This is a genomic window from Brevibacillus sp. FW301-21C12A (genome assembly GCF_058788915.1).
The window spans coordinates 179,986-232,238 of the sequence record NZ_JBYTBG010000003.1 but is presented as its reverse complement, the minus strand read 5'-3'; the positions used below and the strand labels follow the sequence as shown (position 1 = coordinate 232,238).

At 55.4% G+C, this 52,253-nt stretch carries 56 protein-coding genes, 1 other RNA gene and 3 riboswitches; of the genes, 14 read left to right on the top strand and 43 right to left on the bottom strand.

Annotation, left to right across the window (positions count from 1 at the left end):
• A partial coding sequence (locus AC3WQH_RS03955; RefSeq protein ID WP_492331915.1) for a DUF6199 family natural product biosynthesis protein occupies positions 1-257 on the top strand: 257 nt, incomplete at its 5' end.
• A gap of 161 nt (positions 258-418) precedes the next feature.
• Here AC3WQH_RS03955 and AC3WQH_RS03950 read toward each other — a convergent pair.
• From AC3WQH_RS03950 to AC3WQH_RS03940, 3 genes are read right to left on the bottom strand one after another with little or no spacing between them, the layout of a single operon-like run.
• Positions 419-1,273 carry a DegV family protein gene (locus AC3WQH_RS03950; protein ID WP_005831016.1) on the bottom strand — a complete coding sequence of 285 codons (855 nt, stop codon included), beginning with the start codon at positions 1,271-1,273 and terminating at the stop codon, positions 419-421.
• 21 nt (positions 1,274-1,294) lie between these two features.
• Complete coding sequence (locus tag AC3WQH_RS03945; RefSeq protein ID WP_005831017.1) at positions 1,295-3,001, bottom strand: DAK2 domain-containing protein; 1,707 nt, start codon at positions 2,999-3,001, stop codon at positions 1,295-1,297.
• Positions 3,002-3,014: 13 nt separating this feature from the next.
• Positions 3,015-3,380 carry an Asp23/Gls24 family envelope stress response protein gene (locus tag AC3WQH_RS03940; RefSeq protein WP_005831018.1) on the bottom strand — a complete coding sequence of 122 codons (366 nt, stop codon included), beginning with the start codon at positions 3,378-3,380 and terminating at the stop codon, positions 3,015-3,017.
• 247 nt (positions 3,381-3,627) lie between these two features.
• Here AC3WQH_RS03940 and rpmB point away from each other — a divergent pair, with 247 nt between their 5' ends.
• Entirely contained in the window at positions 3,628-3,816 is a 189-nt protein-coding gene (gene rpmB, locus AC3WQH_RS03935; protein ID WP_005831020.1) for a 50S ribosomal protein L28, read from the top strand.
• Between the two features lie 95 nt (positions 3,817-3,911).
• Here rpmB and spoVM read toward each other — a convergent pair whose 3' ends face one another.
• The 6 genes from spoVM to AC3WQH_RS03905 all read right to left on the bottom strand — a co-directional run bounded on the left by spoVM (position 3,912) and on the right by AC3WQH_RS03905 (position 7,357).
• Positions 3,912-3,995: a stage V sporulation protein SpoVM gene (spoVM, locus tag AC3WQH_RS03930; RefSeq protein WP_005831022.1), complete on the bottom strand. Its 84-nt coding sequence runs from the start codon at positions 3,993-3,995 to the stop codon at positions 3,912-3,914.
• Positions 3,996-4,015: 20 nt separating this feature from the next.
• Positions 4,016-4,153, bottom strand: a complete 138-nt coding sequence (locus tag AC3WQH_RS03925; protein WP_162129876.1) for a hypothetical protein — start codon at positions 4,151-4,153, stop codon at positions 4,016-4,018.
• A gap of 246 nt (positions 4,154-4,399) precedes the next feature.
• Positions 4,400-4,960 (bottom strand): energy-coupled thiamine transporter ThiT, encoded by a 561-nt coding sequence (gene thiT, locus AC3WQH_RS03920; RefSeq protein WP_007779172.1) that lies wholly within the window; start codon positions 4,958-4,960, stop codon positions 4,400-4,402.
• A 141-nt stretch (positions 4,961-5,101) separates the two neighbouring features.
• A complete protein-coding gene (locus AC3WQH_RS03915) occupies positions 5,102-5,824 on the bottom strand; it encodes an amino acid ABC transporter ATP-binding protein (RefSeq protein ID WP_005831025.1) in 723 nt (240 codons plus the stop codon).
• On the bottom strand, positions 5,817-6,476 hold the full coding sequence (locus tag AC3WQH_RS03910; protein WP_005831026.1) for an amino acid ABC transporter permease: 660 nt from the start codon (positions 6,474-6,476) through the stop codon (positions 5,817-5,819). Before AC3WQH_RS03910 ends, AC3WQH_RS03915 begins: the two co-directional genes overlap by 8 nt.
• A gap of 56 nt (positions 6,477-6,532) precedes the next feature.
• Positions 6,533-7,357: a transporter substrate-binding domain-containing protein gene (locus tag AC3WQH_RS03905; protein ID WP_005831027.1), complete on the bottom strand. Its 825-nt coding sequence runs from the start codon at positions 7,355-7,357 to the stop codon at positions 6,533-6,535.
• A gap of 329 nt (positions 7,358-7,686) precedes the next feature.
• Here AC3WQH_RS03905 and AC3WQH_RS03900 point away from each other — a divergent pair, with 329 nt between their 5' ends.
• Both AC3WQH_RS03900 and AC3WQH_RS03895 read left to right on the top strand, forming a co-directional pair.
• Positions 7,687-8,817, top strand: coding sequence for a M20 family metallopeptidase (locus AC3WQH_RS03900; RefSeq protein WP_035316857.1), 1,131 nt, complete (start codon positions 7,687-7,689; stop codon positions 8,815-8,817).
• A gap of 114 nt (positions 8,818-8,931) precedes the next feature.
• Positions 8,932-9,357 carry an RDD family protein gene (locus tag AC3WQH_RS03895; protein ID WP_005831029.1) on the top strand — a complete coding sequence of 142 codons (426 nt, stop codon included), beginning with the start codon at positions 8,932-8,934 and terminating at the stop codon, positions 9,355-9,357.
• A 230-nt stretch (positions 9,358-9,587) separates the two neighbouring features.
• Here AC3WQH_RS03895 and rpe read toward each other — a convergent pair whose 3' ends face one another.
• From rpe to AC3WQH_RS03825, 14 genes are all read right to left on the bottom strand, one after another.
• On the bottom strand, positions 9,588-10,235 hold the full coding sequence (gene rpe / locus AC3WQH_RS03890; RefSeq protein ID WP_007779185.1) for a ribulose-phosphate 3-epimerase: 648 nt from the start codon (positions 10,233-10,235) through the stop codon (positions 9,588-9,590).
• Entirely contained in the window at positions 10,229-11,119 is an 891-nt protein-coding gene (gene rsgA / locus AC3WQH_RS03885; protein WP_007779188.1) for a ribosome small subunit-dependent GTPase A, read from the bottom strand. Before rsgA ends, rpe begins: the two co-directional genes overlap by 7 nt.
• An 18-nt stretch (positions 11,120-11,137) precedes the next feature.
• Positions 11,138-13,120, bottom strand: coding sequence for a Stk1 family PASTA domain-containing Ser/Thr kinase (gene pknB / locus AC3WQH_RS03880; RefSeq protein WP_026557359.1), 1,983 nt, complete (start codon positions 13,118-13,120; stop codon positions 11,138-11,140).
• Positions 13,121-13,125: 5 nt separating this feature from the next.
• Complete coding sequence (locus AC3WQH_RS03875; protein WP_005831036.1) at positions 13,126-13,881, bottom strand: Stp1/IreP family PP2C-type Ser/Thr phosphatase; 756 nt, start codon at positions 13,879-13,881, stop codon at positions 13,126-13,128.
• 4 nt (positions 13,882-13,885) lie between these two features.
• Complete coding sequence (gene rlmN, locus AC3WQH_RS03870) at positions 13,886-14,956, bottom strand: dual-specificity RNA methyltransferase RlmN (protein ID WP_005831039.1); 1,071 nt, start codon at positions 14,954-14,956, stop codon at positions 13,886-13,888.
• Between the two features lie 198 nt (positions 14,957-15,154).
• Entirely contained in the window at positions 15,155-16,501 is a 1,347-nt protein-coding gene (rsmB, locus tag AC3WQH_RS03865) for a 16S rRNA (cytosine(967)-C(5))-methyltransferase RsmB (protein ID WP_026557360.1), read from the bottom strand.
• A gap of 3 nt (positions 16,502-16,504) precedes the next feature.
• A complete protein-coding gene (gene fmt, locus AC3WQH_RS03860) occupies positions 16,505-17,455 on the bottom strand; it encodes a methionyl-tRNA formyltransferase (protein ID WP_007779202.1) in 951 nt (316 codons plus the stop codon).
• Between the two features lie 5 nt (positions 17,456-17,460).
• Entirely contained in the window at positions 17,461-17,937 is a 477-nt protein-coding gene (def, locus tag AC3WQH_RS03855) for a peptide deformylase (protein ID WP_005831045.1), read from the bottom strand.
• 16 nt (positions 17,938-17,953) lie between these two features.
• Complete coding sequence (priA, locus tag AC3WQH_RS03850; RefSeq protein WP_492331914.1) at positions 17,954-20,389, bottom strand: primosomal protein N'; 2,436 nt, start codon at positions 20,387-20,389, stop codon at positions 17,954-17,956.
• The gene (coaBC, locus tag AC3WQH_RS03845) at positions 20,386-21,639 is read right to left on the bottom strand and encodes a bifunctional phosphopantothenoylcysteine decarboxylase/phosphopantothenate--cysteine ligase CoaBC (RefSeq protein WP_005831049.1); all 1,254 of its coding nucleotides are present in this window, start codon (positions 21,637-21,639) and stop codon (positions 20,386-20,388) included. Before coaBC ends, priA begins: the two co-directional genes overlap by 4 nt.
• A gap of 70 nt (positions 21,640-21,709) precedes the next feature.
• Positions 21,710-21,916 (bottom strand): DNA-directed RNA polymerase subunit omega, encoded by a 207-nt coding sequence (gene rpoZ / locus AC3WQH_RS03840; protein ID WP_005831051.1) that lies wholly within the window; start codon positions 21,914-21,916, stop codon positions 21,710-21,712.
• 4 nt (positions 21,917-21,920) lie between these two features.
• On the bottom strand, positions 21,921-22,541 hold the full coding sequence (gene gmk / locus AC3WQH_RS03835) for a guanylate kinase (RefSeq protein WP_007779210.1): 621 nt from the start codon (positions 22,539-22,541) through the stop codon (positions 21,921-21,923).
• A gap of 16 nt (positions 22,542-22,557) precedes the next feature.
• Positions 22,558-22,818: an extracellular matrix/biofilm regulator RemA gene (gene remA / locus AC3WQH_RS03830; protein ID WP_005831055.1), complete on the bottom strand. Its 261-nt coding sequence runs from the start codon at positions 22,816-22,818 to the stop codon at positions 22,558-22,560.
• Positions 22,819-22,842: 24 nt separating this feature from the next.
• Positions 22,843-23,727 (bottom strand): YicC/YloC family endoribonuclease, encoded by an 885-nt coding sequence (locus AC3WQH_RS03825; RefSeq protein WP_005831057.1) that lies wholly within the window; start codon positions 23,725-23,727, stop codon positions 22,843-22,845.
• A 188-nt stretch (positions 23,728-23,915) separates the two neighbouring features.
• Between AC3WQH_RS03825 and AC3WQH_RS03820 the strand changes: the two genes are divergently transcribed.
• Together AC3WQH_RS03820 and AC3WQH_RS03815 are read left to right on the top strand one after the other, a co-directional pair.
• On the top strand, positions 23,916-25,664 hold the full coding sequence (locus AC3WQH_RS03820; protein WP_429775775.1) for an Rqc2 family fibronectin-binding protein: 1,749 nt from the start codon (positions 23,916-23,918) through the stop codon (positions 25,662-25,664).
• A 390-nt stretch (positions 25,665-26,054) separates the two neighbouring features.
• Positions 26,055-26,522 carry a hypothetical protein gene (locus tag AC3WQH_RS03815; protein WP_483072775.1) on the top strand — a complete coding sequence of 156 codons (468 nt, stop codon included), beginning with the start codon at positions 26,055-26,057 and terminating at the stop codon, positions 26,520-26,522.
• A gap of 115 nt (positions 26,523-26,637) precedes the next feature.
• Here AC3WQH_RS03815 and ssrS read toward each other — a convergent pair.
• Positions 26,638-26,831, bottom strand: a non-coding RNA gene (gene ssrS, locus AC3WQH_RS03810) — 6S RNA.
• 155 nt (positions 26,832-26,986) lie between these two features.
• Between ssrS and AC3WQH_RS03805 the strand changes: the two genes are divergently transcribed.
• Positions 26,987-27,409, top strand: a complete 423-nt coding sequence (locus tag AC3WQH_RS03805; protein WP_005829760.1) for a Gmad2 immunoglobulin-like domain-containing protein — start codon at positions 26,987-26,989, stop codon at positions 27,407-27,409.
• A gap of 13 nt (positions 27,410-27,422) precedes the next feature.
• Here AC3WQH_RS03805 and AC3WQH_RS03800 read toward each other — a convergent pair whose 3' ends face one another.
• The 4 genes from AC3WQH_RS03800 to AC3WQH_RS03785 form a co-directional block, all read right to left on the bottom strand.
• Positions 27,423-28,196 (bottom strand): enoyl-CoA hydratase/isomerase family protein, encoded by a 774-nt coding sequence (locus AC3WQH_RS03800; protein WP_005829759.1) that lies wholly within the window; start codon positions 28,194-28,196, stop codon positions 27,423-27,425.
• Between the two features lie 18 nt (positions 28,197-28,214).
• Entirely contained in the window at positions 28,215-29,390 is a 1,176-nt protein-coding gene (locus AC3WQH_RS03795; RefSeq protein ID WP_290426276.1) for a CaiB/BaiF CoA transferase family protein, read from the bottom strand.
• A gap of 135 nt (positions 29,391-29,525) precedes the next feature.
• Positions 29,526-29,876: a DUF4870 domain-containing protein gene (locus AC3WQH_RS03790; RefSeq protein WP_007779231.1), complete on the bottom strand. Its 351-nt coding sequence runs from the start codon at positions 29,874-29,876 to the stop codon at positions 29,526-29,528.
• 588 nt (positions 29,877-30,464) lie between these two features.
• Positions 30,465-31,409: a GntR family transcriptional regulator gene (locus tag AC3WQH_RS03785; protein WP_005829754.1), complete on the bottom strand. Its 945-nt coding sequence runs from the start codon at positions 31,407-31,409 to the stop codon at positions 30,465-30,467.
• A 137-nt stretch (positions 31,410-31,546) separates the two neighbouring features.
• Here AC3WQH_RS03785 and AC3WQH_RS03780 point away from each other — a divergent pair, with 137 nt between their 5' ends.
• A complete protein-coding gene (locus tag AC3WQH_RS03780) occupies positions 31,547-31,717 on the top strand; it encodes a YjzC family protein (protein ID WP_005829753.1) in 171 nt (56 codons plus the stop codon).
• A 55-nt stretch (positions 31,718-31,772) separates the two neighbouring features.
• Here AC3WQH_RS03780 and AC3WQH_RS03775 read toward each other — a convergent pair whose 3' ends face one another.
• Positions 31,773-32,021, bottom strand: a complete 249-nt coding sequence (locus tag AC3WQH_RS03775; RefSeq protein WP_025844653.1) for a hypothetical protein — start codon at positions 32,019-32,021, stop codon at positions 31,773-31,775.
• Between the two features lie 171 nt (positions 32,022-32,192).
• Between AC3WQH_RS03775 and AC3WQH_RS03770 the strand changes: the two genes are divergently transcribed.
• Positions 32,193-32,735, top strand: coding sequence for a DUF309 domain-containing protein (locus tag AC3WQH_RS03770; protein ID WP_005829750.1), 543 nt, complete (start codon positions 32,193-32,195; stop codon positions 32,733-32,735).
• Positions 32,736-32,740: 5 nt separating this feature from the next.
• Here AC3WQH_RS03770 and AC3WQH_RS03765 read toward each other — a convergent pair whose 3' ends face one another.
• Entirely contained in the window at positions 32,741-33,283 is a 543-nt protein-coding gene (locus AC3WQH_RS03765) for an RNA 2'-phosphotransferase (protein ID WP_005829748.1), read from the bottom strand.
• Between the two features lie 28 nt (positions 33,284-33,311).
• Complete coding sequence (locus tag AC3WQH_RS03760; RefSeq protein WP_005829746.1) at positions 33,312-33,992, bottom strand: CPBP family intramembrane glutamic endopeptidase; 681 nt, start codon at positions 33,990-33,992, stop codon at positions 33,312-33,314.
• 195 nt (positions 33,993-34,187) lie between these two features.
• On the opposite strand from AC3WQH_RS03760, the gene AC3WQH_RS03755 reads away from it, so the two are divergent.
• Positions 34,188-35,387: an MFS transporter gene (locus AC3WQH_RS03755; protein WP_005829744.1), complete on the top strand. Its 1,200-nt coding sequence runs from the start codon at positions 34,188-34,190 to the stop codon at positions 35,385-35,387.
• Between the two features lie 113 nt (positions 35,388-35,500).
• Positions 35,501-35,983 (top strand): CcdC family protein, encoded by a 483-nt coding sequence (locus AC3WQH_RS03750; RefSeq protein WP_005829742.1) that lies wholly within the window; start codon positions 35,501-35,503, stop codon positions 35,981-35,983.
• Between the two features lie 179 nt (positions 35,984-36,162).
• On the opposite strand, the gene AC3WQH_RS03745 is transcribed toward AC3WQH_RS03750, so the two are convergent.
• The 4 genes from AC3WQH_RS03745 to AC3WQH_RS03730 form a co-directional block, all read right to left on the bottom strand.
• Positions 36,163-36,999: an alpha/beta hydrolase gene (locus tag AC3WQH_RS03745; protein WP_005829740.1), complete on the bottom strand. Its 837-nt coding sequence runs from the start codon at positions 36,997-36,999 to the stop codon at positions 36,163-36,165.
• A gap of 1 nt (position 37,000) precedes the next feature.
• Positions 37,001-38,077, bottom strand: a complete 1,077-nt coding sequence (locus AC3WQH_RS03740; protein ID WP_310669777.1) for a P-loop NTPase family protein — start codon at positions 38,075-38,077, stop codon at positions 37,001-37,003.
• A 221-nt stretch (positions 38,078-38,298) separates the two neighbouring features.
• Positions 38,299-38,706, bottom strand: a complete 408-nt coding sequence (locus tag AC3WQH_RS03735) for an NUDIX hydrolase (RefSeq protein ID WP_025844961.1) — start codon at positions 38,704-38,706, stop codon at positions 38,299-38,301.
• 42 nt (positions 38,707-38,748) lie between these two features.
• Positions 38,749-39,555 (bottom strand): VOC family protein, encoded by an 807-nt coding sequence (locus AC3WQH_RS03730; RefSeq protein WP_007786298.1) that lies wholly within the window; start codon positions 39,553-39,555, stop codon positions 38,749-38,751.
• A 77-nt stretch (positions 39,556-39,632) separates the two neighbouring features.
• On the opposite strand from AC3WQH_RS03730, the gene AC3WQH_RS03725 reads away from it, so the two are divergent.
• The gene (locus tag AC3WQH_RS03725) at positions 39,633-40,772 is read left to right on the top strand and encodes a CapA family protein (RefSeq protein ID WP_005829732.1); all 1,140 of its coding nucleotides are present in this window, start codon (positions 39,633-39,635) and stop codon (positions 40,770-40,772) included.
• Positions 40,773-40,925: 153 nt separating this feature from the next.
• Positions 40,926-41,081, top strand: coding sequence for a hypothetical protein (locus tag AC3WQH_RS03720; protein WP_007786301.1), 156 nt, complete (start codon positions 40,926-40,928; stop codon positions 41,079-41,081).
• A 66-nt stretch (positions 41,082-41,147) separates the two neighbouring features.
• On the opposite strand, the gene AC3WQH_RS03715 is transcribed toward AC3WQH_RS03720, so the two are convergent.
• The 5 genes from AC3WQH_RS03715 to zwf form a co-directional block, all read right to left on the bottom strand.
• Positions 41,148-42,410, bottom strand: a complete 1,263-nt coding sequence (locus tag AC3WQH_RS03715; RefSeq protein ID WP_007786304.1) for a homoserine dehydrogenase — start codon at positions 42,408-42,410, stop codon at positions 41,148-41,150.
• 83 nt (positions 42,411-42,493) lie between these two features.
• A riboswitch (SAM riboswitch) is annotated at positions 42,494-42,603 on the bottom strand.
• A 143-nt stretch (positions 42,604-42,746) separates the two neighbouring features.
• Positions 42,747-42,854: riboswitch (SAM riboswitch) on the bottom strand.
• Positions 42,855-43,319: 465 nt separating this feature from the next.
• A riboswitch (cobalamin riboswitch) is annotated at positions 43,320-43,519 on the bottom strand.
• Between the two features lie 105 nt (positions 43,520-43,624).
• A complete protein-coding gene (locus AC3WQH_RS03710) occupies positions 43,625-44,140 on the bottom strand; it encodes a DinB family protein (RefSeq protein WP_005829727.1) in 516 nt (171 codons plus the stop codon).
• A 216-nt stretch (positions 44,141-44,356) separates the two neighbouring features.
• Positions 44,357-44,977, bottom strand: coding sequence for a cyclase family protein (locus AC3WQH_RS03705; protein ID WP_005829724.1), 621 nt, complete (start codon positions 44,975-44,977; stop codon positions 44,357-44,359).
• On the bottom strand, positions 44,964-46,016 hold the full coding sequence (locus AC3WQH_RS03700; RefSeq protein WP_492331913.1) for a Gfo/Idh/MocA family protein: 1,053 nt from the start codon (positions 46,014-46,016) through the stop codon (positions 44,964-44,966). The genes AC3WQH_RS03705 and AC3WQH_RS03700 overlap by 14 nt, the downstream gene beginning before the upstream one ends.
• Positions 46,017-46,154: 138 nt before the next feature.
• Entirely contained in the window at positions 46,155-47,654 is a 1,500-nt protein-coding gene (gene zwf, locus AC3WQH_RS03695; RefSeq protein WP_005829721.1) for a glucose-6-phosphate dehydrogenase, read from the bottom strand.
• A gap of 369 nt (positions 47,655-48,023) precedes the next feature.
• Between zwf and AC3WQH_RS03690 the strand changes: the two genes are divergently transcribed.
• Positions 48,024-49,226, top strand: a complete 1,203-nt coding sequence (locus tag AC3WQH_RS03690; protein ID WP_026557371.1) for a saccharopine dehydrogenase family protein — start codon at positions 48,024-48,026, stop codon at positions 49,224-49,226.
• Between the two features lie 78 nt (positions 49,227-49,304).
• Here the strand turns inward: AC3WQH_RS03690 and kynB are convergent, their stop codons facing one another.
• The 3 genes from kynB to AC3WQH_RS03675 all read right to left on the bottom strand — a co-directional run.
• Positions 49,305-49,922 carry an arylformamidase gene (gene kynB, locus AC3WQH_RS03685; protein ID WP_005829717.1) on the bottom strand — a complete coding sequence of 206 codons (618 nt, stop codon included), beginning with the start codon at positions 49,920-49,922 and terminating at the stop codon, positions 49,305-49,307.
• A gap of 139 nt (positions 49,923-50,061) precedes the next feature.
• Positions 50,062-51,243, bottom strand: coding sequence for an ATP-binding protein (locus tag AC3WQH_RS03680; RefSeq protein ID WP_025844976.1), 1,182 nt, complete (start codon positions 51,241-51,243; stop codon positions 50,062-50,064).
• 91 nt (positions 51,244-51,334) lie between these two features.
• Positions 51,335-52,253: hypothetical protein (locus AC3WQH_RS03675; RefSeq protein ID WP_492331912.1), on the bottom strand; the 919-nt coding region annotated here is incomplete at its 5' end.

The following is a 52,253-nucleotide window of genomic DNA, read 5'->3' as shown; positions in this document are numbered from 1 at the left end:
TTTTTGGTTGTGTAGCTGAAAATGTCATTCAGAATACTTTGACAAATTACGAACGCATTTTTTATGCAACGCTAGTGGTCCTGTTTCTATTGTTTGTCGGCTTTCTGGCCCTCTATCCGCGCGCGATCTGGGAGTATGTGAGCAAGCACGGCACCAGTCAGGACGAGCCGTCCGAATTTTACTTCGACATGCTGCGCATAGTGGCCGGGGCGCTTTTCGCCGTGCTGATTCTCGTCGGGTTTGTTTATTATGAATAAACAAGGCGCGGGCGCTTGCTCGTTTTGCATCACGGCGTGTAGCCAGGCGGCGAATCCCGCTCTCCGCTGTTTCGTCCGTACGCGTTGCTGCTTTTGTCGCGCAAAAAGCCTCCCGTCGTTCGGGAGGCTTTCTCGCATATGATTCGCATGGACTTTCGTGCCTACTGCTTGACCATCACGACACCCAACAGCCCTGGCCCTGTATGCGTGCCGATCACCGGACCGATCTGCTCCAGGTGCGATTCGGTCACTTGAAACTCGTTTTTCACCCGCTCCAACAGCTCAGCCGCCTGCTCGTGGGCGCTGCTGTGGAGGATGGCGACTTTTACAGGCTGGCCCTGCGCGTACTCCTGCAACGCTTCCAGGACGCGGTTGAGCGCTTTTTTCGTGCCTCTGACTTTGTCAAAAGCCGCGACGTATCCCGCCGGGTCCAGCGTCAGGATCGGCTTGATGTTGAGCAGCGAGCCGATGACAGCCGAGGCGCGGCCAATCCGCCCGCCTTTTTGCAAAAATTCCAGCGTGTCGACGATGAAGTAAACCTGCACCTCGTCCAGATAGCGGTCGATCGCATCGAGAATCTGCTCTTTGCCCTTCCCGGCCTTCGCGTCCTTCGCCGCTTCCACGCAAATCATTCCGTGGACAAAAGAAGCTTTGCGCGAGTCGATCACGGTAATGTCCATGTTCTCATCGAGCATGGATTTGGCGATCATCGCCGACTGATACGTGCCGGACAGAGAACCGGACAACAGGATGGCGATGATTTGCACGTCGCTTCCGTACTGCTCGTAGATCGCCTTGTACGCTTCGGCAAACTCCAGCGGAGACGGCTGGGAAGTCGTCGGCAAGGCATGCGACTGCTTCAGCTTGTCAAAAAACGCGGAGGAAGAGATCGTCACTCCGTCCAGATACGTCTCCGCCCCAAACATGACCTTCAGCGGAACAGCCACAATCCCGAGCGACTGCCTGACAGACGCATCAATATCGGACGCGCTGTCGGTAAGAATCACAACTGGCATTCTTGCGTGCTCCTCTCCTCATTACTCCACGGAAAAAATAAACGGATACAGCGGCTGTCCGCCGAACTGAATCTCCACTTCCGCATCCGGGTATGCGTCCGCTACAGCTTCCTGCAACGCGTCCGCCTGCTCCTCTGTCGCACCTTCGCCGAGGAACATCGTGATGATCTCGGTGTCCTCGTCCGCCATGCCGAGCAGCAGCGTCTTCGCGCACTCCAGCAATTCCGGTCCAGCCGTGACGATTTCTTTTTCGGCCATGCCGATGAAATCGCCTTCCTTGATCGCGACGTCGCCCATCTGCGTATCGCGAACGGCATGCGTCACCATTCCCGTCTTCACCTGGGTGATCGCTTTTGCCATCGCCGAAGCGTTCACGGCAGGCTCGGCATCCGCATGGAATGCGAGCAAAGCGGCCAGCCCCTGCGGGATGCTTTTCGTCGGCACGACCGAGACGGGAACTTCCGCCAGCTCGGCTGCCTGCTGCGCCGCCATGATAATATTGCTGTTGTTTGGCAGGATGATGATATGTTGCGCATGCAGCCCGGCGATGGCCTTCATGAAATCTTCCGTGCTCGGGTTCATCGTCTGGCCGCCCTCGATCACGACGTGCACGCCCATGCTGCGCAAAATTTTCGCGATGCCTTCGCCAGCGGCAACTGCGATCAGTCCGTACGGAAGCTGCTCGTCCGCCGGCAGGGCCACTGCCGCTGCCTGCGCTTCCCTTTTGCCCTCTTCCGCTTTGAGAATGTTCGCATGCTGCTCGCGCATGTTTTCGATTTTGATCCGGTGCAGGCTGCCGAACTGCTGGGCGTATTGCAAGACGCTGCCCGGATGCTCTGCATGTATATGTACTTTGACGACCTCATCGTCAGAAACGACCAAAAGCGAGTCGCCCATCGTATCGAGATGGCCGCGGAACAGCACCTCGGAAAACGGCTTTTTGTGCGGCTCCGTGCTGTGCGCCACATGAACCATAAATTCCGTACAGTAGCCGTGCTTGATGTCCTCGGTCTTCATGTGGACTTGCGCATTGTGCTGCTCGGAAATCAGCTTGTCCAGCTCTTCCGGGCTCACGGACGGCTTGGCGTGTTCTTCGCTTTCGATCTGTTCCTCGCCGCGCAAGGCGCGCAGGAAGCCTTCGTAAATAAACAGAAGCCCCTGTCCGCCTGAATCGACGACGCCTACTTCTTTCAGTACAGGCAGCATTTCTGGCGTGCGCAAGAGTGTAGCTTGCGCCTGCTCGTACGTTTTTTCCATTACAGAGACAATGTCATCCGACGTGCGCGCTGCACGCACAGCCATCTCCGCCGCTTCGCGGGCTACAGTCAAAATCGTGCCTTCCACCGGCTTCATCACTGCCTGATAGGCAGCGTCCACACCGGACTTCAAGGCGTCGGCGAACTGACGGGCATTCACCTCGTCTTTTCCATTGACTGCTTTGCTAAAGCCGCGGAACAACTGGGATAAAATCACACCGGAGTTTCCCCGCGCTCCCATCAAAAGCCCTTTGGCCAGAGCAGCAGCACTGTCCGCGACTCGGGGAGATTCCTTGCGCCTTAGCTCGTCCACACCGGAAGAGAAAGTCAAATTCATGTTTGTCCCCGTATCGCCATCCGGCACAGGAAAGACGTTCAAGCCATCTACTACTCTGACGTTGGCGGATAATAGGTTCGCCCCCAGGTAAACCATCCGGCTAAACAGCACGCCATCTAGATGCGTATGTACCAACTGTTGTTCCTCCTTACGAATCTCTGTCTGTACGAACTCCCTGTACGAAGATGTTGACGGCCGTGACATCAATGCCTACCGTTTGTTCCAAGGTATATCTCACGCGGCGTTGCACGTTGCCGGCGACCTCGGAAATTTTCACGCCATAGCTGACGATAATATGCATGTCCAAAACCACTTCGCCGTTCGTATTGTGCACAACGACGCCTTTGCTCAGGTTGTCGCGGCCAAGAAGCTCAGCAATTCCATCCTTCAACGCCTTGCGGGAAGCCATACCCACCAGCCCGAATACTTCCATGGCTGCGCCTCCGGCAATTCGTGCGATCACGTCTTCTGTAACATCGATCTTTCCTAGCGATGTACTCATTTCCACTGTCATGCAAGGACTCCTCCTCTGTTAAACAGCTTGACCTCCATAGGTAAGCGTACCCATGCTTCCCTCAATTCTACACTAACATATGGGAGAAATGAAGCGTTTTGTCGAACCTACCAACCCTAGCAGAAAGACGGGGCAAATCATCATGTCAAGTATTGCAATTGACAGCAATGGTGTGCTAATATAGTCGAGTATTTGTATTTCCCATCAAGGAAATCCCGTTTAGATGCAACAAGGGAGGTGGATCGTAATGGCACGTCGCTGCTTTGTAACAGGTAAATCTGCAAAAGCTGGAAACGCTCGCTCCCACTCCATGCGCGCAACTCGCCGCACCTGGGGTGTCAACGTACAAAAAGTGCGCATTCTCGTTAACGGAAAACCGAAGCGCGTTTATGTAAGCACTCGAGCACTGAAATCCGGTCTCGTCACTCGCGTGTAGTTTTGACAAGCTACGCGAAAAAAAGCACCCTCGAGGTGCTTTTTTGCATTTCTCCGACGTTCCTTTTCCGTCTTTTCATGAAGGAGGCCGCGTCTTCATTTTTTCTTGTTGAATGCCTCGATGATGCCGCGAATCATGCCACCCAGGAACTTCGGCAACTTGATGGTGTAAAATCGCATGCTACCCCTCCTCACCGAAATTACTTCCCACGATACAAATACCAGCCCGCCCCCATGAGTGCCGCCGCCAACAGGCTATACCAAACCCACGGAGGTGCCATGTACAGGAAAATGGTGATTCCCCCGACAGCCAACGCAACCCCGAGAACACGTCGCAAGGCGCCCCCCTGTCGCAGGCGATAGGAGCGCAATCCCATTTCTTGCTGCACCTCCTTTAGGTGTTCTCCCAAACGTGCATATTACATCATATTCTGCTGTCGGATAAACATGTATCCTGCCACGCGAAAATGTCGATGTCCGCTGCAAACACAGGTAGAACAGATGACGGCGAAAAGAAAAATTCAGGCAACGCAATTGCTGCCTGAATACATTATGAAAACAATCTGTCTTTTATGCAGGTCCCACTACGCCAATCGGTCGCGCGCCGGAAACAAAAGCTGCGAGGCGCTGCCCAGCACCACCGACAGGACGACGCCCGCGATAATCATTTCGGGAAGCAGGTAGGTGATATTGTAGACAAAGGAATACAGCGCGACAGGCGTGCCTTCTGGCGCGTACTCGCCAAACCAGATGACGCCCGACGTAAAATGGCAAACCAAGCGACCCAGCCCCCCGATCAGCAAGCCGCTCCACAGCGCGAAGATCCGCTGCTTCTTTCCTTCCCGGCCGGACAGGCGGACAAGCCCGGTCAGTCCCAATGCGGCAAACGCCAGCGGATAATCGAGCAACACTTGTACCGGATTGACCAAGGTACTGCCGAACAAGAGCTGAAGCAGTCCTACTACCATCCCCGTAACGACGCCCGCCAGCAAGCCGCGGCGAACCGCGATCAAGGCAATCGGAACCATGACCAGCGAGACGGAGCCGCCCTGCGGCATTTCAAACACCTTGATCTGGCTGAACACAACCGCGAGCGCCGCCATCATCGCCATCTCCAGCAAGATGACCAATCGTTGACGATCCAATCTCCTTCACTCCTTGTCATTCCTCATGAATTTTCATAATAAAAGAGCAACAGCCACCGAAGCTGTCTCTGATTCTAGCCCAAGTCCCAACGCCTGTCAAAGAGAAAAGCCGCAGGCACAAGCTCCCGCGGCTTCCTTTGCTCAACGGACCTTTTCCAGAAACTGCTTGGCCCGTTCGCTTTTCGGATTTTGGAAAAACTCTTTTGGCGGCGCATCCTCCAACAGTCGGCCGTCGTCCAGAAACAGGATGCGGTCGGACACTTCTTCCGCAAAACGCATCTCATGCGTCACGATCGCCATGGTCATCCCGGTGTGGGCCAACCCTTTCATAACCTCCAGCACCTCTTTGACCATCTCCGGATCAAGCGCGGACGTCGGCTCGTCAAACAGCATGATTTGCGGCTCCATGACCAGCGAGCGGGCGATGGCGACGCGCTGCTTCTGCCCGCCGGACAATCGCGACGGGAAGACGTCGGCTTTGTCGGCCAAACCGACACGCGCAAGCAGCTCCCGCGCCTTTTTCTCCGCCTCGCTTTTCGCCATGCCTTTTACCTTGATTGGCGCGTAGGTCAGGTTGTTCAGCACGGTCATGTGCGGGAACAGGTGAAAATGCTGGAACACCATCCCGATCTGCTGGCGGATCGCCATGACGTTTGCCTTTGGGTCGGTAATTTCCTGACCGTTGATCGCGATTTTGCCGCTGGTAGGGACTTCCAGCAGGTTTATGCAGCGCAGCAGCGTCGATTTTCCCGATCCGGACGGCCCGATGATCGCCACGACCTCGCCTTTGCCGATTTCGGTGGAGATGCCTTTCAAGACGTTCAGTTGCCCGAACGACTTCGTAATGTTGTCGATTTTAATCACTGCGTCTCATCCTCCGTTCCACTACGCGCGCTACCCATGTCAGGATCATGACCATGACATAGTACAGGAAGCCGGCGATCAGGTATGGTTCAAAGTAGCGGAAGATGGCCCCTTTTACCACGTTCGCATTTTGCATGATGTCGGACAGACCGATCGTGGAAACGAGCGCCGACTCCTTCAGAAGCGCGATCGTCTCGTTCACGAGCGCAGGCAAAATGTTTTTCACGCCCTGCGGCAAAATGATGTCGAGCATCATGCGGCGATACGGGATGCCGAGCGCCTTGGCCGCTTCCCACTGTCCTTTGTCCACAGCCATAATTCCGCCGCGAATCGTCTCCGAAATGTACGCCCCCGAGTTCAGGGTAAACGTCAGGACGGCTGCTTCCAACTGCGAAATGTTGTAGCCGGTGAGCTGCGGAGTCGCGAAGTAGACGAACGTGAGCTGCAAAATCAGCGGCGTTCCGCGAAAGACGGACGTGTAGGCGACAGCGAGCCAATTCAGCGGCCCGAATTTAGAAATTTTGATGAGTGCGAGGATCGAGCCCCAGATGAAGCCTAAAACGACGGAAATCAATGTAACAAGCAGCGTGCCCTTTATCCCCTGCAAAATGAAAGGGATATAGGGCACGATTTGCGCAAAATCCAAATTCATGCCCTCTCTCACCTCTTGCTACGTTGCGTAGTTGTAAAAAGCTTTGCGTTCAGAGATTATTGAGCGAACCATTTTTGGATCAGCTTGTCCATTTCTCCGTTTTCCTGCATTTTTTTGATAACCTCGTTAAACTTCGCTACGTGTGGAGAGCCTTTTGGAAAAGCGATGGCAGAGCCGTTCGTTTCTTTCGATTCAATCGTGGTGAACTGCAAGCCAGGGTTGCTCTCTACGAAGCTTTTGGCCACGTGGTCCTCGATGATGGCAGCGTCGACGCGGCCGGTTTTTACTTCTTCCACGATCTCGCCCAGCTTGTTCAAGGAAGTCACTTGCAAGCCTTGTACGGTTTTCGCCAGCTCTTGCGCCGCCTCTTCCTGGATAGAGCCAAGCTGTACGGCGATCTTTTTACCCGCGAGCTGATCTGGCTTGGTGATGTTGCTATCCTTCTTGGAGACGATTGTATTTTTCGCTTCATAGTAGATCTCGGAGAAATCCGCATTTTTTTTGCGCTCATCCGTTGGCGTCATGCCCGCCATGACGAAATCGGCACGATTCGTTTGCAGCGCCGGAACCAGTCCGTCGAAGTTCATGTCGGTAATCTGGATTTCATAGCCCAGTTCTTTGCCGATGTATTTGGCGATGTCGATGTCAAACCCGACGATCTCGTCCTTGCCGCTGGTCAGGTCGTGGTATTCATACGGCTTGTAGTCCGCAGACGTCGCCATGATGAGCGTCTTTTTCTCGCCAGCTTGTCCTCCTTGGCCTGCCGGTTGCTCCTGGCCTGCGCCCGCTTGTGGCTGGTTGCCCGTGCCGCAGCCTGCGATCATCGCCGCAGCCAGCAGAGACGATAATGCAAGAGAAAGAATCGATGTCCGTTTTTTCATTGTGTACCCCCGGTTGAAATGATTTACTGCAAAAGCAGCCATGCTTGCCTAGAATATTTTGCACAACAACTTATATTTATGCAGGATAATGACTATTTTAATCAATAACTAAACAATTTCAATCATTTTTTCACCATCTGTTAATTATGCAAAATACAGAATTTTACACACAAATCACTTTCCTCCTTTTGTATGCCGTGCTTCCTGCTCTGCCTAGTATGCCCGACTTCTTAAGGATATCGTGACGGCCCGTCGGATTTTTCTCTGGCGAAAAGGGGCGCGAAGCTTTATAGTGCATATGAAAAGCTCGTACATAAAGGAGGAAGACGATGATGACCAACTGGACGTCTTATTTTCGCGAGCAGCTCCCGGAAATCGTGGCCGAGCTGCGCACCTACGTGGAGATGGAAAGCCCGACCCACAACAAGCAGGCGGTCGATCGGCTCGGCCTGCTGATCGCCGAGCGTTTCCGCGAGCTGGGCTGCCGGATCGAGCGTCTGCCGCAGGAAACGTACGGCGACCAACTCCGCATCGAATACGGCGAGGGCGACGAGCAAATTCTCGTGCTGGGACATTTTGACACGGTGAAGGAAATCGGCACGCTTGCGAAGGAGCCGTGGCGGGAGGAAGACGGCCGCCTGTACGGACCGGGCACGTACGACATGAAAGCCGGGATCGTTTTCGCCTACTTCGCCCTGCGCGCGATCATCTCGCACAAGCTCCCGCTCCGGAAAAAGCTGGTCTTTTTCTGGAATACGGACGAGGAGATCGGCAGTGTCTCCTCCGAGCAACTGATTAGACAGGAAGCGGCGCGAAGCAAATACACGCTGGTGCTGGAACCGGCAGCCGGAGACGGTTCCTTGAAAACGAGCCGCAAAGGCGGCGGGGAATTTTTCCTGACCGCAACCGGACGCGCTGCTCATGCTGGCAACGATCACGCCCTTGGGGTGAATGCCATCGAGGAGTTGGCCCATCACGTCCTGGCGATTCAGTCGTTTACAGACTACGCCAAAGGAACGACCCTGTCTGTCGGCACGATCAAGGGAGGCAGCGTCTCCAACGTCGTTCCGGACTGGGCGACGGCGGACATCGACGTCCGCGTTCAAAGCCACGACGAAGCCGAGCGGATTACCCGGCTGATGAACGAGCTCTCCCCTGTGCTCGCTGGCGCAGAGCTAAAACTTGCGGGCGGCATTGCCAAGCCGCCGATGGAGCGGACCGACGGTACCGCGAAGCTGTTTTCGCTTGCCCAGGAGCAAGCGCGCCTGGAAGGCTTCGAGCTGACGGAGTGCGGTGTCGGCGGAACCAGTGACGGCAATTTTGCCGCAGATGCCGGATGTCCGACACTCGACGGACTCGGCCCTGTCGGTGACGGCGCCCACGCCTCCCACGAGCACGTCGTCGTCGATGCCATCCCCGGCCGCATGGCAGTTTTGCTCCGCCTGTTGACCACCCTGTAAAAAAGCTTTTCTCCCGCTTGATCGCCGAGGAATCGCTGGCGTTTTTTCATGAAATACTTTCAACTGACCAAACATATATATTCCCTAGCCTCGGAAAAGAAAGGAAGGGTACGTATGGAAAACGCTGCACCATTGCCAAGCAATCCCGTCGGGTTTTGGCGGCGTCTCGGAGCGTCCCTGCTGGACGGACTGATTATCGGTGTGCCTCTGGCTATCATCAGCTATTGGATTACAGGCCAAACGGAAGGAAATCTCGCGACCAATCTGATCTCCACGCTATACAGCCTGCTCGTTCCGGTATTTTGGTCCGGCTATACGGTAGGCAAAAGAATTGTCGGCGTGCGCATCGCCCGCGTGGACGGCGAGTCTGTCGGGATCGGCACGATGCTGCTGCGCGTGCTCGTCGGCATGATGCTCGTCTATGGCATTACGTTCGGGCTGGGAGCCCTAGTGAGCCTCATCATGGTCTGTGTGCGCAAAGACAAGCGCGCGATTCACGACCTGATCGCCGGTACGTATGTGACTTCTGATCGTCCCTAGCAGATGATTGCCTGTTTTCAGCAGAAAAGCGCCACTAGGATTGCGGAAAATTCCGCGCCAGGCGACTGCTTGCCAGCCGAAAACCGGATGCCGGATGCTGTGTTTGCCGCATCGGCAAAAGCCTCGTTGCGGACACGGCGTTTTGCTCGGCCGCTCCATTTTTTTCGCACGCCAAAAAGCCATCTGCGCCGTTTTGTTGCAGATGGCTTTTTCCTGTTCACCGTTTTCGTTTATCCGCGAATCGCTGAAATCGCTTTTGCGCGATCAGGCTGGTTGAACACCGCGCTGCCTGCGACGAGTACAGTCGCTCCCGCCTCTTCGCACAGGCGCGCTGTTTCGGCATTGACGCCGCCGTCGATCTCGATCTCGACATGGTCCAGCCCGCGCTCGTTCAGCAGGTCGCGCAGCGCCTTGATTTTCGGCACGACGTTGTGGATGAATTTTTGCCCGCCAAAACCAGGGTTGACGGTCATCAAAAGCACCATGTCCAGATCAGGCAGCACAGGCTCGATAGTCGCAATCGGGGTGGCCGGATTGAGCACAACGCCAGCCTTCACGCCTTGTTCTTTAATCAGGTAGAGCGTTCTGTGCAGGTGGCGGCACGCTTCCTGATGAACCGTGATCCAGTCCGCACCGCTTTTGGCAAACTGCAGGATGTAGCGGTCCGGCTCTTCAATCATCAGATGCACGTCCAGCGGCAGCTTGGTCACGGGACGGATTGCCTCGACGATCAATGGCCCGATCGTGATGTTCGGCACAAAATGTCCATCCATCACATCCACGTGAATCCAGTCTGCTCCCCCGCGCTCAACATCGAGAATCTCCTCGCCCAGACGGGCAAAATCCGCTGACAGGATAGAAGGTGCGATTTTTACCATGGTTTGTTCCTCCGTTGATATTCTTTCAGCTCTTCGCGGAACTGTTTGTAGTGTTCGTAGCGATCCTCGCTCAGCTCGCCTGCCGCCAGCGCCGCCTGGACGGCACATGACGGCTCGCTTACGTGCAGACAGCCGCGGAATTTGCAATCCGCGCTGAGGGCAGCAAAGTCACGGAACGACTCGGCCAGATCCAGCTCGGTAAAGTCGATGAACTCCAGCGAACTGAAGCCTGGCGTGTCGGCCACATAGCCGCCGCCTGGAAGCGGGATCAGCTCGACGTGACGGGTTGTATGCTTGCCGCGTCCCAGCTTTTGGCTGACATCGCCTGTCTGCAGGCTGACGCCAGGGAACAGCGTGTTAATCAGCGATGATTTTCCCACTCCTGACTGCCCGGCGAAAACGGTAATCCGGTCGTGCAAAATGGAGCGCACTTCCTCTAGGCCGCGCTCGTCTACCGTCGAGGTCGGAATCACCTGATAGCCGATGGCCTCGTATTGGCGCACGATGGCGTCCACTTCTTCCTGCGACACCTGATCGGCTTTGGACAGCACAATGACGGAATCGATCCCGACGTGCTCGGTATGAGCCAAAAACTTGTCCAAAAGCAGCGAGCTAAACATCGGCTTGTACATGGAAAAGACGAGAACAGCCTGATCTACATTGGAAATGGGCGGGCGGACCAGCTCATTGGTCCTTTCGCCCACCTCCATGACATAGCCTTCTTCTTCATTGATCGCATCGTAGACGACCCAGTCGCCCACGAGCGGGTTCACCTTGGCGTCTTTTTTCTTGAACAGCCCTCTTGCACGGCAACTGTAGATGCGCCCCTCATCGGCTACATAGTAAAAGCCGCTCAGCGCTTTCACAATCCGTCCTTCTGGCATTCATGTCCCTCCACTATCCTACGGCAAGCTGTTATACGAGATCGGAATGGTTTGATAATCCCTGAATTCGGTGTCGTTCTGCCTTTTGACTGTTGCTCGGACAACTGCGTCTTTTTGCGGCGAGAGAACGACCGGCACGTCGTATTCTTTGTTTTCCGCGATTGTTTCTTGCTGGAATACTTTTGCTTCGCCGCGCGCGTCTGTCACTTCGATCTTGACTTCCACGGTCTCGCCCGGTACGACTTCCACGTACACCGTCGCTACAGCAGACTTGGCATCCTGCGGATACTGCCCGTTGCTGACTGTCAGCGGAACGGCTACGCCTTTTTGGACCTGCATGCCCGGGTCGTACGGATGCGTACTCAGCACTTCGCCCGCCTTGTCGGTGGTGTACGTTGGCACTTCCTTGATTTCTCCGACACCAAGCCCTTTTTTGAACAGTTCCACTTGGGCCGCTTCCACCGATTTTCCCCGCACATCCGGCATGCGGACAAACGCTTTGCCTTTGCTGATCGTCACCTTCACACTCGTCTTGCCCGGATACACCTTTTCATTCGCTTCCGGCGACTGCTTGATGACGGTTCCCACTTCGGCCTTGTCGTCCTCTTCCTCGACGAACGTGACCATTTCCAGCTTGAAGCCGTTCTTTTTCAACGTTTCCTCCGCCGTTGCCCGCGGCAGCGTGACCAGATTCGGCATGTCGATCAGTTCCTGGCCTTTGCTGACGTACAAGGTGACGACGGCCTTTTCCTTCAGCCTCATCGGCGGTGCCGGGTCCTGACGGATGACCATGCCTTTTTCGATCGTATCGCTTGCTTCTTCTACAATCTGCGGTACGAGATTTTTTTCCTTGATTTTGTCCTCGGCGAGTTCCACTTGGATTCCTTCCACATACGGAACAGGCACCTCAGGAATGGAAGGGAACACGTTCAACAAGAAGTTGAAACCGAAGAACGCAAGCACGAAAAACAGTCCAATGCCACCGACCCAGAAAAGAGCCTTGACCCACCATTTTTTCGGCGGCTTATCATCCTCGTCTTCTTCGGACGGCTCATGGCGGCTGCGCTGTCCGACTCCTGTTCGGCCGCTCGTGTGCCCTTCCATCATCTCCGGTGTAATAATCGGAACGACGCGCGTCATCTCCTCATCCACCGGGAAGGTTAGCTTTTCTTCGTTCAACCGTTCCGGAAACAGGCACGTCTCCAAATCTTCAAGCATTTCCCGCGCGGATGCGTACCTAAGAAACGGATCTTTGACCAGCGCCTTCAAGATGACGTTTTCCACGCTTTGCGGAATGTTCGGGTTTACCTGACGCGGCTCGGGCAACGGCTCCTGCAAATGCTTGAGCGCCACCGATATCGGCGAATCGCCGGAAAACGGCAGCTCCCCGGTCACCATCTCATACAGCACGATCCCGAGCGAGTAAATATCGGACTTTTCTCCCGTAATCCCGCCACGCGCCTGTTCCGGCGAAAAATAATGGACAGAGCCAAGCATGGCGTTCGTATGGGTAATCGTAGCAGAAGTAACGGCGCGCGCGATACCGAAGTCCGTCACCTTCACTCTGCCATTTTTTCCGATCATGATATTGTGCGGCTTGATGTCTCTGTGAATGATCTGGTTTTGATGCGCGTGATCGAGTGCATCGCAAATTTGCTCGGCGATGCGCACTGCCTCCTCTACGGGCAATGCCCCACGCTGGATAATGACTTCCTTGAGCGTGCAGCCTTCTATGTACTCCATCACCATGTAGTGCGTGTCGCCTTCCTGGCCTACATCGTACACCCCGACCACATTGGGGTGAGACAAGCTTGCCACCGCCTGCGCTTCACGCCGAAACCGATTGACAAAGTCTTCGTCCGTACCAAACTGCGAGCGCAGCACTTTGACGGCCACCGGACGATTCAGGATCAAATCCCTGGCTTTGTATACGATCGCCATACCGCCTCCGCCGACGCGGGATTCCAATTGATACCGTCCTCCCAGTCGTTGACCTTCCATCTCTCTCACCCCTCTTTCTGACCGACATCAAGCTTTTTTTGGACAGCAACCAGCGTAATGTTGTCTTCCCCACCGGCATCCAGCGCTTCCTGCACCAGACCGTCCACTTTTGCTTGCAGCGATATCTGTTTCTGTAACCAATTTTCCAGAGAGGCATGGCCTACCTTGTTCGTGAGACCATCCGAGCAGATGAGGACGACATCGCCCTCCGACCACTCGAACTGTCCCAAATCAATCAACACATCCGGCTCCGTGCCGAGCGAACGCATAATCACGTTTCGATGCGGATGGACCGATGCTTCTTCCTCGGTGATTTGTCCGCTTTTCAAGAGTTCGTTCACCAGAGAATGGTCCTCTGTCTTCATCACCAGCCCGTCTGCATTGTAAAAATACAGACGGCTGTCGCCAATATGGGCGGTGATAACGGAAGATTCTCCCAACAGCGCCGCCACAACGGTCGTCCCCATTCCGCTGCACTCTGGATGGTTCACAGCGTAATCGTAGACTTCCCTGTTGGCAAGCAGAACGGCATTCATCAGTTGCTCGCGCGCGTCTTCTGCGTCGAGTTGCCCATCCAGGTGGCGCAGTTCTTTTACTATTCGCTCAACAGCAAGGCGGCTGGCAATGTCCCCAGCCTGATGGCCGCCCATACCGTCTGCAACAATGGCCAGCACGCGTCCGTTCAGATCGGCAACACAGGCATAGTAGTCCTCATTGATCTGACGGACGCGGCCAACATGGGATTTCATCGCGATTTCCATGGCTTCACCCCACGGTTTCTTTAGCGTGTTGTGCCCTCAGTTGACCGCAGGCAGCGGCGATATCACTGCCTTGTTCACGTCTGATGGTCACATTGATTCCCTTTTCCTCCAAAATGCGTTTGAACTGAAAAATTTCGTTGCGTGGTGTACGCACGTAATCGCGCTCGGGCACGTAGTTGACCGGAATCAGATTGACGTGGCAGAGCATGTCTCCGATCAGGTCGGCCAGTTCCTCGGCGTGCTCGGGCTGATCGTTTTTCCCGCCGAACAGACCGTACTCAAAGCTGATCCGGCGACCTGTCTTGTTAATATAATGACGACACGCTTCCATCAGCTTGTCAAGCGGAAAGCCGCGGTTGATCGGCATCAGCTTGCTGCGCAGCTCCGTATTGGGCGCGTGCAGGGAAATCGCCAGGTTCACTTGTCCGCCGCGCTCGGCAAACTCGTAAATTTTCGGCACGATTCCGCTGGTGGAGACGGTAATATGACGGGCGCCGATGTTCAGTCCCCGGTTGTCGTTGATGATCGACAAAAAGGCCATCAGACTCTCGAAGTTTTCAAACGGCTCGCCAATCCCCATCACCACGACGTGGCTGACGCGCTCGCCCTCTGCATCGAGCTTGCGCTGGGCCATCAGCACCTGGGAAACGATCTCGCCCGCATCGAGGTTGCGCTTCAATCCGCCGAGCGTGGAGGCGCAAAACGTGCAGCCGATCCGGCAGCCGACCTGCGTCGTCACACAGATGCTGTTTCCGTAGCTGTGGCGCATGATGACCGTTTCGATGGCGTGACCATCCACGAGCTGGAACAAAAACTTGATCGTTCCGTCCGTCGATTGCTGATGCGTAATTTCTTTCAAAGAATCCAGGCGGAACGTCTCGGCGAGCTTTTGCCGCAGGTCTTTGGAAAGATTGCTCATCTCATCAAAGGAAGTCACACGCTTTACGTACAGCCAGTCAAAAATTTGCTGGGCGCGAAAAGCTTTGTCACCTGCGCTGATGAGCCATTCTTTCAGTTCGTCTTGAGTCAAGCTGTAAATAAGCGGCTTTTCGCCTGTAAATGTCGTGAATGGCATTTCTTTTCCACATCCTCAAAATCATTGCTTGCACAAATCGTCATTCTATCATTGTACCTCGCCTCGCGTCGCGCTTCAAACGGTTTTGGCATCCATTTCAGAAATGCATCCCTTTTCCTAGTGTAAACCAATCTGCAGAAGCGCAAACAAAGGCAAAGGAGTGGCATTTTTCGCAGTTGGCGCGCCACCCCTCTCTTGCTATCTTTTTCGTTTCAGACGCGCGATAAAGAAGCCATCACTCTCAAAATGATGCGGCAAAATCTGCACGCATGCCCCTGTCTCGTCCACATGCGCCCGAGCGGCCTCTGGCAAGTCGTGCGCAAGCGTCTCGTCCAGGACAAACTCCGGGTGCTCCTTGACGAAGCGCTGGACGATCTTCTGATTTTCCTCCGGCTCAATCGTGCACGTGCTGTACACGAGAACGCCATCTGCCGCAAGCATCGGCGCCAGCGCCTTGAGCAGTTCGTACTGCAACTGGGCAATCGCGCGAACATCCTCTGGCGTTTTGTTCCATTTCAAGTCTGGCTTGCGCCGGATGACGCCGAAGCCCGAGCACGGCGCGTCGAGCAAAATCCGGTCGAACGTCCCCAAGCCTCTGTCTGGCAAATCGAGCGCATCGCTCGTGATCGGCTCGATGATGGAGATGCCGAGCCTCTTTGCCGTTTGCGCAATCAGGTCGCGCTTGTGCGGGTGAAGGTCGCACGCGACGATGTGCCCGCGATTTTCCATCAGCTCCGCGATATGCGTCGTTTTCCCGCCGGGAGCCGCGCAGGCGTCGAGGACGCGCATGCCTGGCTTGGCGGCAAGCGCAGGCGCTACCAGCATGGAACTTTCGTCTTGAATCGTAAAGTAGCCTTCGCGAAACAGGCGCGAGCCGGCCGCGTGCCCACCCTCTACCAAAATCGCTTGCGGGCTGAGCGCCGACTGCCTCGCCGCCGTTTCTTCTGCCGCGAGCTTGTCCAGCAATTCGCTCGCGCTTGTTTTCAGCGAATTGACGCGAATGGAGCTGTGCGGATGGCGGTTGTTGGCTTCGCAGATCGCGATCGTCGTCGCTTCGCCGTACACCGTAAGCCATTGCCGAACGAGCCATTCCGGATGGGAATGCTCTACTGCGATCTGCGTGGCGCGGTCACCTTTTGGCAGACGCTCCCACACATCCGGCTGGCGCAAGACGTTGCGCAGGACGCCGTTGACCATCGAAGCAATCCCTTGGTGACCTCGGCGCTTCGCCATTTCCACCGCCTCGTGAACGGCTGCGCGCTCAGGGATACGGTCCAGAAAGCGGATTTGGTACAGGCTGAGCCGCAGCAGGTTGCGCACCCACGTCTGCAGCTTTTTGTTCCCGACAAAGTGGGACAGGACGTGATCGAGCGTGAGCTTCCGCTGGATCGTGCCGTACACCAGTTCTGTCACCAGCCCCGTATCTGCCGCGCTGAGCTGCGCGCGGTCCAGAACGCCTCGCAACTCCAGATTGCTGTACGATTTGTGTTCCTCGACTCTGTTCAATACATCTAGCGCAATATCACGCGCTCCCTTTTTTGCCACGGGCTATTCTCCTACCTTCGTGCCGATTTCGATGCTGCTGCCCGCTCCGCGCAAAAAGTCGAGAGCGCTCATCCGTTTTTTGCCTTCCGGCTGCAATTCGGTTATTTTGACCGCCCCGCTGCCGCACGCGACGACCAGGCCGTCTTCCTCGCGGGCGATAATCGTTCCCGGCGCTTTTTTGCTGCCAGCTTCGGGCCATTTTTCCACCCACCACAGCTTCCACACTTTGCCTTCGTATGTCGTGAAGGCGACAGGCCATGGGTTCAGTCCGCGTACCTGGTTGTAGATTTGCGCGGCGGATTTCGTCCAGTCAATTTTTTCGTCAGCCCGCTTGATATTCGGCGCAAATGTCGCAGCCGAGTGATCTTGCGCTTCCGGCTGAATCTCCCCTGCCAGCAGCCGAGGCACCGTCTCAAGCAAAAGCCGGGAGCCAGCGACCGCCAGCTTGTCATGCAAAAGTCCGACCGTGTCGCGTTCCTCGATCGGCACGACGACTTTGGACAGCATGTCCCCTGCGTCCAGCGCCTCTACCATGTACATGATCGTCACGCCCGATTCGGCTTCCCCGTCGACGATTGCTTTGTGGATCGGCGCACCGCCGCGATATTTCGGCAAAAGCGAGGCGTGCACATTGATGCAGCCAAACGGCGGCGCATCCAAGAGCCGCTTGGGCAAAATTTGCCCGTAAGCCGCCGTCACGATCAGGTCAGGAGACAGCGCCAGCACTTCTTCCAGCGCTTCTTCTGCCTTGATTTTTTCCGGCTGCAAAACAGCAAGTCCATGACGCAAAGCCGCCTCCTTGACGGGGGGCGGCGTCAACACTTGCTTGCGTCCTACGGGACGATCCGGTTGTGTCACGACTCCAATCACGTTATAGCCTGCTTCGATGAGCGCGTCGAGGCTCGAAACCGCGAAGTCAGGCGTACCCATAAACAGGATGCGAGCATCTTTCAAATCGGTTATTCCCCTTCCTCTTCCGGGTTCACCTGATAGACCTTGTCGGCTACGTCGATGAACAGCACGCCATTCAGGTGATCGATTTCATGCTGGGCGCAGCGGGACAACAGGTCTTCGGCCTCCAGCTCGATTTCGTTGCCAAAGCGATCCTGTCCGCGCAGCTTGATCCATTGGTGGCGGCGAACATCTCCGCGCAGCCCCGGGATGCTCAGGCAGCCTTCCGGATAGTCAAACTGCTCGCCTTTGTGGTCGACGATTTCCGGGTTGACGATTTCGATCAGCCCGTCGCCGCAATCCATGACAATCACGCGCTTGGAGATGCCTACCTGCGGTGCAGCCAAGCCTACGCCCTCTGCATCGTACATCGTGTCAGCCATATCGTCCAACAGCTTGTGCAGGTTGGAGTTGAACTTGGTCACCTTCATTGCCTTTTCACGCAAAATCGGATCTGGATGTTTTACAATTGTGCGAATTGCCATGTGAATCATATCCTCCCTAAAGCAGCACGTACGGATCGACGTCAATCGTCATCAATACTTTCTGCTGTTTGTTCCACTCTTCAAATGCCGCCGTCGCCTGGGCAAGCAGGTCAGACAGTTGCGGTTCATCCCGATATTTTAGCATGATCTGAAAGCGAAATCTATCCTTCACGCGCGCAATAGGCGATGCGACTGGCCCGAGCACGATTGTCGTCTGGGCGAGCCGCGACCGCAAAAAGTCCGCCATCGTATGCGCGCCGCGAATGACGACAGGCACATCTTCGTGGCTGAACGTGATGAGCACCAGCCGGAAATACGGCGGATACCCTGTGCGCCTGCGTTGCAGCATTTCATCCCGGTAGAATGCCGGATAGTCGTGCCGCGTGGCGTGAACGATGCTGTAGTGCTCGGGCGTGTACGTCTGGATGACGACATCTCCCGCCAGCTCATGCCGCCCCGCGCGTCCTCCGACCTGCGTGAGCAGTTGGAACGTCTTTTCCGCCGCGCGAAAATCAGGCAAATGCAGCGAGCTGTCCGCTGCGATAATGCCCGCCAGCGTCACTCGCGGAAAATCGAGCCCTTTGGCGATCATTTGCGTCCCGAGCAGCACGTCGCCCTGCCCGTTGCGGAATTTGTTCAGCAACTCTTCATGCGCGCCTTTGCGCGACGTCGTATCCACGTCCATCCGGATCACGCGGATGCCGGGAAACAGCTTCGCCAGCTCCGCCTCCACCTTTTGCGTCCCCGTGCCGAAAAAGCGGATATGCTCGCTCTGGCATTCCGGGCAGTGCGCAGGCTGGGCGATCGTGTAGCCGCAGTAATGGCAGCGCGCCGTATGGTTCGTTTTATGGTAGGTCAACGAAATGTCGCAATGAATGCAGCGCATCGTATAGCCGCACGAACGGCACATGACAAACGTGGAAAAGCCGCGCCGATTCAGGAAAATGACCATCTGCTCGCCTTTTTGCAGCCGATCGGCAATCATTTCGTGCAGCTTGCGGCTGAACATGGAGCGATTTTCCGCATGCAGCTCCTCGCGCATATCGACGACGTGCACCTGCGGCATCGGGCGATTGCCTACCCGTTCGGGCATTTCCAGCAACTCGTATCTGCCGCGCGTAGCCAAGGCGTACGTCTCCAAGGCGGGCGTCGCGCTCCCCATCAGCAGGACGGCGTCGTTTCTTTTCGCTCGCCAGAGGGCGACTTCCCGCGCGTGATATCGCGGCGTCTCTTCTTGCTTGTAGGAGCTTTCATGCTCTTCGTCGATCACGATCAAGCCGACATTGCGAAAAGGAGCGAAAATAGCCGAGCGCGCCCCGACTACGACTTTTACCTGGTTGCGAATAATTTTGCGCCACTCGTCGTAGCGCTCTCCCTGCGACAAGGCGCTGTGCAGGACGGCGACATCGGCGCCAAACCGCGCCTTGAACCGCTCCACCATTTGCGGCGTCAAAGAAATTTCCGGCACGAGAAAAATCGCCTCGCGCCCTTTTGCCAGCGTCTGTTCGATCGCTTCCAGATACACTTCTGTCTTGCCGCTGCCTGTTACGCCATGCAGCAAGTACGAGGCGTACGTGCCCATTTTTATAGATTGCAAAATTGGTGCCAAAACATGTTGCTGAAGCGGGGTAAAGTCAGGCTTCGGCTTGTCGGAAAAGCGGCGATTGGCATACGGATCGCGGTACACTTCCACCTGCTCGATGGCGACGAATCCTTTTTTTTCCAGACTCTTCAGCGACGCACGGCTGATTCCGTACTCCGCCTGCAGCATCTGGGTGGACAAAGACTGGCCTTCATGCATCTGGAACAGTTCGAGCGCCCTTTTCATCTGCTCTGCCCGCGCTGGCAAGGACCGGATTGCTTCTGCCAGCTCAGGCCCGCTCAACAGGCTGCGCACAAACGATTGCTGCTTGCGCGTAATCCGGTCGGTGACCTGGTATTCCGTCGCCAACAAGCCGCTCGATATCCAGCCCGGCACGAGCAAGTACTCGTCGGGAAACTGCTTTTCCACCTCTGCGAGCGGCATTTGCCGTTTGCGCGCCAGTTCCCACAATAGCCCCGAGTTGCCGCACGCTTCTGCCTCCAGCGCTTCTGTCGCGACCAGCCATTTTTCCGACTTGCCTTTCAAGACGGCCGGAATCATCGCCTGGACGGCTGTCACCCACGGGCACAAGTATTGGCGGGACATCCACTCGCCAAGCTCCAGCAACTCTGGCGTGAGCGGAGGCGTATCGTCCAGCACCTGCTCGACGTCCTTCAAGCGCGCCGACGCGATTTCCCCCTCCGCCTGCTCCACGATCCCGATCACGTAGCCTTGCAGCTTGCGCGGGCCAAACGGGACGATGACCCTGCTGCCCACGCGGATCAACGGGCTTAGCCAGGACGGTACCTTGTAGTCAAACGGGCGATTCGTTCGATTGACCGGTACGTCCACAATCACCTGGGCGATCATGACAGTTCAGACAGCGGCTTTTGCTGCAGCTTCAACAGCACGGCATCAAACAGCTTGTCGGCCACAGCCCGCTTGCTCAGTTTTTCCAGCGCCAATTGCTCGCCGTCCCGCGTCAAAAGAGTGACGATGTTCGTATCGCTGCCCATCCCTGCGCCTTCCAGGAGGACGTTGTTGGCTACGATCATATCGAGGTTTTTGCGTTCCAGCTTCGACTGCGCATGCAGCAGCACATCTTGCGTCTCGGCAGCAAACCCGACGACAAACTGCTTCGTTTTGCGCTCGCCGATTGTTTTTAAAATATCAGGCGCTTTGTCCAGCTCCAGCACGAAGGGGCCGTCGCCTTTTTTCATTTTATGCGCCTGCACTGTTTTCGGCCGATAGTCGGACACAGCAGCCGACTTCACGACGATATCGCTCTGTGGCAAATGCTCCATGACGGCGTCGAACATCTCCTGTACTGATTCGACGGCGACGAACGCGACGCCCTCTGGCCGCGGCAGCGCGGTCGGGCCGCTAATCAACGTCACGCGCGCCCCTCTGTCACGCGCTGCCTCCGCAATAGCGTAGCCCATTTTGCCCGATGCGTGGTTGGTGATATAGCGAACCGGATCGATTTTTTCCCGGGTCGGTCCGGCTGTGACGAGCACGTGCTTGTCCAGCAAGTCTTGCTTCGCTGCTGCTTGCGTGTCTCGTGCAGCTTGTTGCCTAAACCAGCTCTGCACCGCTTCGACGATTTCCTCCGGCTCGGCCAGACGCCCTTTGCCAACCCAGCCACATGCGAGCAGCCCGACCCCCGGCTCCACAAACCGATAGCCAAACGACGCCAGCTTTTCCATATTGGCCGCAACCGCCGGATGCTCGTACATGTTCACGTTCATCGCAGGCGCGATCATCACCGGAGCTTTCGTCGCAAGCAACGTCGTCGTCAGCATGTCGTCCGCGATGCCGTTTGCGATTTTGCCGATGACATTGGCCGTCGCGGGAGCAATCAGCACAAGATCGGCCTTGTCCGCCAGGTCGATGTGGCTGATGACGTGCGGGTCTGGCTCCGAAAATGTATCCGTGTAGACAGGCTGATGAGACAATGCCTGGAACGTCACTGGCTGAACGAATTTCATCGCATTTTCCGTCAGGATGACATGCACCTGTGCGCCGGCCTGCGTCAGCTTGCTTGTGAGCGCAGCCGCCTTGTAGGCCGCAATCCCGCCACAGACGCCGAGCACAATTCGTTTTTCTGCGAGCGAATCCATCTGTAACTCCCCTTTCTTCCCTATCCGAAAAAAACAACCTGCATACAGGTTGTTTTTTCAAAGCAAGCTCTTATTTACGTCCGTCCAAAAACTCGTGCACCAGCTCGTCGGAGATAAACTCTTCCAGCGCGACGCCTACAAACTTTTTGGATTTTGGTTTGACTACCTGCATTTCGCTGTTTTCACGCAATTGGCGGGCGCGCTTGGAAGCTACGGTCACCAGGATGTACTTGCTTTCCGCTTTTGCGGTCAATTCGTCGATAGATGGATACAACATAAAACTATTCAACCTCCTTCAACCATTTGCGATATTTGTGAACCTGACGATCTTTTTTCAGGTGCTCGGCTGTAATAATCGCCTGAATGCGATCGCAGGCTGATTCGATCACATCGTTGACCACTACGTAATCGTAATGATCCATCAGCTCGATTTCGGCGCGGGCGACTTCCATCCGCTTGCGGATCACATCCTCCGTCTCCGTTCCCCGTCCCACGATCCGGTTTTCCAGCTCGTTCAGATCAGGCGGGGCCAGGAACAGGAACGTCCCTTGCGGAAATCGCTGTTTTACTTGCAGCGCACCCTGGACTTCGATCTCCAGGATCACGTCGCGCCCTTCGTTCAGCATTTCATCCACAAACTGGCGGGGCGTGCCGTAGAAGTTTCCTACGTATTCTGCCCATTCCAGAAGAGCGTCCTGCTCAATCATTTGCTGGAACTCTTCCTTTGTCTTGAAAAAGTAATTAACTCCTTCCACCTCGCCCGGGCGCGGAGAACGTGTGGTAGCCGATACGGAATACACCAGCTCGGGCATTCTTTCCCGAAGGGCCTTGCATACCGTGCCTTTCCCCACTCCCGCAGGTCCGGAGAGAATCAAAAGGAGACCGCGATCAACCATGCTCATTGTTTACACTCCTACTTTATTCGTCCGATTCGTCGTCCTTCGTCGAGAGGCGCTGCGCCACTGTTTCCGGCTGTACCGCTGACAAGATGACGTGATCGCTATCTGTAATAATCACAGCACGCGTCCGGCGTCCATAGGTAGCGTCGACGAGCATGTTGCGATCGCGCGCTTCCTGAATGATCCGTTTGATCGGAGCAGATTCCGGACTTACAATGGAAATAATGCGGTTGGCATTCACAATATTGCCAAATCCGATATTGATTAGCTTGATTGCCATAACGGCCCAGCCCATCCTTTCATGCTACTCGACGTTCTGTACTTGCTCTCTCATTTTCTCCAGTTCCGTCTTGATTTCCACAGCGAGGTGGGAAATGGGCAAATAATTCGCCTTGGAAGCGATAGTATTGGCTTCCCGGTTCATTTCCTGGAGCAAAAAATCCAGCTTTCGCCCGATCGCTTCGCTTGCTTCCAACTGTTTGGCAAACTGGAGACAATGGCTTTCCAGGCGGGTAATCTCCTCACTGATATCGCTCTTGTCAGCGAAAAAAGCAACCTCCTGAGCCACGCGCGCAAGGTCCAATTCAAAAGGAGCCTGGCTGGCCCATTCGTTCAATCGCTGGCGAAGACGGGTCTGGTACTCCTCGATTCCCACAGGAGCCAATTGCTGAAGCTCTTTGACCCACGCTTCAATCTGTTCGAGCCGTCCGGATAAATCAGCGTACAGTTGCTTGCCCTCCGCCTCTTTCATGGAGAGCAAATCGATCGCTGCAGCCTTGACCTGATCCAGCAGCCATTCGGCCGCTTCGTCGCTGTCTTCTGTCATTTCTTTTGTATGTAACACGCCAGGGAAGAGCAAAAGCTCCTTGACGCCAAGCGGCTCCTGCAACGAAAAGCGCTCAGCCATCGTGCGCGACAGCGAGACGAGCTGCCCGGCCACCTGCCAGTCGATCTCGACAGCGGAAGCCGTCTGACTTTTCCCGTCCATCGCAATGGTCACATCGACACGACCTCTGCGGACGTACCGGCTCACCAGCTTGCGCACCTGGTCCTCCAGCATGCTCCAAGCTTTTGGCAGGCGTACCTGTATCTCGGAATACCGATGATTGACGGCGCGAATCTCCACCGTCAACCGCACAGCGCCCCTGCTATCCTCTTTCCGTCCATAACCTGTCATGCTCCGAACCATCGTTTTCACTTCCACAGACGCAAAATCGTTAATTTATTATAGGAGACAACTCTTGGCAGTGTCAACCGAAGCCGCAGGGCGACAACAAGATTCCTCCCTCCCCCGCTTTGTGCTACACTGTGACTGGCAACCATTTCTGGCATCTTTTTTTACGTTCCAGGCATTTTTAACGATTGAGGTGAGTGATTGTGGCATTTGATGGCGTAGTAACCCGTGCCGTCGCGCGGGAGTTACATAAATGTGTCGGCGGTCGCATCTCCAAGATTCACCAGCCGCACCACAGCGATATTGTCATGCAAGTACGCACGCCGGGAGAAACAGTCAAGCTCTTGCTGTCTGCCAATCCGACGTACCCCCGGATTCACCTTACGACCGAAGAGTTTACGAATCCGCTGGAAGCTCCGATGTTTTGCATGCTGCTGCGCAAGCATTGTGAAGGCGGGCTGATCGAATCGATCGAACAGATCGGCATGGAGCGGATCATCCACATGGATATCCGCACCCGCGACGAGCTGGGAGACACGGCGCTCCGCCGCATTATCATGGAAATCATGGGCAAGCACAGCAACATTATTCTCGTCGATCCGGCAACGGGAACGATTCTCGACAGTGCCATGCACGTGACGCTGGCGATCAGCCAATACAGGCAAGTCACCCCTGGACGTCCGTACGTCTCCCCGCCGAGCCAGGACAAACACGATCCGCTCACCGTCACCGAGCAGGCGTTCATTTCCTCCATCGATTGGAACAGCGGGCGGCTGGACAAGCAAATCGTCGACCGCTACATGGGCATCAGCCCGCTTTTGGCAAAAGAAATCGTCCACCGGGCAAAGCTGGCCAATCGCGACACGCTGTGGCAAGCTTTTTCCTCGGTCATGGAAGCGGTCAAGGCGCACAACTACGCGCCTGCGATTGTGGAACGCCCCGACAAAGCGTATTTTCACGTCGTCGAGCTGACGCACCTGACCGATGGCGGCGATGGCACCGCCACGCCGTACCCTTCCGTGCAAGCCTGCCTGCAGGCATTTTACGAGGGCAAAGCTCTGCGCGATACGGTCAAGCAACGCGCCCACGACCTGATTCGCTTCGTCACCGCCGAGCGCAACAAAAACGAAAAGAAGATCGAGAAACTGGAGCAAACGCTACAGGAGGCGCACGACGCCGATTTGTTCCGTCTGTACGGCGAGCTGATTACCGCCAACATGCATCAGATGAAGCGCGGCGACACCGAACTGGTCACCGTCAACTGGTACGACGAGGCTGGCAGCACCATCACCATCCCGCTCGACCCGTTGAAGACTCCTTCGGAAAATTTGCAGGCCTATTACAAACGGTACAACAAAGCGAAAAACAGCCTGCAAATCGTCAGCGAGCAGATCGAGCAAGCCAAAGCGGAAATTCTTTACCTGGACGGCCTTTTGGTCCAACTCGGCCACGCCAGCCTGAAGGAAGCGGAAGAAATTCGCGAAGAGCTGGTCGAGCAAGGCTACATGCGCAACCGGAAAAAGCGCGGACCGCGCAAGAAAAAGGATACGCGCCCCGAGCTGGAACGGTACGTCTCGTCAGACGGCACCGAAATTTTGGTCGGAAAAAACAACAAGCAAAACGAGTTTTTGACAAACAAGCTGGCTTTTGCGCATGAAACGTGGCTGCATACAAAAGACATTCCCGGCTCCCACGTCGTCATCCGCGCCCGCGAGTTTTCCGATCAAACCTTGCTCGAAGCCGCCAACCTGGCCGCCTATTTCAGCCGCGCCAAAGAAGGCAGCCAGATTCCTGTCGACTACACCTTGATTCGGCACGTCAAAAAGCCGAGCGGCGCCAAGCCAGGCTACGTCATTTACGAGCAGCAGCGCACGTTGTACGTCACCCCGGATGAAGCGCTCGTTCGCCGCCTGAAAGCGAACGCTTCCCCCACGCATAGCGAAACTCCCTAAGCTCATACTAAGAGCATGGATGGGTGTCCTCGTTTTTGAATCAGCCTGCCTACGCTAACGAAAACGGACGCATTGTTTCGCCGGGCGTTGGCGGTCGAAAACGTCACCTCCGGTTGCATCAAAGGCAAGCATGACCCGCTTGCTTGCCTTTCGTGCTGCTTGCTGCTCCTTATCCTGCTTCGCCCCGCAACCATAGTTTGCTTGCACGACTGACTGTTTTGGTTCGTGTTCGCCTTTTTCGTCCGCGCCGTGTCCTGCCTGGCCAGCCTTACTGATGATCGAGCTTGGTGTTTACGGCATTTGCCGTCGCAGTGGTGAAGGGCTTGTTGCACGCTCCTTTGGCAAGAAACAGGATTCCAGCCCATTTTCAATTTTGGAAGGAGGATCAGGATGAACGTCATCGGCATCATCCAGACTGATCTAAACGAGTTCAGCGTATTGTTTGAGCAGCAAAACGGCGGACAAAGCAGCGGTGGACAGAACGGCGGCGGGCAGCAATCGAGTGGCGGCGGGCAAGATTTTCAGGACAGCGACTCCATGTTCCTCAGTTTTCTTGACGAGCAGCCAACCTCCGGCGAAGGAAGCGGGCAGAGCGGGCAGAGCAGCCAAGGCGGACAGGGGCAAGGACAGCAAAGCGGTCCACAAGAATTGACCGTCCGCATTAAAGGGATTCCGGAAGGTCAAAAAGCGAACTTTTTGCAAATGTACCAAATTCTGCAGGACGCCCAAGATTCGCAATCGCTGGAGCAAAGCCTGACGATCATAAACAACGACCAGCAGGACGGCCAGGATTCGGGGCGCAGACAAAGCCAGGGCCAGGGACACGGTTCCGGCAAGCAAAACAAAACGACCCATTGAGACGAACAACGTCCTGCACGTCGTCTCGCTCCGCACCCCAAACATAGAAAAACCACCTGGAAGTCTCCAAGTGGTTTTTTCATGCTATCGGCCAATCTTTGCTTTTGCATGCTGCCAAGTCCCCGCTCTGCCGTTGACCTCATGTTTCTATAACCTGCGCTCACACAGGTGGGTGACCCTTCTGCCCTTCAGCCTTCCCATGCATCCCCAAAAGGGAGGTGGGCCTGACATCCAACGCAAATTTCCGTCTCCCGAAAAACACGTATAAGGTTAGAAACATTTACGGTCTTACGTACATCGCAGGATCTTGATATCCCTACTTTACCACACAATTCACTCTCGCTCAACGGATATTCTTCCCTTCCCCGTTCCCATTGTTGAGGCGAGCGACTTTTCCAGCATAAAACAGTTGCTGGCACGCCATCTTAAAAACGTAGCATCACTCTGGAAAAGGAAGGGATCGCATGCGTTTTCCCCAAAAACTGATGATCGTGTCACTTCTCGCGGTCGGCTCCGTCTGTGTGCCAGCCGCTGCACTTCCGTTGCCTAGCAGCGCCACGGAACAGCCTGCCGGCGAGCAAGGCGGCAAGTACGAGAACGAAGCGTTTCGCAACATCGCCGTAACGAAAACAGGACCCGGCCAATACGCCGTAAAAGGCGAAGCCCGCGTGTTCGAAGCTACCGTGCGCTTTGTCGTGACAGACGAAGGCAACACGCTGGCCGACAGCTTTGTCACAGCCAGCCAAGGGGCACCCGAATGGGGCACGTTCGCCATCAACCTGAGTCTCGACGCCGCCAAGCTGAAAGTTCCTGTCCTTACCTTGTTCGAGGAAAGCGCGGAATCCGGCCAGCGCATTCACGAGCTGAACATCCCTTTGCCGAAGTAGCGCTGTAGCGTTTTTACGTCCGTTTCATTTTGGCACGTACCAGCGATTGAAACGCAGGATGGGCGATCAAGGACGGCTGCTGCTGCTTTTCCCAGGCGAGCGCGTACTCCAGCCCGTTAAACTGGCACCGTCCCAGCCCTTCTTTCGTAACGGCATACGCCTGTCGCGGCAAGCGCCGCACGGCAGCCACCAGCGCTTCCACCTCCTGCTCGATGAGCGCTGGCTCAACCGCACGATAGATCAAGCCAATCTGCTCGGCTGTTTGCCCGGAAACTTTTTCCCCGAGCAGAGCCAGCCGTTTCGCCCATGCCGTTCCTACCAGTTGCGGCAGCAAATACGTGCCGCCAAAGTCGGTAGTCAGTCCGATCTGGACAAACGGCTCCTGCAGCACGGCATCTGTCGTGGCAATGACAAAATCGGCATGCAGCGCCAGATTGAGCCCCGCTCCGACCGCCACCCCTTCCACGACGGCAATTACCGGCTTCGGCATCTGGTGCAGCCGCGCAATAAAATCGTTAATGACCGCAAGCGCCTCATCCGCTTCGTCTTTTTCGCTTAGCGCCGTCAGCACGGTCAAATCAGCGCCGGAGCAAAAATTGCCGCCTGCTCCTCTGAGAATGAGCACTTCCACCTCCGGATCATCCGCCGCCTCCGCAATCGACGTTTGCAACAGCGCAAACATCTCGACCGTCATCGCGTTCAGCACGCGCGGCCGATTGAGCGTGATCGTGCAGACGCCCTCTTCTTTTTTCACCAAAAGCGGGGTTGCTTGGACTTCTTGCTCCATAGTTGTCTCTTCTCCTTTCTATACGGACGACTCCGGGATGACGCCTTGCCGCTTGAGCTTGCGCAAGCCTTCATCCGTTATGTTCAGCTTTCGCCTGAGCAACTCTGCCGTGCAGTCGGCATGCCACGGAGGAGCTTTGCGGTCGGAAGCGCCAGGGCTAGGGCTTTTCGCTGCGCCGGTCGGCTCCCGCTTGTCCAGAAAAGGAAGCGTGTAGGCAATTTCCCGCTCGGACACATAGCGAATATTCGACCAGTTTTCCATTTCCTCCACCGCCGTCAGACAGCAATCCACCTCGCTCCCCAGCTCGTTCCACTCCGCCTGTGTGCGGGATAAAAACAAGGCTTTCAGCTCCTCCCATACCTCGGGGTGCTCCGCGATCGTCCCGCGGTGATACGCCTCCCAGTCAGCCCGGCCCACCGCCCGGCAAAAGCTCAGCCAGTAGCGCTCCTCCACAGCGGCGAGCGCCACGTACTGCCCGTCGGCGGCTTCAAACACCTGATGCGCCAACAGCCCCTTTTTGCTCTGATTCGTACTCGCGGTAGCCTGGCAAGCCGTAAAAATCGCCTGCAGCCCTACCCACGCCGCGAGCAAGTCGGCGGCGGCCACGTCCAGATAGGCGCCGCGCCCGGTTCGTGCCCGCTGCACCAGCGCCGCGCAAATTTGCTCGCTTGCGTACAGACCCAGGGCGTAATCGGAGAGAGGAATGTCTGCCAGGACTGGCTTGCCGGAAGCATCGCGCAGCAGGGAGAGAAAGCCGCTGACCGCCTGAACGTTGAGATCGTGCCCGCCGAGCTGATGCATCTCCCCGCTCTGTCCGTACCCGGTGACCGAGCAGTAGATGACAGCCGGGTGAGCGGCCCACAGGCGATCGTAGTCAAGCCCGAGGTGGCGCATGACACCTGGACGGTAGCTTTCCACCACGACGTCAGCCTGTCTGGCGAGAGCAAACGCGAGCGCCTTTCCTTCATCTGTCCGCAGGTTAAGCGAAATGCTCTTGTGATTGCGATGCGAACGCAAGGAAAACGCTCCCGTTTCTCTGGCCGCAGACGGGCTGGGAAAAACCGCCGAGGCGTGCTCGTCTTCGCGAAACGCCTCCACCTCGATGACTTCCGCTCCCAGATCAGCGAGTCGCATGGTGCAGATCGGCCCAGGCAGATGACGAGAAAAATCGACAACCGTAACGCCAGTCAGCATGACTTCCCACTCCCTTCGCCCCGATTCTTTGTCCTCCCTAGTTTTTCGCGATGAATGACCATTCACCCTGCCTGTTGCGGGAAAATTACGAAAAAAAGCCGTTCCCAAAGGAACGGCTGCTCGATGGCGAATCACTCATTTGATAAATCGCAACGTCAGCGGATAGCGGTACGTTTTCCCTTCGTTGGCCCGAACGGCGGCAATCACGACGAAGACGATCCAGAAAAAGAACAGGGCGGTCAATAAAATCACGCCGATGAAGACAATGAGCAGGATGCTGGAAATGGCTGCGTAGATCGTGACCGAGATGCTGAAATTGAGCGCTTCCTTGCCGTGCTCCTCAAAAAAGGGGCCCTCTTCGCGTTTGAACAACCAGACCAAAAGCGGCCCCAGCACATTGCCAAATGGGATCAGAAAGCCGATCAGCGCGGACAAATGTGCGATGATGGCCCACATTCGCTCGTCTTTTCCAACCAGATGGTTCATTTGCATTCCCCCATTCCCTTCGCTACTGTAGTGTACGATGCCAGCACCGCAAACTTGCGAAAAAATTCGAAAACTTGGCTGCGCCGAACCATTGACGCAGTCATAGTGGCCCTTATACTGGATAGCACGAAAAAAGCGCCGTAAAGGCGCTTTTTTTCGATGAATTAATATTTGCTGTCGTGGCCACCCCAAGAGGACCCGTAACCGCCGTGTCCGCAGCTTTCGCCGTGATGGTGATGGTGACCGCAGCTTTCACGACCAGTTTTACATTCCGTTCTGTAGTAAGGCTTGTAGTAGCAATGTTTTTTGTAGTATTTCCTCTTGCAGCACTTCTTGTAGTAGCACTTGCAATGAGACTTTCTGCATCCGCAACCCATGAACCTCACCCCCTCCTGTTCGTTACATCTACAAAGTATGTAGGTGAAGGTGCATCGGCATGGTACACTTGTCTATTCTTGCGGCAAAATCAGCGGATGTCTTGCCTGAAAACAGCACAACCGGCAGACAGGCTGCCGGCGGCTTTTGTACATATCAGGAAGGAAAAAGCTCTGCAAACCGCCAGAAAATAAGGGCATAACAGGCAAAAAATCATTGCGTCACGATCTTGCGCAGTTCATTGATTCCGTGGTGATCGGGAATTTCCTGGTATTCCTTTACTTTTGGCAGCGTCAGCAAATGCGGTCTGACCATATAGCCGGGCTTCGATATGTAGACGACATCACAATTCGTAATCAGGTCGAACACGTCGGGATGATTCGCTTCGATCGTCCGAATATCCAGATGCGTGATGCCTGCGTTGTACAAGTCATTTATCATTCCTGCCGCACCGCGGATCGTCGCACAGACCAGCCCGACTTTTGTATGGCGGGGATACGCCTCCATGGCCGGAATGACCGTAGTCGGATCGGGTATAAAATCGAGGCTGACGACAGGCGGAGCCTCTCGCGGCAAACGGTGCTTCATGCGCAAATTAACGGAAGGGTGAGTGACGATCGCCTTGTATTGCTGCAAAAAGCTCGGGTCCTGTTCGACTCGCTGGGCAAAATCATCGAAGGTCCGCCCCTCCAGCATGACACTGGGGAGATGGTATTGCACCAGGCGCAAATACTCGGCAAGCTCCAGCTCTGTGAAACGCAAAAACAGGACAGGAAACTGGTTGATCTCCAGCATGACACACGAGAGGACACGGGTAAATTCATCCATGGAATAGCCCATGGCCTTTACTTTGTGCAGCGTCTCTTTGGCCAGCAAAGCGAGATGCGCGGGATTGCGGGTCAGTAGAGGATCGTTAACAATATTGCTGACAATGGTCCCGCGCCCTTGACGCGAATCGACCATCCCTTCCTGCTGCAAGCGGAGATAAACGCTGCGAACCGTGTTGTAATTGACCTTCAGTTGTGCCGCTAGCTCCCTGACCGTCGGCAACTGCTCATTCGGCGGAATTTCTCCGCTGCGAATCGAGGAAGCAATTTGTTGGTAGAGCTGTTCGTGGTACGACACATTCGAATCCTTTTGCAGGGTCAGGCGTAGCATGAATTCACCTCTTCATCCATCGTTGAAACCATCGTATATGAATTTTGAATCGAACGTCAATAGAGGCAGCCAGCATGAACATCCCCGCGACGGCCATACTAAGGCAGATCACACATTGCGAGAAAGAAGGTGTCCCTATGGGAGAACAAAGCCGTTTTCGTGAAGGCGACAAGTCGCCAAAAAACGCAGTGTACATGGAAATCGGGGAAACCGGCGCCAGCGTACAGGACCCGATGATTATCGAGCTGGACAAAGGCGAAAAGTTTCCCGCGACCCGCAACAAAAACCGGGTCTGGACCCAAAAGTAGGGGCAAATACAGCAAGAAAACCAACCTGGCCGCAAAGAGCTAGGTTGGTTTCTTCTTAATCCTCGTCTTCGTCGTCTTCGCTGTCTTCCTCGTCCTCTTCGTCACCGCTCACATACACGATGGTAACGCCAAGGCTCTCCAAAAGGGCAAGAACTTCCCTGTTCAGCTCCTGGTCCATCAGCAGCCCCAGGCTTTCCACCAGTTCAAGCTCCTCCAGTTCGCCTTGCTCGGCATCCTCAATCAGCTCTATGATTTCGGTCATTCGCTTTTTTTCCAAGACAGCCATCAGTTCATCTCTTGTCATATCGTGTTTCCCACCTCGATTTCTCTACTCTATGCTTTATAATAGTACATAAACAAACCGTTGAAAACATAACGGTCACGACCTTGTGGTTGGCGGCAAACAGCCACAGCCGCTTGCCCGCAAAGCGTCGAGGCGTTTTTTCTTACAAAAAAGAGCGAGGTGAAGTCCATCATGTATCCTGAGCCGTATCTGGACTACCTGGTTCAGTTTCATGTCGAACGCGACTATTTCGAGTGTCACGAGATTTTGGAAGAATATTGGAAAAGCGCTCCACCCGCGGAGCGCCAGTCTGTCTGGGTCGGCTTGATTCAAATTGCCGTCGGGCTGTACCACCACCGACGCGGCAACGTAAACGGCGCCCGCAAAATGCTCACAAGTGCCCACGCGCTGGTGAAACAGCATCACGCGGAGCTGGAGCGCCTCGGCTTGGACAGCACGGCCCTGGAGCGCCTCTTGGCAGTCCGCCTGGAAGAGATTGAACAAGGCTTGCCTTACCGCAGCATCACCTTGCCGATGCGGGCAGCCGAGCTGATTGCCGCGTACAAAGCGGCCTGTGCCAAGCAAAATCAGCCGGAGTATCGCGACAGCGACATGAATGATCCGTTTTTGCTAAACAAGCACACGTTGCGCGACCGCAGCGACGTCCTCGCGGAACGAGAGCGCCAGCTACAGCTCCGCCAAGGCAAACAGAACGATCCCGATTCCGCAACCTGATGCGCTCACTCCGCGACAAAAGCCGCTGGAATCGCCTCACTGAACCAAAATGCTCCGCTCCCTTGGAAAAATCGGATGCCGGTTGCCCGCGCCCGAGCCGCCTGAACGGTCAGCAAACAGAGCGTGTCCTCCGGCATCCCGATGTCTTCTGCCCGAAAAGCAAGCTGGACGTGCTCGCTTGCGATCGGCAAAAGTCCCCCGGCGAGCGCTTGCTGCACCAGCTTTGCGTGCGTGCCGTAATACAGGCGCGCCGGAGGTTCCACCTCTGTGAGCCGGGTTGCCGTCTGGCTCGGCGCAAAGCCGTACGTGGCACGAATCAACTCGCCCCCATCCCACTCGATCTGCCGCTCCGGGTCATTTTCCACCACCTGCCACAAATCGGCACGCCGGAGGTTCGCCCACCCTTTGATCGCGCGCAAATAAGCGAGCAGTGGTCCCGTTGGCGTGAAGCCGTATGTATCGAAGTAAAGCTGGACGTGCTCGTTTTTTTGCCGCAGGATGCTGAGCAGACGCTTGCGCAGCGTAACTTCCTCGTGCAGCGCCAGCATGGCGATCTCCCCCTTCGTCTGTTTTACGCTAATAAATCCAGAAAACAACAGCCAGCGCCAACCCCAAATCCGCCAGCAAATGACTGAACCAGGTCGGGTAGATGGACGGAAACAGCCCTTTCATCCACCCCCAGATGACGCCCGCGCCATACACCGCGGTCGTAAGCAGCAAGCCTTGCCACACGCCGAACAAGGCCGTCGTGATAATCAGGTGGTACAACGTGTAAAAAAAACTCGTGAGCAACACGGAGACGACACGGGAGAGCGAGCGCAGCATTCGCTGCAGGACAAAGCCTCGCCAGAACAATTCCTCCAAAAGCGAGTTGACGACCACCAGATACAGCGCAAACAAACCGATCCAGTTGCGGTTCAACCCCCATGACTCCAGCCCGGCCCGCACGATGTCCGGCCTGCCCTCCGCCTGCAAAATCAGCCACAGTCCTGTCAGGATTCCTGTAAAAAACAGCAGCCCCAGCCCAATCCCGAAAAGCGCCCCTCGTTTTTCAAAGAGGCCCCACGCCAAGCGCCAATACTCTTGCAAGCTTTTTTCCCACCAGCCATGCAACAGCGGGATTGCTACACAGACCGCCAAATGAAACGAAACAAACGTGACAAACAAGCTGTGCCGCTCTACCAGCCCGTAAAAAATGGCGAGCGTGGCAGCAAACCCATACCCGATCAGGAGAAGCAGCGTACGTTTTCGCGCCATTTACGATAAGCTCCTTTGTTGCGTAATCGCCGCCCATTGTTCCTGTAATGTGCCCGTTATTGCCAGGAAGCATACATCTATTGACAATAAATATACAAATATTTGGGCAGATGCTATACTGAGTGGTACCGTTTTGAAAAAAATCGATCGGTTCATTTTTTTGTCAAAAACTAAAAAAGATTTGGAGTGGCTCTCATGTTGTGGCGTAACCGAACCTTTCTCCTGCTGATGACAGGAGAGATCGTCGCTGGGGCAGGCATGTGGATTTCCATTATTGCCAATTTGTCGTTCATGCAGAGCCTGATCCCTTCCGAAACCGTGAAGGGGCTGATTTTGATGACCGGCCTGATCGCAAGCATCTTGCTTGCTCCGAAAGCAGGCGTCGTCATCGACATGTACGACAAAGGAAAAATCATGCTCTGTGCCAGCCTGGCTCGAACCTTGAGTCCTGTGTTTATGTTTCCCGCACTCGCGTACGATTCGATTTTGTGGATGATTGTCTCGCTGCTCGTCATGCAAGTGTCGGCGGCGTTTTACTTCCCGACCGTGCAAGCCTCCCTGCCTGCCATCTTGACCAAGGATGAACTGCTGAAAGCGAACAGCGCCTACTTGAACATTTCCACGCTGTCGCGCATCGGCGGAACGGCCCTCGGGGGCATTCTCGTCGTCTCCATGGAGCTGTCCATGCTGTACGTCTGCTCGATGATTGCGTACGCGATTCTCGCCGTCGTCACGCTGTTCCTGCGCATTCCTCCTGTCGCCTCGCGCAACCTGAAGGAAAAAGTGGAGTTTCGCGAAGTGCTGACGATTGCCCGTAAAGACCCGGCGCTGTTTGTCGGGCTCATCAACAACGGGTTGATTACGCTGTTTTTGGGCGGCATCAATTTGTTGATTCTCAACCTCAGCGAACTCCAGCAGGCGCCTCAGCTCATGGGCTGGATTTACGCCGTAGAAGGAACGAGCATCCTAATCGGCGGCCTGCTTGCCAAACGGTGGATCGGCGGCAAAAACTTGGTCGCAGCCTCGACGCTCATGCTGTTTTTCTTTGCCCTCTCGCAATTCGGGATGTCGTTTGCCGATCATAAGGCCATGGTGCTGTCCTCTTTTTCCCTGTTCGGCTTTGTCGTCGCCTTCTTTTTCCCGGTGATCGCGACGATCTTTCAGAAGCGGCTGCCCGCCCACCAGCAAGGACGGTTTTTCTCGTTCAAAAGCATGCTGGATCGCACCTGTTTCCTGCTCGCGCTCGGGATTACCGGAATCGGTCTCGATTTGCTCGGGATCAGCGGCTACTTGCTGTTCATCGGCTCGCTGACGCTCTTGTCCGGCATCCTGACGTTCGTCTACAGCAAAAAGCACAAGCTGGACGTCCGTCAAAGCGACGAGGCGGCCGCCTAGCAAAAGCGCCGTTTGCCTGTCTCCTGCTTTTCCATGCGCCTCCATTTGGTGTACACTAGACTAGAAAAAACAACGTTGAAAATATGTGGCAAGTCTTTGGAGGCGTTTTTTCCATGCAGATATTATCTTCCCCTACATTCGGCCTTCTGGTTCCGCTCCTGATGGCGACTGCACTCATCTTTGTGCGTATGCGCAGGCAAAAAAAGCCTGTGTCGGCAAAGAGCATTATCTTGCCGCCTTTCTTCATGGCGACGGGCTTTGCGATGTTTTTCTTTCCGGAGGCGGCGCTCCCGCCGATGTACGATGTAGCGGCTTTTGTCACGGGGTTGTTTTTCTCGATTCCGTTGATTATGACTTCGCGTTTCGAAGTGATCGGCCAAGACGTCTACCTCAAGCGCTCCCGAGCCTTTTTCTTCATCCTGGTCGGTCTGTTAATCATCCGGGTGATTATCAAGCTGGTGATAAACGACAGCTTCACCTCGATTCAGACGGGCGGACTGTTTTTCCTGCTTGCTTTCGGCATGCTCGTCCCTTGGCGAATCGCGATGCTGTACATGTACCGCCAATTGACGAAAAAGACGTTTGGCACGCAATGAGGCGTAGGAAAAACGAAAAAGCAACCGGCTTCCTCTTTTGGGGGAGGAGGCGGTTGCTTTTTTGGTATGAAAATGGTTTTGACGCCATGCGTGATGAAAAAGATGACACCGTTAGCGTGCTACACTCTGGTCATGATCGATGTGTAACGTTAAGCCCGGGTGTAAGCGAACCGTTGTTTTTAGCTACCGCTGTTTGCTTCCAGCAAATGATTTTGGAAAAAAGCTACCGAGTGGTTAATGATCTGCTTGCTCCGCAAATCGTCATCCCAGAGATCGAAAGCATGGCGACCATCGGGATGGAGGTAGTAATCGAGAGAAACATTTTGCTTGGAGGCGGTCAAAACGAAGTCATCAATCGTCGCGTTCAAGTCCGCCCGATCTGCCCCTGCTTTCGCTACCAGAAGCGGCGGAAGGTTTGCAGGCGCTTCCTCCAGAGCAGCCCGTGCGGATGCAGCCCGCAAAGTTTGCTCATCCAGATCAGGAAGCATAGCCCGCGCGCTCCACAAATCCATAATCGCGTACAATGCGGCGACACAGCGAATGTCACCCGCCTTATTCCGCAGCGCAGTCGGAAGTCCGACAGGGCCACCGGCGGAGCACACCCAGATCCCGAGTCGCTCGCGCGCGATGCCAAGCTGCTCTCCGCTCTCGCGTATGTACGCCAAAGCGTCCTCCACATCCCGGACAGCCTCATCAAGCTTGGAAAACCTCTCCGTGGAACGATGGGTAAACGTGACAGCGATCAGGCCACTCGCAGCAAGAAGCTGTCCCCACGATACGTATTGTCCGCTGTCCTTGATCGTTTGCAAAAAATGCCACGGTCCGTCTCCGTGGATGAGTATGACAGCAGGCATCCCTTTGGAGCACTCACTCCCTTTTGGATAGTACACGTCCATTTTCAGATCGCCGCGATCGGATGTCTTGTACACGACATCCTTTTTTACCTCTACAAGAGAAGTCTTCTCGTCGCTTGGCCTCATTACGATTCTTTTGGCAAACAGCTCGTTTTGCTCCACGTTACCCCATCTCCCCCGTAGGCACTGTATCGGGCAAGCCACCGATGTAAAAAAGCAGTTGCGGGTCAAGCCCATCCGTTTTTCCTTCTACAATACGCGACACATGTTCCAATGAATCAGCGGCGTTGACCCACACTCCCGCAAGCTTGGTCACTGGCTCTGCGATGTAAAAAGGCTGCGTCAAGTACAGCTCCAGTCTCCTGCCCCGCACGAATGTCTCCGTTTCCTCCGGGGGAACGGCAGCCTGTTCGCTCGCTTCAAGCCATTGTGCCAGCTCGCGGTATCTGCGCAACAGTTTCTTGGCTTTTTGCTGGACTGTAAAATGACGGTTTTCGAAATGGGCGTCTTCCAGCAAAGTCGCGGTAGAGGCTACGGGATCAATCGCCGGATAAAAACGCTTGCTGGACAAGACAAGATCAAATTGCCAAAGCGTATCCAACGGACCATAGGGGACAATCTCTTCCGTGGCCACGCCGCTCACATCAATCAGAAATACGGTCAAGTCTGTTACTCGCGCTTCGGCCAGCATGCCCCGCAACTTGCCAAGCTCCCCAAATAACACGTAAGACCGGTCAGCGGCCAGTACGGCTGTGCCGTGTTCTTCTGCTTGCAAAATGGCTTGAAAGCACTCTTCGCAGCTATCACATACGGCTGCCGCTTCTGAAATGACCTCTTCCATGCCCACGACATCCCGAGCCGGGCGCCAGAAAACAGGGGTAAAGCCTGTCTGCTTCAGGCGCAAAAACAACTCCGCCAGCACGACCAGTTGTCCCATCCCTGGCTTTGCCACCAACCCGACCGTCCCCCCGCGAACGACAGGGGCGAAAACGTCGATCACCTTGATTCCCGTCTCCAGCATTTTCGTTTGCCCGCCGCGAATAATCAAATCGTCAAGACGACAGCCTGCCAGCTCAGCCAGACTCACCAACGTGCGAACCTCTGCCCGGCCGACAGGAATTTTGCCCGTACACAAATTGGACACCGTAGCTGGCCGCAAGCCTGCCTCTTTAGCGGCTGCAGTCAGGTTGGGAACCTTGCGTCTGAGCAAGGCGACATTAAGAGTCAAGTTATCCGTCATGCGCTCCCTCCTTACCATTCAATTACTTCAAAGCGTAACATTTATTACTCTAAAAAGAAACAAAATATTTCCTGACAACTCTGACTACGTTATTATGTTGCACGTATATTGGCTACACAAAAAAGCTGTCCGCCTCCGGACAGCTTCTTTCACTCGTTCCTGCGCCGAGTCGTGGATTCGTCTCTGCACGCCCACGCCGCTTTCCCAAGCTGCGTGTTCTTTCAAAACTCCACGTAAAACGGGTGCTTTTCCTCCTGCAAGCACAGCTCAATTCGCTGCCGGAAGTTGCTCCACGTAACCTTTGTTAGCGCCTCTTCAATCGGGAAAAACCCGGCTTCCAGACACTCGGGCGTCGCGATCAGCTTCCCGCCAATCGGCCTCGCTAAAAACAGCACATTGCAGATCGACTTGCTCACGTTTTGAAACACGCCGCAAAACTTCGTAATTTCGATGTCCAAGCCGCACTCTTCCTTCGTCTCCCGGATGGCTGCCGCCCGGATGGACTCGCCTTCCTCCACTTTTCCGCCAGGCATCTCCCAGCCGCGCCTCGGGCCTTTTATCAGCAGCACTTCCTTGCGCTCGTTGACAATGATCGCTGCAGCAGACAGTGAATGCTTAGGTACAGTCAAAGGCTTGCCTCCTTTTTTCCGGTTTCTTGCTTTTGCTGTCCGTCAAGTGAGATAAATCCCGCCGCAAATGTCGTGCGGAAGCGGCAATGCATTCGCCGCGCCGATTTTCGCGAAAAAAGGACGCTCTCCGCTCGCCGCTAACGCCTGCTGCGCCGCTCCAGGCTGCGTCGGTTCACACAGGACGATGCTTCCGCCGGGCAGCGCAAGCGACAAGCAACGCGCACCCAGTCGCTCATCCGTGAAAACTTCCCCGCCCTGCAAGCCGAACCACCGCGTCCAGTCCGCAGCAGCCGCGTCCAAATTCGCGACAGCGAAGCCGACAGCCAGAAGCTCGGCTGCTCCGTTCGGATGCGGAGCGATGATCCCGCGCTGCGTCAAATCTGCCTGGCGCTCCTCGTCTGTCTCCTGCCACTCAATCAAAAACGGCAGCTTTCGCGCAGTCTGCGGGTCTTCGGCAAACAGCATGCGCCAGCGCAATGTTTTTCCGTCGTCTCTTGTGCGGCTGCCGTCTACTGGCCCTGTCAGCTTCAGCCCAAGCGCGCGAAATCGCTCCACCCACCGATCCATTTCGCTGGTGCGCAAGGCGATTTGTCCAAGCCCTTCGCCAAGCTCGTGCTCCGCGACCAACTGCGCGATGAGCGGATTGTCGGATCGTCCGGCAACCGCCGCATCCTCGACCGCCAAAAACTCCACATACGACAAGCCAAAATAGCTGAGACTGTTCCATGTCCCCCAATGGGTGTGCCTGCCTCCCGTTACAGCGTGAAATCCGGCTTCGCGAAACAGCCGCGCTGCTTCTGCGGGCGGACGATGGACAAAATGAACCAGATGGTCAAAGGACAATTGCATCTTTTTTCGCCTCTTTTCGTAATTACCTTTATCATAGCAAAATTTAGCAGCTTTTCGTTAGCGAAGAAAGGAGAAGCATGAACGAGACGAATCACAGCCGGAGACGCTCCCGGCGAAGACAGACAAAACCAAAGTGGCTTCGGGCAGGGAAAAATACGCTGCTTTTCAGCTTGCTCGCCGTCCTCGGGGCAGGCGCTTATCTCGGCTTCACTGCGCTCGGCAAGCACGAGGCTCCCAAAGCCACTCCCGCACCAGAGCCGGTCGCTGCCCCGGAGCCGACTGTCCGGCTCAGCTTTGTCGGGGACGTCATGATGGCAGGAAATGTGGAAAACGTTTTGCTAGAAAAAGGCTACGACTACCCGTTCACGCATGTGCGCTCGCTTTTTTTGCAGGATGACTACACCATCGCCAACCTGGAGACGCCGCTTACGACGAGAGGGACTCCCGCCGACAACAAAGCGTACGTCTACAAGTCGTCCCCTTTGGCTGCGCCCGCCATGCAGGCCGCCGGAATCGACGCGGTCAATCTGGCGAACAACCACTCGATGGATCAGGGCGTAGACGGCTTGCTCGATACGTTCGCCGCGCTGGAGGAACACCGGATCGCCTATGTCGGGGGCGGAGTCGATGCCACCCGCGCCTTCGCGCCTGTTTTTGTGGAGAAAAACGGCATCAGGCTCGCCGTGCTCGGATTCAGCCGGGTCATACCGGAAGTGAGCTGGTTCGCGCAAAAAAACGGGCCGGGACTGGCGGGAACCTACGACCCCGCCTTGGCCGTCCAAGCCATCGAGCAGGCGAAAGCACAGGCTGATCTCGTCGTCGTGATCGCCCATTGGGGCAAAGAGCGCGAAGACTTTCCCGTCGATCATCAAAAAGAACTCGCCAAGGCGTACATCGACGCAGGCGCTGACCTGATCGTCGGCGGCCATCCGCACGTGCTGCAAGGCTTTGAGCAGTATCGCGGCAAATGGATCGCCTACAGCCTGGGCAACTTCATTTTCACGCGCTCGACCGAGCCGAAAACGTGGGAAACGATGGTGCTGCAAGCAAGCTGTACGAAAAACGCCGCCTGCGACCTGACAATGCTTCCGTTCCACGCCGAACTGGGACAAGCCGTGCCGATGAACGCCACAGATGGAGCCGCTTTGCGCAAGCGAATCGAATCGCTCTCGGAAAACGTCCAGATTGACGCAGAGGGCCGCGTGCGGGGAAGTTAGCATGGCATAGTATAACCCCCGTCCTATTCGCCACTTCAGCCGGAAGCCGCTCATGAAAAAACGGGCGCATCCCTGTTCTTTTGGCTGAAACCTCTCCAAGCCTTATTCGTAAACCATAGCAAGACCGCTTTTACGAGCAAAAGGAGGGAGAGCATGACAGGAGCCATCATTACCGTAGCAGCCATTGGCGTTTTTCTGCTCTCGGGCTATTTCATGACCAAATGGGAAAAAGCCGTCTTCCCGGGAAACCAGCAAAACGGCTCCGCCCCTGATCCCCCCAAGCATTCGGACAAAAACGGCAGGCAGTAGGACGCCATCCATCTGGCATTCGTCCTTGCTGCCTGCCCGTTTTTTCTTTTGCGCCGCTTTTTCGGGTTATGCCGTTTCCAGCAGCGGGAAGCAGCGGACGGACAGGCCAAAATCGCTTTTCAGCACTTCCTCGTGCTCTTCGCGAATCCCTGTTACGATCAACCCCGCGCGCAATACTCCGCCCAGATCGAATTGGACTTTCAGCTTCGTCACCGTCACGCCCGCCTCGCGCAAGAAATGCAGGACGCGATCAGGCGTCGCAGCGAGACACGAGCCTTCGAGATAACACAGCACGCGCTCGTCCTGCCATTGACCCGGCTGCGCTTCGGCCGTTTTTTCCTTCCAGGCCGGATGCGGGGTAAACGGCTGCGTCAACAAATAAGCCAAATCCTCGACAACGGCGCTTGCCGTCGGCAGCTCGCCTGCGCCTCTGCCCGTAAACAGCAGATCGCCTACGATGTTTCCGGAAAGCTGAACAGCGTTGAAAGCATCCTGAATTTGCGCCAGCGGATGAGCGACAGGCAGCATGGTCGGCTGAACCGAGAGCCGGATTCCTTGCTCTGTTTTGTGCGCCTGGGCAATCAGCTTGATCCGGTAGCCCAGCTCGTTTGCGATACGGATGTGACCAGGAGACAAATCGGCAATCCCTTTGCGCACGACATTTGCAAGCGGCAGCGATTCTCCGTACACAAGCTGCGCGAGAATGTACAGTTTGTACATCGCGTCGAATCCTTCCACGTCAGAGCGCGGATCGGCTTCCGCATACCCCAGCTCCTGCGCTTGCTTCAACACTTCCTGATAGGGAAGCTGCTCCGCTTCCATTTTCGTCAGGATGAAGTTCGTCGTACCGTTGAGAATGCCGCGCACTCCTTGAATATCGTTCGTGCGCAAAAACTGTCGCAGCACGCTCAAAATCGGGATGCCGCCTGCCACGCTCGCCTCATAGGCCAGATGGACCTGATGCCGGTTTGCCAGATCGACCAACTCTGTGCCGCGTTTGGCAAGCAGCTCCTTGTTCGCCGTCACCACGTGGCAGCCTTTTTCGATCAAGGCACGGACGTAGTCATACGTCGGCTCGACGCCCCCCATCACCTCGACGACAATGTCCACATCGCTTTTCAACACGTCCTCAAAATCCGTGGTCAAAAGCGCGGGATCTACCTGAACGGCCCGTTCTTTTTCCGAATCGCGGACCAATGCTTTGACAATTTCGATTCGCTTGCCCAATCTCGCAGCCAGCTTCTCCTGCTGCGAACGAATCGTCTTGATGACGCCGCCCCCTACTGTTCCCAATCCAAGCAGCCCTACCTTGACTACACCTGCGCTCATTTCTACCACCTCATAGCAATATTTTCGTAAAAAGAAAAAACCTTCCCGCTAAGAAGAAGGTTTTGGCATCAACGAAATCCTTCTCCTTATCTCCCAGGACGCTTCCGCCCTGCAGGAATTGGCACCTTGTCACAAGCTGTGTGACGGTTGCCGGGCTTCATCGGGCCAGTCCCTCCGCCTCTCTGGATAAAGAAAACTATGAATTTTTGCTCTTTCTCGTCGAGAAAGCGGCCAAGCGAAAAGCTTATTGGAAAAGAAAGCCTTTGTTGAGCGGAAACATCAAAAAACCTTCTTCGCTAAGAAGAAGGTTCGTCATAACTGCTACGATGTACCCGCTTCTTATCTTTCGGAACGAAAACGCCCCGCAGGAATTGGCACCTTGTCGCACTACGCAACGGTTGCCGGGCTTCATCGGGCCAGACCCTCCACCTCTCTGGATAAGAACTTTGTTTGCTGTTGAGCCTATTCTAAGAAATTCCAAAGCATTCGTCAACAAAATTCTTTTTCGTTTTTAACCAGGCTAGATGCGGTCAGAAACGGTTCAGATACGGCCAAAAACGGGACAACCGTTCCGAATGTACGGTCGCCTTCACCTGGCAAAAACGCTTTCGACTTCCTCCGTACTGCAGCAAACGCAACGGACCAGCCCTTCCTCGCTTTCCCCCGACAGCTCTCGTTCTTCGACATAACCGCACCATTGACAGATGAAAAGCTGAACCATGCTGCCCCCTCCTTTAAGTTGCTCACGGTCAATCAGCGCCGATTTCCTCTCCCCAAAACAAAAAACGCATTTTCTACTGATCGAAAAAAGATCCGATCGTTAGAAAATGCGCAGGCAAGCAATAGACATCCTTGTCCGTTTGCCAGTATGGCGAGTCCTCTAACACCTCCCTATCTCCCGTAGGTCCATCAGTGTTGTTGAAACAGGCAGGTCTCCTGACTTCGGGATCATCGTCTGGCGCTGCCTTCCCTGTCCAGCGGCTGGACAAGTGGCCTGTGTGCGCGAAACTCCCCTCTTACAGTGGCGGGACCGTGTCGGATTTGCACCGAGCTTCCCTATTATCCTTAGCAGCGAATCGCCGCAAGGAACCTGTTCCCCCGTATGCAATTTTGCAAATCGTTACTACCATTCTATTCTACTTTTCCTGAAAAATGGTAGAATAAACAAGCGAAAGGGACGAATCAAATCAACGCGGTTCGCTTTTGCATACCGTCTACAGTGAATACCTTTCCCGCAATATGCGACAGTGATGGGCCTCATGCCCGGCAATGACATAGGCCAAAGTGCGTGCGGACAGTTTGTTGCCGTTGGCCGTCCCTGTTCGCGTCCACGCCTCCTCTGCCACTCCCCGCAACAGAGCGCGCGTCGACTGCCGAACAGCCTGATATTCTTCGAGCAAATCGGCCAGGTCGCGTTTCTGAAAAAAAGCTTGCGCAACATACGCATTTTCGTCAAATCCGACGAGCGGTGTCTGATCTCCCCGGGCAATTCGCAGCAAGCGGTAGCTCATAATCCGCTCCGTATCGATCAGATGCCCCAACACTTCTTTTACGGTCCATTTGCCCGGCGCGTAGCGATACTCCGCTTGCGCCTCGGTAAGCCCGGCATACATCTCGACGGTCTGCGCCAGTTGCTTCGCCAGTACGGCTGTCAACTCGCCTTCTGGCACTTGCTCGACATAGTAGGCAAAATACTCCCCGTATTCCTCGCGATTTGGTCGACTTGGCATGCTTTTCGCCTCCTTTGATTTTGGGAACGGTCATTCCTTTGCTGTCTGGCCTTTTCTTGGAGCATCCGGTTTTCAGATGCTCTGTGGTAACATCACGGCCGTTTTAAAGGGATAGCAAGCCAGACCCTCTGTCGCGCAAAGCAGTTGGGCATACGTATCCGTGCCCGAACCCGTACCCGAACCCGCAGCTCCCCCCTGCGAACGCTTTATTTACCTTCATCCCTGCCAGCCCTCAAACAACAGCACCCTTGCCGGAGCAGCGTCTGTGCCGACCAGCTTTAACGGGGCAGCAACCATGAAGTATTTTCCTGCGGGCACCTCGCGAAGCCGCAAGCCCTCAATCACGATCACGCCTGCGCCAAACAACGTTTTGTGGGTTGGGTGTCCTTCCTGGCTGCGCTCAATCCCCAATGCATCCGTGCCGACACCGCGCACGCCTTTTTCCGCCAAATACGCTGCGCCGTCTTGTGCCAAATAGACGAACTCGAACGAAAAAGCATCCTCCCACGAATTTTTCGTTTGAAACAGGACAAACTCTCCCGACGCAATGTCGTAACCTTCCAGCTCGGCTCGCCCGATCTTGTCTTCCACATGCGTCAGGTCGAGTACGCGGCAGTTTCCTACCAGCTTTTCCAGCGAAATGCTTTCAAACGTCTCCCCGTCCTTCACCATGTGCAGCGGCGCGTCCACATGTGTGCCAGAATGCACATCCATGTCGATTCTCGACTCGGTCACGTAGCCGTTTGTTGCAGACAAAATCTTCGGCTGCTTTTCCGGCTTGTTTTTGTACACCGTCATCCCTTCAAAAATAGGTGCGGTCACATCAAACATTTTCATCGCGTTTCGCCTCCCTGTTTTGTTCGTTCTTCCCTGTCTCCGGATGCTTGCTTCCGCGCCGCAAATCGGCCGGGAAGACGACGCCGATTTGCCTTCTCGCTTCGTCCATGACTTCCATCGTCAATCGGGAGGCTGCATGTGAATTGGTCGCCGACTCTCTGGCGCCCGCCGAAGCCAGCCGGATAAACTCCCTGATTTCGTAGTGCATCGCCTTCGACGTCTGGGGCCTGGTCACATCCTCGATCCTGCCGTCTCGGTAGCGAATCTCGATGCGCGTCAGGTGATTGATTTTATCGATCACCATCGTGGCGTCCTCCCCCTGGATTTCCGCTGGCTGATAGGAGGTGGTAATCTTGGAAAAGCTGAGGATGGCGTCCATCTCTTCGTACTTCAAAAGAATGCTGCCTTCTCCGTCTACCCCTGACGCCAGCACAACTCCTTCTGCCTTGACCTGCTCCGGCTTGCCAAACAGAACGATTGCCGGATAGAGACAGTAAATCCCGATATCCATCAAGGCTCCGTTGGAGTAAGCCGGGTCAAAAGCCCGCAGCACCTCGCCCGCGCGATACGCATCGTAGCGGGAGGAATACTGGCAATTGCTGGCGATGAAGCGGCGAATTTTCCCCAGCTTGGGCAAATGGTCCTGAATCGTAAAAAAGTTCGGCACGAGGGTCGATTTGACCGCTTCCATGAGCAGAACATCATGCTTTTTCGCCGCCGCAAGCATCGCCTCTACTTCGTCCGCATTCGAGGCGAGCGGCTTTTCGCACAAGACGTGCAGCCCCAAGCTCATGCACAGGATGGCCTGCTCGGCATGAAAGCAATTGGGGCTGGCAATGTAGACGGCGTCGATTTGTCCGCTCGCCGCCATCTCTGCGGGATTCGTGTAGAAAAAAGGAGCCGCGAACTTGGCCGCAAATTCCTTGGCGCGCTCGAGCGTTCGCGAGCAAACAGCTTGCAGGGAAAAGCCCTCTACCGTATGGCCTGCCTGGATGAACTCTTCTGTAATCCAGTTGGTACCGATTACGCCAAATCGCATGAATCGCTTCCCCCTTGTTTTTGGGCTGATTGGCCGAAAGTCGTGGGATTTGCAGGCAGTTTTTCGCTGGCTGGTCGAAGGGGCCGGGTTGGGCACGTAGCCTTTTCGCTCGTGCGCCCGACACTCCCTCTGCACACACTACCGATGCACTGGCTCCAGCTCACGTTCTTCTACATGATCTAGCCACCAGGAAAATCCTTCTTCCCGAAGCAAATCACGCGCGGCCTCCGGACCGTGTGAACCTGCCTCATACGAGACGAGCGGAACGAGATTGCGTTCGAAGGCGGCAAGGATCGGCTCCACCCATTTCCACGACAGCCGCACTTCGTTCCAGTGGGCGAAGTAAGTGGAATCGCCGCGCAGCGCATCGAACAGCAGTCGTTCGTACGCCTCTGGCACGTCCTGGTGGCCTGCGCTGAAGTCAACCGTGACAGGCTCAATTTTTCCGCTATTGGCCGGATTCTTACTATTCAACTGCAAGGCGATTCCTTCTTCGGGATGGACGTTGATGATGAGCAGGTTGGGCAATGTCTTTTCTTGCTGCTCCCGGTACAGCCGCTCCAAAGGGTTTTTGAATTCGATGACGATGCGGGTCGCTTTTTCCTTCAGCCGCTTTCCTGTGCGAATGTAAAAAGGCACACCGCTCCAAAACGGGTCGTCGATCCAAACGCGCGCTGCGATATACGTTTCCGTCATGGACGCAGGCGATACCCCCGGCTCGTCCCGGTAGCCAACAACAGGCGTCTCCCCGATTTGCCCGGCACTGTACTGGGCGCGCACGACGTTTTGCGCCACCTCTTCTATTTTCAGCGGCCGCACTGCCTCCATCACCTTGCGCTTTTGTGCCCGAATATCGGTTGCCGTAATCCGCTTGGGGATGTGCATGGCGACCATCATCAGCATTTGCAGCATGTGGTTTTGCACCATGTCGCGGAGTGCTCCGGCCTGCTCGTAAAAGCCTGCCCTTTCTTCCACTCCGACCGTCTCGCTGGCTGTAATCTGCACGTTTGCGATGTGCCGATTGTTCCACAGCGCGGCAAACACAGGGTTGGCGAACTCCAGCGCCTCCAGATTTTGCACCATGGCCTTGCCCAAATAATGATCGATGCGGTAAATTTCTTCTTCGGTAAAAGCTTTCGTCAGCTTCTGATTCAAGTCTTCGGCCGATTGCAGGTCGCGCCCAAACGGCTTTTCGATAATCAGGCGCTTCCAGCCCTGTGGAGAGCCGAGTCCGCTCTCCTGGATGTTGGCCGCAATCACTTCAAAATACTCGGGCGCCACCGACAAATAAAACATCCGGTTTTGCGGGAGGTTGAACTCCTTTTCCCGCTGCTCCACCCGCTCAAGCAACGACGCGTATCCCGCAGCATCCGTCACATCGACTGCCACATACGAGAACGCCGCCAAAAATGGTGCAAGCACCGCCTGGTCGATCTCGTGGCGACGGGAAAACTCCCGGATGGACTGCTCTACACTTTGGATAAACGCCGTATCAGACCATGCTCTCCTGCCCACTCCGACAATGGAAAAGGCAGCAGGCAGCTTTTTATCGACATATAAATTAAACAACGCCGGAAAAATTTTGCGTTTCGCCAAATCTCCTGTAGCACCAAAAAGGACAAAGCTCATCGGTTCCATATGCGTTTCCTTCCTTCCGTACGCTTGCCATGCTGAATGCATCGTAGGTACACACCGTTATTATTAGAGAAAACGGCCACTTTATCAAGCAAAACACCTGCAAAGAATTGTTTTTGATCGCACGCTGTCGCGCATGGGACGTGAGGAACGGTTCATATACATGTACTATCCACCTTGCTATCTTGCATGGCAGGTGAACATCCCAGCACCTAAAAAGGAGGTTTCCCATGATGCTTTGCTTGCGTCCCCGCGAGCCCATTGATGATGTAATGGCGGGAGTGAATCGCCCCTCGTCTGTTTCGTTATTTTTGCAAAAATGGCTGTTCCGAATGCGAAGATAGCAGATTTGTCACCAGGGAGGAGGACTCTATGCGAGTCGCAATCTTAGGAGTAGGCGGAGTCGGACAAGTAAGCGCGTGTGAGCTTATCAAATCCCGGTTTGTAACCAAGCTGGTCCTGGCTGACATCTCCATCGGCCCTGCGGCAGAGCTGGCTCAGGAGCTGCGCCGGGAGACGGATGTCGATATCCAGGTAAAACGCGTGGATGCCCGTGACGTATCCAGCGTACGATCCATTTTGGGCGACATTGACCTTTTATTGCATATTGGCTTGCCAGAAAACAACCTCGCTGTCATGGAGGCTTGTCTGCACACAAGAACGCACTATATTGACACAGCTTCCTGCGGTCCGCAATGGCTGCAAAAGCAGCTTTCCTGGAACGACCGTTTTCGGAAAGCGGGAATTTTGGGGATTATGGGACTTGGCTGCGATCCCGGTTTTTCCAACATCGCTGCGCGTTACGCCGTCGATGCGCTCGATGAAGTGGACGCGATCTTGATTCGGGACGGAGATAATTCTGTCGTCGATTACGACGGCTTTTGCTCGTATTTCAGCCCGCAGACAGCCATTCAGGAATGCCTCGCGAAGCCGAACTACTGGACCGCCTCCAAAGGCGAGCAGTACTTTCCTACCCCTTTTGCCAACAAGGAAGAATTTGAATTTCCAGAGCCGATCGGCTGGCTGGACTGCTACAACGTGGAGCATGAAGAAGCAACCACGCTCGGCGAGACGATTGGGCGAGCAAAAGGCTGCAAATACGTCGACTTCAAGTACGCCCTGCACCCGGAGTTTGTCAATACGTTGAAAGTATTGCGCTATTTGGGGCTGGACAGCGACGAGGAAATTGAAGTAAAAGGGGTGCGCGTCGCCCCGCGCGACGTCGTCGTCACGACCATGCCGAAGCCCGTTGACCTCGCCGGAAAAATTCACGGCTATTCGAGTGTCGGCGCGCTCGTCAAAGGCAGAAAGGATAACAAGCGAAAAGAAGTTTACGTCTACACGATCGCCAATCATGACGAGGTTTTCCAAAAAACCGAGTTTCAGGCAACGATCTGGCAAACCGGCATCCCGCCTGTCGTTGCCGTAGACATGATGGCAGAGGGGCTGCTTACCATAACAGGCTGCATCCCACCCGAGCTGATCGACCCGATCCCGTTTTTGGAGCGGCTGAAGGCGCGCGGCATGAACTGGGATGTCATCGAGAAAACTTCCCCTCTTTTGCAAATCAAGTAGGGCGTAAGTTGAGATAAAGGCACAGAAGAACCGTGCATGCCGCTTCCCGGTATAGACGGTTTTTCGTCTGTCTTCGCTTTAGCGGCGGAGGATGGCGCGGACCGGGCTGCCATCGGCATCGGCCAGGGCGAGCGGCAGGGCAATCAGCTCGTAGTCGCCAGGCTCGATCGCGTCCAGCAAAAGTCCTTCCAAAATATAGATGCCATGCTGGTGCAAGCCGTGATGAGCGGGCAGCTCCTTGCTGGCCAGCGGGTCGACAGAAGGCACATCCACGCCGAGCAGCCGGATGCCTCTCTCGGCCAAATACGGCGGCAAATCAGGGCGAAGGTAGCATATCTCTGCGGGAAACTGCTCGGGGTCGGACCACGACAACGTTTTCAGCAGCAAACGCGTCACGCCTGACAGATCGACTCCCGCCAAATCGTCAGCGCCAATGCTCGCGCGTCCCGACACATCTACGACTCGCGCCGCTCCCACATACAGATCGAGCGGCAATTCAAGCGTCTTTTTGCCCGCATCGTCAAAATGAAAAGGAGCATCTACATGTGTCCCCGTATGGATGCTCATCACGAGCTTTCCTACATTGACAGAGCCGCTCTCTGCCTTCGGCCAGTTTACGGTATAACGATAAGCGGTATCACCTGGCCAGGTCGGCGTAGCTGCCGTTAGCGGGCGAGATATGTCGTACAGCTTCATGTCGATTCCTCCCATTATTTGCTGGATCTGCTCGATTACCCTCAGATTATAGAAAGACAGACGTTGCGTCAATATTCTTTCTATTCCGCAAAAAAGGAGCACCGCCTCACTCGCTTTTCGTGAATGCGGTCCTCCTTGTTTAAATGCGCCGATGCATAGCGAGATATTGTTCCACAGCCGCATAATCGCCATCTGTGTTGATCGTTGGCAACTGCTCCTTGATTGTCCTGAGCCACTCGATTGTCGTCGGTCGAGTAGCCGCGATCGACTCGCGCAGGTCGCTCATTTGGATCGGTCTTTCGATGCCTTTTGTCCAGACGTCATGCAAAACTTGCTCGGTCGCAAGCTCCACCACGTATTCAATATCCGCTCCCGAATAAAACTCGGTCCATCCCGCCAGTTGCGAGTAATCAAGCGGCTCAGCGGGGCGGCCTTTCAACTTCAGGCGAAAAATATCTTCTCGCGCGGCCCGGTCAGGTGGCCCGACAAAAAGCAGGTGCGCAAAGCCGCTTTCCCGCATCCAAGCGGGGTCGATTTCCCATGGCACATTTGTCGCTCCCAAAATGAGCAGCCTGCTCCCCAGCTCTGCTAGCTGCGAAAGCCACTTTTCAACAGGCTGGGGGCTGCTATAGTTGGAAAAAACGCCCGGCTGGCAATGCGTCCCATCCAGCTCGTCCCAAAAAGCGAGAAGCGTCGATTCTCTTGAAGCAGCAGGCCATAAGAGAGAAGACGCAGCGGAACCAGCCCTGTCCAATACAGCCTCTCCTCTCTGTGTTGCAGGCAATCGCAGAAAGTGAGCGCCGTACTCCCCGGCCGTCGCTTTGGCGAGCAACGACTTGCCGCACCCTGGTGGGCCGTAAAGCAGCACGCCCTTTTGCCGGACAAATTCAGCCTGCCGCTCCAACTGCCCGGTGGGAGCGAAAAGCGTATCGTGAATCGCCGCTTTGATAGGATGCAAGCCGCCAACCGAGTGATAGCGGATCGTGCTATCGAATCGCTCCGCGTGTTTCGCAGTTTCACGCCCATCGCTCGTCTCCATCCCCTGATTCCGCACAGCGGGCGTCGAACCGTATGTAGAGGGTTGCCAAAACTCGCTCCCTTTTTCCGCTGGAAAAAACGTGGATTCTCCTTGCAGCTTATGCAATTCTGCCGCAATTTTGCCTGTTATCTTCTCGTTTCCATACGTGAGAGCTTTCGTAAAAGCCTGCAATGCTGCCGTGCGATCCCCCTGCTCCGCATGCTCCAACCCCAACAGAAGCCATCCATGGGCATTTTCCTCGTCCTCGCTCAGCATGCTTTTTATGATCTCTATTTTCGCCATGTACTTCATCCTCTGCCATCATTTACTTCGTTTTTATGTATGTGCAGCTTGCGTTGGCATGACTTTCATGCTAGGTAAAAAGCCTTTCATCCTATCCAAAAAAAGGAGCGTAGACGTCTTTATTATAATGCAAACGTCCTGCAATCAGAATATGGAAAGTCGGAAATGAGCAGAGGCCGAAAGAAACGGACGGCTGTTTCTTTGGAACTGTTTTTCGAAAGATTTGGGTCGCTGGAATTGGCGGAAAGCAAAAAAAAACGCTTCGTCTCTGCGAGAGAAACGAAGCGTTTTTGGTTGACAAGTCAGGCTTAGTCCTTTCCGGTTCCTTCATTGTCCCCGGCATCTTTGCCGTTGTCTTTGCCAGTTCCATTACCGGAGCCGTTTCCGTTACCGCCTCCATTGCCATTTCCTTTGCCGCCTTCTCCAGTGCCGCCACCGTTGCCGTTACCTTTGCCACCTTCTCCGGTGCCGCCGCCGTTGCCATTTCCTTTGCCACCTTCTCCGGTGCCGCCGCCGTTGCCATTTCCTTTGCCGCCTTCCTCTTCTTCAGCTTCACCGCCGATGCCTTTGCCGCGGCCTTCTCCTTCGCCAGTTTCGCCGCCAATGCCTTTACCGCGGCCTTCGCCCTCACCAGCTCCGCCGCCGTAGCCTTTGCCGCGACCTTCTCCTTCGCCGACTCCGCCACCTTGGCCTGCTCCGCCGCCTTCACCAGCACCACCGCCGAAACCGCCACCTTGGCCTGCTCCGCCACCTTGGCCCGCTCCGCCACCTTGGCCCGCTCCGCCGCCTTGGCCCGCTCCGCCACCTTGGCCCGCTCCGCCACCTTGGCCCGCTCCGCCGCCTTGGCTCGCTCCGCCGCCTTGGCCCGCTCCGCCGCCTTGGCCCGCTCCGCCGCCTTGGCCCGCTCCGCCACCTTGGCCCGCTCCGCCACCTTGACCTGCTCCGCCACCGATGCCTTTGCCGCCGCCTTGACCTGCTCCGCCACCGATGCCTTTGCCGCCGCCTTGACC

Coding starts and splice junctions, on each gene's coding strand:
- rpmB (WP_005831020.1), top strand. CDS start 3,628: ATGGCACGTCGCTGCTTTGTAACAGGTAAATCTGCAAAAGCTGGAAAC.
- AC3WQH_RS03895 (WP_005831029.1), top strand. CDS start 8,932: ATGGAAAACGCTGCACCATTGCCAAGCAATCCCGTCGGGTTTTGGCGG.
- spoVM (WP_005831022.1), bottom strand. CDS start 3,995: ATGCGATTTTACACCATCAAGTTGCCGAAGTTCCTGGGTGGCATGATT.
- AC3WQH_RS03680 (WP_025844976.1), bottom strand. CDS start 51,243: ATGGCGAAAATAGAGATCATAAAAAGCATGCTGAGCGAGGACGAGGAA.
- AC3WQH_RS03725 (WP_005829732.1), top strand. CDS start 39,633: ATGAACGAGACGAATCACAGCCGGAGACGCTCCCGGCGAAGACAGACA.
- priA (WP_492331914.1), bottom strand. CDS start 20,389: ATGATCGCCCAGGTGATTGTGGACGTACCGGTCAATCGAACGAATCGC.
- rlmN (WP_005831039.1), bottom strand. CDS start 14,956: ATGCCATTCACGACATTTACAGGCGAAAAGCCGCTTATTTACAGCTTG.
- def (WP_005831045.1), bottom strand. CDS start 17,937: ATGGCAATTCGCACAATTGTAAAACATCCAGATCCGATTTTGCGTGAA.
- coaBC (WP_005831049.1), bottom strand. CDS start 21,639: ATGGATTCGCTCGCAGAAAAACGAATTGTGCTCGGCGTCTGTGGCGGG.
- AC3WQH_RS03710 (WP_005829727.1), bottom strand. CDS start 44,140: ATGCCAAGTCGACCAAATCGCGAGGAATACGGGGAGTATTTTGCCTAC.
- AC3WQH_RS03875 (WP_005831036.1), bottom strand. CDS start 13,881: ATGGAAATCGCGATGAAATCCCATGTTGGCCGCGTCCGTCAGATCAAT.
- AC3WQH_RS03765 (WP_005829748.1), bottom strand. CDS start 33,283: ATGCTGGCGCTGCACGAGGAAGTTACGCTGCGCAAGCGTCTGCTCAGC.
- gmk (WP_007779210.1), bottom strand. CDS start 22,541: ATGAGCATGGTTGATCGCGGTCTCCTTTTGATTCTCTCCGGACCTGCG.
- AC3WQH_RS03780 (WP_005829753.1), top strand. CDS start 31,547: ATGGGAGAACAAAGCCGTTTTCGTGAAGGCGACAAGTCGCCAAAAAAC.
- AC3WQH_RS03700 (WP_492331913.1), bottom strand. CDS start 46,016: ATGCGATTTGGCGTAATCGGTACCAACTGGATTACAGAAGAGTTCATC.
- AC3WQH_RS03715 (WP_007786304.1), bottom strand. CDS start 42,410: ATGAGCGCAGGTGTAGTCAAGGTAGGGCTGCTTGGATTGGGAACAGTA.
- AC3WQH_RS03760 (WP_005829746.1), bottom strand. CDS start 33,992: ATGGCGCGAAAACGTACGCTGCTTCTCCTGATCGGGTATGGGTTTGCT.
- rpe (WP_007779185.1), bottom strand. CDS start 10,235: ATGGTAAAAATCGCACCTTCTATCCTGTCAGCGGATTTTGCCCGTCTG.
- AC3WQH_RS03775 (WP_025844653.1), bottom strand. CDS start 32,021: ATGACAAGAGATGAACTGATGGCTGTCTTGGAAAAAAAGCGAATGACC.
- AC3WQH_RS03825 (WP_005831057.1), bottom strand. CDS start 23,727: ATGGTTCGGAGCATGACAGGTTATGGACGGAAAGAGGATAGCAGGGGC.
- zwf (WP_005829721.1), bottom strand. CDS start 47,654: ATGGAACCGATGAGCTTTGTCCTTTTTGGTGCTACAGGAGATTTGGCG.
- AC3WQH_RS03800 (WP_005829759.1), bottom strand. CDS start 28,196: ATGGAGCAAGAAGTCCAAGCAACCCCGCTTTTGGTGAAAAAAGAAGAG.
- rsgA (WP_007779188.1), bottom strand. CDS start 11,119: ATGCCAGAAGGACGGATTGTGAAAGCGCTGAGCGGCTTTTACTATGTA.
- AC3WQH_RS03795 (WP_290426276.1), bottom strand. CDS start 29,390: ATGCTGACTGGCGTTACGGTTGTCGATTTTTCTCGTCATCTGCCTGGG.
- AC3WQH_RS03705 (WP_005829724.1), bottom strand. CDS start 44,977: ATGAAAATGTTTGATGTGACCGCACCTATTTTTGAAGGGATGACGGTG.
- AC3WQH_RS03690 (WP_026557371.1), top strand. CDS start 48,024: ATGCGAGTCGCAATCTTAGGAGTAGGCGGAGTCGGACAAGTAAGCGCG.
- remA (WP_005831055.1), bottom strand. CDS start 22,818: ATGGCAATCAAGCTAATCAATATCGGATTTGGCAATATTGTGAATGCC.
- kynB (WP_005829717.1), bottom strand. CDS start 49,922: ATGAAGCTGTACGACATATCTCGCCCGCTAACGGCAGCTACGCCGACC.
- AC3WQH_RS03910 (WP_005831026.1), bottom strand. CDS start 6,476: ATGAATTTGGATTTTGCGCAAATCGTGCCCTATATCCCTTTCATTTTG.
- AC3WQH_RS03770 (WP_005829750.1), top strand. CDS start 32,193: ATGTATCCTGAGCCGTATCTGGACTACCTGGTTCAGTTTCATGTCGAA.
- AC3WQH_RS03740 (WP_310669777.1), bottom strand. CDS start 38,077: ATGACGGATAACTTGACTCTTAATGTCGCCTTGCTCAGACGCAAGGTT.
- AC3WQH_RS03785 (WP_005829754.1), bottom strand. CDS start 31,409: ATGCTACGCCTGACCCTGCAAAAGGATTCGAATGTGTCGTACCACGAA.
- rpoZ (WP_005831051.1), bottom strand. CDS start 21,916: ATGTTGTATCCATCTATCGACGAATTGACCGCAAAAGCGGAAAGCAAG.
- AC3WQH_RS03815 (WP_483072775.1), top strand. CDS start 26,055: ATGAACGTCATCGGCATCATCCAGACTGATCTAAACGAGTTCAGCGTA.
- AC3WQH_RS03790 (WP_007779231.1), bottom strand. CDS start 29,876: ATGAACCATCTGGTTGGAAAAGACGAGCGAATGTGGGCCATCATCGCA.
- AC3WQH_RS03900 (WP_035316857.1), top strand. CDS start 7,687: ATGATGACCAACTGGACGTCTTATTTTCGCGAGCAGCTCCCGGAAATC.
- AC3WQH_RS03750 (WP_005829742.1), top strand. CDS start 35,501: ATGCAGATATTATCTTCCCCTACATTCGGCCTTCTGGTTCCGCTCCTG.
- AC3WQH_RS03720 (WP_007786301.1), top strand. CDS start 40,926: ATGACAGGAGCCATCATTACCGTAGCAGCCATTGGCGTTTTTCTGCTC.
- pknB (WP_026557359.1), bottom strand. CDS start 13,120: ATGGAAGGTCAACGACTGGGAGGACGGTATCAATTGGAATCCCGCGTC.
- AC3WQH_RS03940 (WP_005831018.1), bottom strand. CDS start 3,380: ATGACAGTGGAAATGAGTACATCGCTAGGAAAGATCGATGTTACAGAA.
- AC3WQH_RS03950 (WP_005831016.1), bottom strand. CDS start 1,273: ATGCCAGTTGTGATTCTTACCGACAGCGCGTCCGATATTGATGCGTCT.
- AC3WQH_RS03755 (WP_005829744.1), top strand. CDS start 34,188: ATGTTGTGGCGTAACCGAACCTTTCTCCTGCTGATGACAGGAGAGATC.
- AC3WQH_RS03730 (WP_007786298.1), bottom strand. CDS start 39,555: ATGCAATTGTCCTTTGACCATCTGGTTCATTTTGTCCATCGTCCGCCC.
- AC3WQH_RS03805 (WP_005829760.1), top strand. CDS start 26,987: ATGCGTTTTCCCCAAAAACTGATGATCGTGTCACTTCTCGCGGTCGGC.
- AC3WQH_RS03905 (WP_005831027.1), bottom strand. CDS start 7,357: ATGAAAAAACGGACATCGATTCTTTCTCTTGCATTATCGTCTCTGCTG.